Source organism: Streptomyces sp. NPDC002104 (assembly GCF_053593795.1).
On sequence record NZ_JBSFDF010000064.1, the window covers coordinates 1 to 42,394 of the forward strand.

Genomic DNA, 42,394 nt, shown 5'->3' on the forward strand with positions numbered 1-42,394 from the left:
CCCTCTCGGGCTTTCCTCCGGGCTTTCGTTCTGTTCTGTTCTTGCGTTTCAGACTCTATCAGAGTCTGTCTCGCTTGTTTTCCGCCTTCCAGGTCATTCGCTTTCGCGTTTTCCCTTTCCGGCGATTCCGACTCTATCAGAAGCTTTCCACCGGATTAACCGGCTTCGGATTCCTGAATCGAGAGGGGGGTGTGCCCGCTTGGAATTCAATTCCTGGGGGGCGAGAAAGACTTTAAACCATCGCTGCGCTCGGCGGGGCCGCTTCGCGGCCAGGGCCTCCCCTTCGGGGAGGTGGTCCTGCGCTTCGCTCCGGACTAAGGGCCTCGCTGCGCTCGCCCGGGGCCCTTCGGGCCTGGTTCTCGGCTTCGCTCCGAGCTATAGCCGGGCCTTTGGCCCGGAGGTCCTGCGCTTCGCTCCGGACTGGCTCTGGTTCCGCTGCGCTCCACAAGAGAAGGCTGGCTTCGCATTCCTCCCGGGGGCCGCTTCGCAGGCATGGCCTCCCCCTTCGGGGGAGGTAGTCCTCCGCTTCGCTCCGGACTAACGGCCCCGCTGCGCTCGGCCGGGGCGCCTTCGGCGCCTGGCTCTCCGCTTCGCTCCGAGCTGGGGCCGGCCCTTCGGGCCGGAGTCCTCCGCTGCGCTTCGGACCTGGTTCTGGTTCCGCTTCGCTCCACCAGAATGAGGCCGGCTTCGCCGGCCTTGGAGTTCCCGCGCTCCGCGCGGGAACTGCCCCGTTTCGCGGGGTCCGGGCCTTCGGCCCGTCGGGTGGGTCCGCTGCGCTCCCCCACCCCGGGCCTCGCCTCCAAGACCACGGCCCGCTCCACGGGCCGTGGTTGCAGCAGGATCCCCTCAGCGCTGATCCCTCCATCATTGCGGATGGCAGGATCGTCACCATCGCCTTCGATGCCTTCCGAGCCGAAACCGGATCCAACAGCCCGGGCGCCCTCAGGTCCAGCAACTGCCAGATCAACATCCAGTTCAACAGCGACCTCCTCGACCTCGAACCCCAGGCAGACATCACCACCCGCGGCTCCTCCGTCATCCAGGACGGCATCCAGGGAACCCTCACCACAGGCGCCTTCTTCAACGGCAACAACGGCCAGACCTTTACCGACACCATCAACGGCCCCACCCAGACCAACTACACCAGCACCCACCACGCCAACGGCCCCATCAGCCTCGGCGGCCGAGGAAGCCTCAACATCAACCTCCGAAACAGCATCAACCCCGCCAGCACCGACCCCAACCTGCAGACCATCGACACCATCGACATCAGCCTCCGCGGCCTCCTCGGCTAACAGCCCACGCCCAGACCGCCCCCCCCACCACCCCGACCGGTGGGAGGCACCCCACACACACCGGACTGATTCATTCTTAAGATCAGATAACCTCTGGAAAGACCACTCCACCCCGAAATGATCATGCCAACCTGGTTGTGGTGGACCAGCGAACCTGCGCGGTACCCAACCAACCTGCACACCCCCAAATCGGCCTGACCTGCGGATTTCACCCGACGCTTCATCACGCCGACCATTCCAGCCGACAAGCGGCCCACCACACCGCACTGCGCTGTCCAGCAGAACACATCTCCCGGTAGGCCGACTCCCCCTACGGACGCGCGTCCGCCAGTTCCGCAGCCCTGTTCAGAACGGTCACCAGTGCCCATGCCAGGTCGTCAGGAGTCCAGGCGTCGATCGTCTCGCGCAGGACGCCCGCCTTCTCGTCATCGGCCCTGGGCCGCGGCCTGCCCGACCCGCAGACCGACCTCTGCACCCTGCCCACGAAACTAGGCGCATGATCGAACGCCGCCCCCTTGGCACAGGCCCGCACCCCGCAACTCCCCCCGCACAACCGGTGGCCGGCCGCAGGTCCCGCCTCGCCGCAGAACCCGACGGCCAGCCAGGAACGCCCCCGGAAAGGACCTCTACACGCCGAACTCCCGGGCGGCGCCCCCTCGGGGCAGGAACAGACCCCAACGCTTCCTGAGAGGCACTCAGCGGGTCTCGGTGGCAGTCAGCTTGAGGCGGCCCGGCGGTACTGCCCCCGAACAAATGCGGGCACCGGGCCTCCCCCGCGCACGCCATATCGGCGTGGGCTCCACCCGACCCTAGCCCCGCCCAACGACAGGAGCCGAACGGGCCGCACAGGCCCGTACGTGGGCCAGGCAGGTGGGTTGAGCAGCTGAAGGAGAGCCTTCGCCTGGACCAAACAGGGGACCCGCAGCCGCGCTCCCGGGGGATAGCGGCCAGCGCGTGCTGCGGCGGGGGCGCCGGCGGGGCCGGCACAGCGTGGATCAGCCAGCCATCGTGAAGGGTGTAGAGGTTTCGCGTCGTTCTCATCGCCAACCGGGACCGGTACGGGTACCCCTGCTCCGTCATCCGGGACCCGACCTCCGCGAAACCGATCAGGCGGACATACAGCGGTACAGCCCGCCCAGCATTCAAGAGCGGGTCCGGATCCGCGGACACACACACTGCGATCATCCCAAAACGCAGCCCGGAACCCGCAGCGCGGGAAACACCGGGGCGATGCGTGTTCGACGGGCGCCTACTCACCTGGCCACCCCCGCCCGACCGGCAGCACACATGCGGGCCTGGACGCGGCGTTCACGGCCCGCCTTCGCCCTCGCCCTGGTCTCAGCGGCGGCGTGTCGGCGTAGCACGGTGGCGCAAAACGGGTGACCGAGCAAACCAGGACCTGCGGGGGACCCGGCGGTGGCTCGTGACGGTCTCGGGAAGGGCGCGCCGCAGCGACACACCCGACGAGGAGACTGTCCGCCGAACCGACAGGCTCGGTCGAGGAGACTGGCATACAAGGTGACGCCTGCCGTGGGAACAGGATTGCTCTGCCCCACGCAACGGCGACCTCCTCACCAGAAGGCCCCCACAGCAATCCCTCCGACATCACAGGTGAGATACAGCCAGAGCCGCCACTCACCGCAACCTCCCCACCACAACGCACAGCCCTACATACCCGCCTGGGACGGTTCTGGACTCCGCCCACGTCCGCGCTGAAAAGGGGGCGAACTCACAGGTCCGAGTCCCGTGGACCGGGGCAAGCCGGGTTCCAAGATGCACGTCCTGTCGGACGCGAACGGACTGCCTCTCCTCGTCGGCGTCACCGGGGCCAACACCCACGACAGCCTCGCCCTGAAGCCCATGATCATGGGCCACCAAACGACACACGACCCCCACCGCGGCCGCTACTTCAAGCCTCAGCGCCTTCACGCCGACAAAGCCTACGACGTTCCCCACCCGCGGAAATGGTTACGCGGCAAACGCATCGGCGTCCGTATCGCACGCAAGGGCGTCGAGTCCTCCGAACGGCTCGGACGGCGAAGGTGGGTGATCGAGCGGACGATGTCCTGGCTGACCGGCGACCGACGCCTTGTCGTAGACCTCCTTGCCCGGCCGCCCGCCGTCGTCGAGTTCGGTCCACCTCGACGTCACCTGAAGGAACCCTTGGTGCTGGGCCAGGCTGTTCTCGAGCCCGCGTATGTCCTCGTCCTCGATGTAGCGGCGGAGGTCGGCGAGGAATTGATCGACGTGCGAGGTGTCGTAGCCGGCCGTACCGAGCCCTCCGAGGTCCAGCATCTGCCGGAAGACCGGGTGGAACCGGGAGAGAAGGTGATACCGGGCCCTGGCGGCTCGTGCGTCCGCAGCCGCGCGCCTCGTCGCAAGGTGTCCTGCTGCCGCGCCTGCTCGGCCCGCCGCTCCTCGGCCGTTGTGGTGCTCTGGTTCTGCCTGGTCAATTCGGACAGCTGCCGCTGCAGGGCCGCGATCTGATCCTGCAGAACCTGGACCTGGGCTCCGGGCTTGGCGGCCGCGATGAACGAGCGGATCTGACAGTGGTTCTTGTACGTCGTCGGCTGCGGACCGTGGCCAGGGAGGGCGCTGCCCCCCTGGACCCCCCGCCAGCGCCTGGATGCGCTGGACCATCCCTGGAGGGGCCGCTATGGCGGCGGCCCCTCCAGGCCTCCCCTTCGCCCTCAGTCATGGTCCTGCGCTACGCGCACCCCTCGGGCGCAGGGCGCCCTCAGTGGACCATGCCTACGGAATGGGGGGGTGCTGTAGTCCGTGGTTGCTGAAGGTGGCTCAGGTAGGAGAGTTCCTGAAGGCATGAGGGGGTGGGGGTGTGGTTACTGCCGAGAGTGGTTGAGGCGTCGCGGCTGCGGTGTGTGCGGGTGAGAGGGCATGGAGCTGGGGTTGGTGGGGTGCTCAGGGGTGTTCCTGAGCAGGGGGATTTGGTGGCCTAAAGGTGCAAATGAGTCATTCGCTCGGCCAGTTACGGGTCGGGCTCGACGGGGGCTGAGCTTTCTTTTTTAAGAGACGGCCCGCGTTGCAAGGCTCTGACCTGCGGTTTCTGTGGATCTAGTGAGCCTGGCCGACACACTTGGAGGGGGAAAGTGTTAATCCAGCGGTGACACTTTGACTCAAAACTTGAGCTCAGCGCAAGTTTTGGATGGGGGCCCGGCGGTTGGAGTAGTCGCAGGTCAGGGGAGTTGGGCTAGCGGGAGCGAAGCCACTGAGGGGCAGTGGGTTTTCGGGAATGTGTGCTGCCCGGAGGCGCAGGAATCAACCTCAGCTCATCTTTGGTGATTTTCTCGCACCAAAAGTGAAGCTGAACTCAAGTTTTGCCCCTGTGGTCACCTGCCGGGGCGTGAGAGGGGTGGCGGTCTGTCAAAAGTTGAGCTCAGCGCAAGTTTTGGTGCCGATCGGAGCGGGTGCTGCGACTCGCGGGCGGAACTTAAGCTCAGTTGAAGTTTTGGGCTAGGCTCGCCGTGCCTGAACAGCGAAGGAGGCACGCGTGACACCTAACCCGCCGATGCGACCTCAGCGTCGGCCCGGCCAGATCCCTCAACCTGCCGCAGCACCCGAGGGCGACGACGTCTTCGACGGAATCCTGAGCCTTCTCGCCGACCATCTCGGTCACACTCCCGAGGTTGCTCCTCAAGCGGCCAAACGAGGGCGCGGGCCCAAGGTCAACATCAGCATCGACTACAACGATGCCAAGCCGACGAGTACGCACACGATGGCCGGCAACACCGGCTACAGCCTCACCAGCAACTGGTTCGCTCAGCGCATGGGACAGCTGATCGTCGCCCGGCGCGTCTCCGCATCCCAGATCGCCGTGTTCATGTACGTCGCCGGAGGCCAGAAGAAGGGCACCGGCATCACCTCGTACACCCAGCAGCAGATCACCGACGGTCTGAACGAAGAGGCCGTCAAGATTCCTGACGGCAAGAAGATCACACGCCCGACCGTCAACAAGGCCGTCAAGGCGCTCTGCGACTGGGGATGGTTGGAAAGCGCCGGGTACGGCCGGATCCGGCTCAACGTCACCCTGTGGTTCAACGGGAACAGCGGAGAGCAGAAGGAAGTCCTCCAGGAGATCGCTTTCGACCACGGCAACGATCCCGCGGGCTTCCCGCATAAGATCGGCCCCAGATCCATCCCCGGTCAACAGGAACTCGACTTCGAGGACCTGCGCCACGCCCAGGAGGCGGCAGGGTGATAGGTGACCGGACCCACCCACGATGCGACCAAGGAGAGAAGACCCGATGGCCAAGCCGGTGATGTCCCCACTTGTAACCGAACGCATCTGGGCCCTCCCCATCGGGGCCGCTGCGGTGAAGTTCCTCTCCTACCTGGTCTTCAGGAGCGAGCCGGGAAGCGGCGTGCTGCCGTCCCAGAAGACCATGGCGGTCGAGTACAACGTCAGCCCCTCGGCGATCAGCAACCTGCTCGACCCCTTGTTCGAGCTGAACATCGTCCTGCGTACGCCGAGTGAACGCAGCCGCAGGGCAAACAGCTACTACCTCCACCCGCTGGCCGCGCGATACGAGAGCGCCCAGGCCATGGACGAGGCCTTCAACGAGGCCCTGGTGGCGATGAAGGCCAAACGCCTCGCTCTGCTGAAGCTCCCCGAGTACCAGACCGTGCCCCCCACACAGGGCACCCCCGCGCTGCGGGTCGCTTAGGCGGCATGTGAAAGGCCCCCACCATCGGTGGGGGCCTTTCACGCCTGAACAGCAGAGTGGTCACAGCATACGGCGCGAGTGCACCTCGAGTACAGCGCTCCTGCCCGCCGCCACTCCTCCTGCCCTGGTCTCCGGGTCTACTGGGGCCGCACGCCCGGGTAGCAGCCGTCCCAGACCCGGTGCTGGGCCGGGAACCCCATGGCCGACAGGGTGTTGATCAGTATCCCGTACGCGAGGAAGCTGGCCGTCCTGGTCACGTCCGCCCCGAGCGGTACGTGGACGGTGTCCCACAGCTCCATCCAGGCGGCCCGCACCATCTCACCGAACTCCGGCTCCCCGGCGGCTTCGGCGGCGGCGACGGTCACGTACGTCTGGAGCTGCATCTGCAGCTTCTCGGGCTGCTCGGCGATCAGCTTCATGTACGCCACGCTCATCGCCTCGACCGCCTCCTCACCCTGGAGGTTCCTGGCGGCTTCCTCGAAGACGCGCCGGATGTCCTCCATGCAGCGGGCGGCGGCGGCCAGGAAGATGGCCTGCTTGTTCGGGAAGAGCCGGAAGAGGTAGGGCTGGGACACCCCGACGCGCTTGGCGATCACCTCGGTGGAGGTCCCGTAGTACCCGCCCCGCGCGAACTCGCCCATCGCCGCCAGGATGACGCTCTCGCGCCGCTCTTCCGCACTCATCCTTGCCATGCGTCGAAGTTAGTGCTCGATCACTAATGTGACAAATAGGACCCCGGAACGAGCCGCGCGCCACCGACGTGACGACTGACGGCGTCACAGGTGGGTGCCGCCCGATGCTTCGAGGCGCTGACCGGTGATCCACTGGGAATCGGATGAGGCGAGGAAGGCCACGACGGCGGCCACGTCGGCGGGGTCCGCGATGCGGTCGAAGACGGACATGCCGGCCAGGCGCGCGGCCCCGTCGGGCGTGGTGCGGAGCTTCGCGTTCATGTCGGTCGCGACGAAGCCTGGGGAGACCGTGTTGACGTTGATGCGCCGGGGCCCGAGTTCCTTGGCGAGAGCGAGGGTGAGGGTGTCCATCGCGCCCTTGCTCATGGAGTACACGACAGACTCCGGGTAGGCGACGCGGGTGACGGCGGAGGAGACATTGATGATCCGGCCGCCGTCCCGCATGCGGGTGAGGGCCTGCTGGATGACGAAGAGGAGGGACTTGACGTTGACCGCGAAGATCTTGTCGACGAGCTCCGGAGTGACCTCGTGGATCCGGGCCGAGCCGCTGGCCGCGGCGTTGTTGACGAGGATGTCCAGTTCGGGTCCCATGTCGCGCAGTTCCAGTGCGGTGTCGACGGCGGCGTAGAGGGCTTCGGCGTCGCCGCAGTCCCCGAATTCGGTCTGGACTCCGAAGGCGTTGCCGCCGCGGCTTCGGATGGAGTCCACGACATGTTCCGCGGCAGCCACGTTCCGGGCGTAGTGGACGACGACGAGTGCCCCGTCCGCGGCGAGGCGTTCGGCTATCCCCCGGCCGATGCCGCGGCTGGCCCCGGTGACCAGGGCCGTCTTGCCGGTGAGCGGGCCTGTGACCGTCTCTTTCCTGTGGTGTCCCGAGAGGTCACGATCGGCCGGAAGGCGCCCCGGGCCGTGGGGCGCCTTCCCGGCGGGAGGCTTCGGAGCGATGACAGGAGTGGCAAGGGACTGCGTCAAGGTGAGCACCGTTCTGGACCGGGTCCGGGAGAGCGTGTCGTCAGCGGTGTGACTGATCGTCGGCTGAGCCTACGGATCCGCATCGCCCTTGATCGGGGCGGTACGGAAATTCCCGAATGTCCCGAACCGCGCCTCTTGGGTGGCTACTTGGTGAGGACAAGGGTGGACTTGTCGAGTGCGGGGGCCGACGGGGTGGCGGTGCGCAGGGCGAGGAAGGTGGCGGGCCAGGCGAGGAGGACCGCTGCCAGGACGCCGGCGATGAACCAGCCGGAGGCGCCGTGTTCGCCGAGGTAGGTGGCCAGTGCCGGGGCGACGCCGCCGAGGACGGCCGAGGTGACCGCGTTGGGCAGGCCCATGCCCAGGGCCCGGTTCTCCGCGGGGAAGAGCTCGGCGAGGATGCCCGGGAGGGTGGTGGTGGCGCAGACGAGGTAGACGGTGCCGCTGAGGTAGGCGAACAGCAGGCTCGCGAAGGTGCCGTCGATGGAGAGGAAGCTGTACGGGGCGGTGGCGGCGAACAAGACGGTAGCACTGAGGAGGAAGCGTTTGGGGCCGACCTTGTCGGCGAGCAGGCCGACGGGGACGTTGATGACGATGAGGGTGGCCGTCGCGCAGATGACGACCCCGAACGTGGTGCCGGGGCCGCTCAAACGCTGGCCCATCGCGGGGATCACGGAGGTCCAGGTGCCGCCGACGGTTCCCATGCCCGCGATGAACAGGACGGACATGACCACCTGGCGCCGGTGGGTGACCAGTACCTGGCGCAGTGAGCCGCGGGTGGCCCGGGGGCCGGTCGCGCGCCGGAAGACCTCGGTCTCGGCGAGCTGCCGGCGCAGGACCATCAGGATGATGCCGAAGGCGCCGCCGACGAGGAAGGGGATGCGCCAGCCCCACGAGGCCATGGCGTCGGTGCCGAGGGCGCCGGTCAGGGCTCCGCCGAGCATCGCGGCGGTGAAGGCGCCCGCGGCGGTGGTCAGGGAGAAGAGACTGCCGTAGAGGGACTTGCGCTTGGGCGGGGCGACTTCCATGAGGTAGGCGGCAGCGGCGGGCCATTCGCCGCCGGAGGAGATGCCCTGGGCCACGCGGGCGATGAGCAGGATGAGGGGGGCGAGCAGGCCGGCCTGGCTGTAGGTCGGGGTGATGCCGATGAGGAACGAGCCGGTGGTCATGAGGCTGATGGCGAGCATGAGGGCGGGGCGGCGGCCGCGCCGGTCGGCGAGGCGGCCCAGGAGAATGCCGCCGAGGGGGCGTACGAGTACGCCGATGCCCAGGAGCGTGAACGCGCCGATCAGGGAGGTGACCGGGTTGCTGGAGGGGAAGAAGTGGGGGGCCAGGAGCGGGGCGAAGAGTCCGTAGCCCAGCCAGTCGAAGGACTCGACGAAGTTGCCGACGACGGTGGCGGTGACGGCTCGGCGGTGGGTCTTCCTCGTGCCGGTGGCCTCGGGGGACGGAACTGCGGGGGTGGTCGCCATCCCTCTCACACCGCGCGGGCGTAGCCGTGGGTGGTGATCCGGCGGCCCGCCTCCTCGTAGTAACCGGGCTCGGCCGGCAGGACGGTGGCGAGGCCGCTGACGTAGCGGTTGTACATGCAGAAGGCCGCGGCGATGAGCACGGTGTCGTGGATGTGGTCGTCACCCGCGCCCTCGGCGCGGGCCGCGGCGATCGCCTCGTCGGAGACGGGCGCGGCCTGGGCCTGGACCTCGGCGGCTATCCGCAGCAGGGCGCGCAGCAGCGGGGACAGCTCAGCGGTGTCCACGTCGTGCTGGACGGCCTTGACGAGGTCGGCGCCGCCTTCGAGCTGGGCTGCGGCGGCCGCGCCGTGGGTGTCGGAGCAGAACCGGGTGCGGTTGAGTTCCGAGACGTACGTCGCGATGAGTTCGCGCTCGCCGCGCGGCAGCGGGGACGGGCCCCGCAGGAGGGTGTCGGCGACCGCGTTGAGCGGAGCTGCCGAGTCGGGGCGGTCGGTCATCAGTCCCCTGATACCGGGCAGGTCGCTGACGATCGTGATGTGCGGCACCGGACGCGTCCTTTGCTGGAGGGTGGCTCGCGGGTCGGTGCCATAGTTGGCGCGGGGGCATGCTTACGCCAACTCCTGGCGTGCGCAATGCATTTCGTGCCTGTTCAGCCCCGGCGGCCCCGGCGGGCCTGCTTGCTGACGGCCTTCCACTGGCGGCGGATGTCGGCCATGGCGGAGGGGTCCTCGCGGCGCTCGCGGTAGGCGATCTCGCCCTGGAGCTTGCGCCAGTTGGCGAGGCGGGCGTACGGCAGGTCGCCGGTGCGGACGGCCTCTTCGACGGCGCAGCCGCCGTCGCCTTCGTGGCCGCAGTCTCCGAACTGACACTTCAGCGCAAAGGAGGCGAGGTCCGCGAAGACGTCGTCGACGGACTCGCGGCTCGCGGCGACCTCGAGGGACCGGATGCCGGGGATGTCTAGGAGGACTCCGCCGGACGCCAAGAGGTGCAGGCGGCGGGTGGTTGTGGTGTGGCGGCCGCCTGCGCGGCCGACCTCGGTGACCGCCTCGCGGGTGCCTTCCAGGGCGTTGAGCAGTGAGGTCTTGCCCGCGCCGGAGGGGCCGAGCATGACGGCGGTGGTGCCGGGGCCGAGCCAGGTGCGCAGGGTGTCGAGGCCCTGGCCGGTGAGGACGCTGACGGGGAGTACGGGCACGCCGGGGCTGAGGAGTTCGGCGGCAGCCGCGTCCTCGGCGCCTTCGTCACGGGTCCGGTCGCTCTTGGACAGGACGAGCACCGGCTGGGCTCCGCTCTCCCAGCCCATGACGGAGAGGCGCTCCACCATCTTGGCGTTGAGGCCGCCGTCGAGGGGGACGACCATCAGGACGGTCTCGATGTTGGCGGCCATGACCTGCGGGCCGCTGCCGGCGGCGGCGGCACGGGACAGGACGGCGCGGCGGGCGGCGATGGCGTGGATGCGGCCGTCGGCGCCGAGTCCGACCCAGTCACCGGCGACGGGGGTGGCTGGCAGCTGGGGGGCGGTGGTCGCGCTGTGCTGGACGAGCCGTCCGTCGGCCGCACCCAGCAGGACCTCGCACACGGATCCGTGGTTGACGACCACACGGGCGGGGGCGCCCGGCCCGGTCCAGCGGTCCTCGTCGGCGGCGTTCCAGCCGAGGCGTTCGAGGGCGGCGGGGGCGGTGAGCGTGTCAGTCATGAGTGTTTCCCTCGGTGATGAAGCCGGTCCAGGTCCGGCGCAGCCGGTCGCCGGCGGCGGAGTCGACGCGCTGGACGGCGTGCATGGTGTGGGAGCGGAAGACGACGAGGCGGTTGGGGCGGGGCAGGATCAGCGTGGGGTGGACCTCGCTGTGGACGAGGGCGGCGCCGTCCGCGGCGTCGGGGCGGGACTCCTCGTCGATCAGGGCGAGGCCGCCGCCCCAGCTCGCGTCCCAGCTCTCGTGGGTGAAGTAGACGTACGCGCCCACGCGGCCGGCGCCGGCGTCGTTGTGCCAGCTCAGCCGGGAGCCGGCGGGGTACCCCCAGGCGCTGAAGCTGAGGGCGAGGCTGTCGTCGTCCTCGCGGGCGGCTACGAGGTCCAGGTGGGCGGTGACCTGTTCTTTGACGGCGCGCTGCCAGCGCGGGGTGTCGGGGGCGTCGGCGGTCAGTGGCTGCTTGTCCTCGCCGGCGCGGTAGGCGAAGCCGTCGTAGACCGGGTCGATGGTGGACAGGACGGGCTTCAGGCGCAGGGCGGTGAAGTCGGCGGTGGCGGCGGCGAAGTCGGCCTCGGGCAGCAGGTCGTCGATGACGACGAAGCGGTCGCCGCTCGAGTGGATGTGCGCGGCGGGGCCGGTCGCGGGCGCGTCGAGGACGGTGGCGAGGTTCATGAGGTTGCCTTCCTTCCCCGGCCGGCCAGACGGGCGGCGGGGAGAGCGAGCAGCACGAGGAGGACGGAGACGACGAGGAAGACCGCGTCGTAGTGGGCGGTGAACAGGCCGCCGAGGAGCATGCCGACGGGCACGCCGACGGCGTTGACGAAGTTGTCCACGGAGCCGACGCGGGAGAGATAGCGCTCGGGGATCTCGCTCTGGTAGGCGGTGTCCCAGACGATGCCGCAGGCAGCGGTGGTCAGGGCGCACAGCGCGAACGAGGCGGCGATGACGGCCGTCGGCAGGTGGTCGCGCAGGGCCAGGGTGGTGAACTGCAGGACGGCGCCGAGGGTGACGACGACGGCGGCGGCCTTCCAGGGGTGCTGTTTCGACGCCGAGATCACGGTGAGGGAGCCGAGCAGGGAGCCGAGCGCGAGGCAGGTCGCCAGGACCGACCAGGCGCCGGTGCCGCCGAGGGAGTCGACCGCGATGACGGGGCCCGCGACGGCGGTCAGGCCGATGCCGAGGGAGATGACGAACCACAGGGCCATGCCGAAGCCGAACCACGGGTACCGGGCCATGACCGCGAAGCCGGCGCGGAAGCGCGTGTCCTCGCTCTCGGCGGCTTCGGCGGCTTCGGTGGCATGGGCCCCGGATCCGGCGGTGGCGGTGGCCCGGGCCCGGTCCCGGCGCGCCGGGGTGTGGATGCGCGAGAGCCGCAGCAGCAGGGCGAGGTTGACGGCGAACGAGGCGACGTCGAGCCACAGGACCCAGGCGAATCCGACGGTGCCCATCAGGACGCCGGCCAGGACGGGGCCGAGCAGGAACGCGACGTCGGCGACGAGGGACAGCAGGCCGTTGGCGTCCTGGAGCCGGTCCTCGGGGACGAGTTCGGGTGTCAGGCCGATCTGGGCGGGGTTGTAGAGGGCCGTGCCGACTCCGTAGAGGGCCGCGGACAGGCACAGGTGCCAGCTCTCCACGGGCAGCAGCCCGGCGAACAGCAGGGCCAGGGCGCCCTGGGCGACGATGCGCAGCACGTCGGCGCCCATCATCACCCTGATCCGGTCGTACCGGTCGGCGATGCGGCCGCCGGTGGCGACCATGCAGAACCGGGCGCCCCACAGCGAGAGCAGCACCCAGGTGATGCCCGCGGCGGAGCCGGACACCTGGTACGCGGCGAGGGCGAAGGCGACGGGGACGGCCGCGTCACCGATCTTGGAGACGACGTTCCCCGCGAAGAACGTGGCGAAGCGGCGTTCCCGCAGGATCGCCGTCTTGTCCTTGAGCCGGACAGTGGTGGACACGGTCACCCTTCGCAGATGAGGAAGTCGTTGCGTGCGCCGAAGCGGATCAGGTCGCGCAGGTCGGCGGCGGACAGGTCGCTCTGGGCGGCCAGGTCGTGCCAGGTCAGGGCGGAGCCGCGGGAGAGGATGCCGATCGTGGCTTCCAGACGGCGGTCGAGCCGGATGCGGCGCCCCATGGTGATGACCACGAGGCCGTCGTCGGTGAGGCGGATCTTCGGCGGGAAGCGGCTCGCCCAGCGGATGCGGGTGGATTCGCCGACCTCGCCGGTCAGGGCGGAGCGCAGGGAGGCGCCGGCGCGGCGGTCGGGCCGCATGGCCAGGCGGGTGGCGAGCCATTCGAGGTCCGGCTCGGGGGCGCTGGTGCCGAGGAGGTCGTGGGCCGCGAGGGCCTCCTCGCGCAGATCGGCGAAGGGTTCGTAGCCGATGGTGAGGTGGACGGTGAGTTCACCGGTGCCGCTGACGCAGTGGGCGGTGGCCCGCGGCACGGACAGGCACATGCCGGGCTCCAGGGTCCGGTCCAGGCTGCCGGGGGCCAGGTCGCGGGAGCGGGCTCCGATGCGGGTGTCGACCTGCCAGTGCTTGCGGCCGAGCAACTGCAGGATCAGCGCGTCATGGTCGTCCGAGTGGACGTCGAAGGCGGAGGCGTCGCCCGCGGTGATGTAGCAGTTGACCCAGGCGCGTGCGTGCAGCTGGTACTCGACGGCCTCGCACAGCAGCATCACGCGCTCGTCGAGGGCCTCGATGTGGCTGATGACCAGGGTGGCGCCGCGCTCGATCGCGCTGTGCAGGTAGGCGGGGACCAGGGTGGTGTGCAGGACCTCGCCGTCGCCGACGCGCGAGCGCATCCAGCGGCTGCGGTCGACCTGGCGGCCCGACTCGACGAGGCGGAAGTTGGTGGCCAGTGCGCCGGGGCGGGCCAGGGCGGACCAGACGCCGGCGAGCAGGGTGTCGGAGGCCTCGGAGGCCTCGGAGCTGCCTGGGGAGCTGCCTGGGGATCCGGCGGGGAACCCGGCGGCCGTGCGGGAGCCCTCGTAGAGGCGTACGCCGGATGCCGGAGGGAGCGCTCCCGGCTCGCCGAGGGCGCTGAGCAGCTGCTGGGCGTACGCGTAGGCGTCGAAGGCGCTCATGCCGGCGTCACCGCCCCGAGGGCGTGGAGTCCGCGGGCCAGCGCGGCGCGGGCGGCGTCGTCCAGGCCGTCCGGGAGCAGCTGGGCGAGACCGGCGAAGGTGAACGGCCGCGCGGAGCGGGTCGCCAGCTCCAGCGCGGCGAAGTCGAGGCCGTCGGGGACGGGCAGGAAGCGGCCGCGTACGACGAGGGCGGCGCCCGCGGCGGTGTGCGCGGCGGCGAGGACCCCCGGCTGGGCCCAGCGCAGCAGGGCGCCGTCTTCGGGACTCTCGCGGGGCAGGGAGGCGCGGTGCGGGCGGCTGAGGTAGCCGGTGGTGCGCAGCCGCAGCTGGGCCAGGGCGAGTTCGGCGGCTATCCGCTCGGCGAGCGGGAGGGTGTCCGCGGAGCCGGCCGTGTCCGCGAACAGGGCGTGGGCCCGATCGGCGACCTGCTGGGCGGTGGGGTAATCGGCGAGGGCGGGCGCGTCGGACGCGGGGGCGGAGCGCCACAGGGCCTCGGTGACGATCGAGCGGCTCTTCACCGGATAGAGGGTGAGGCCGAGGAAGGCGGAGGGACCGAGATTGCGGAACACGTGGTACGTGTCTTTCGGTATGCAAATGAAATCGCCGGGCTGGAGCAAGAAACGCTCCGCCGAACCGAGGTGCTCCTCGATGTCGAAGGTGATGCGACCGAAGGACGGGCTAGGGGTGATCCCGGAGGCGTCGAAGGGATTCTCCTGCCAGACCCACACCTCCTTGGGCGAGGGGCCGAGATGGAAGATGAGCGACGGCTCCGAATCCTTGTGTATTCCGAACGGCGTCCAGCCCGAGTCGGCCACGAAGGTGTACACATCCGTGCCGGAGGGGAGTTCGTGAATTCCCTCGGCAACGATTTCCCGTACGAGTGCGGCGACCCATTCGGCGAGCGGGAGACTCCAGGAGGAGATGTCATTGACGGCCAGGCAGGCCTCGCGGCTGCCGGCGGTGCGGGCGAGCCATTCGACGGCGCACTCCCCCGGTGCCACGGGCGAGTCCAGGAACCGCTTCGTCAGCCTGTAGTCGAACGCGCCGGGCCGCAGGGCCCGCAGTCGCAGCTCGCCCGGCGCGGTACGGGTGGCGGTGCGCAGGCTGTCGTCGATGAGCCGGCTGACATGGCCGGGATCCGTGACGAGGGACGCCGCGAAGAACGTGGCGCCGAAGTCCGGGGCCTCGGCGGCCGCGAACGCCTTCCACTTCTGTGCGTCGATGGTCGTCCGGGCGATCTGGCTGGTCTGGCCGGTCTGGCTGGTCGTCATCAAAACTCACCGCTATCCAGGAAATCAGGGTAGATATGCCGACGCGGCCGGTGTCTTGTCAGACGACCGGCCGCGTGACGCAGGGGGCCTCAGTGGCCGACGTCCTGGCGCGGCCCGAATTCGGCCTCGAAGTCGAAGTTGTCGTCCTCGAGGATCTCCATGACCAGGTTCTTCTCGTTCTCCATGTGACCATTCCTTTATGAGGTGGTGTACTGAAAGTCATTCAGCAGGGTTTTTACCGAAGGGGGCTTCAGTAAGACCGTCGAGCGGCTCTTGGCTGCTTTCCGGTTCGTTCTGAGAATGAGCTTGTCATGCCCGCCGGGACGTTGTCATGCTTTTCGTTTGGCATGGGATTCGCCTGGCAGTTTCGTGTCACGCGGGACGCTCACAGCAGACCGCGCTGGGCGGCCTGCAGGCCGAGCTGGAAGCGGCTGTGCGCGCCGAAGCGCGCCGACAGGCCGGAGATCATGCGCCGTTCGCTGCGCAGGGAGATCCCGAGCTTGCGGGCGACGGCCTCGTCGGTCAGGCCGTCCGCCAGGAAGCGCAGCAGGGCGCGCTCCTGCGCCGAGTAGTCCGCGTCCGTGGCACCCGTGACACCCGTGGCACCCGTGGCACCGGCCGCCTCCGTGGCCAGTGGCGTGCCCTCGTTCCACAGGTGGGAGAACAGCGCGCCCAGGCCCGCCAAGGCGCCCGGCTCGCGGATGACGACCGCACCCTGTCCGTCCTCGTGCGGGGCCGTCGGCAGGACGGCGCACTCCCCGTCGGCGATGCGCAGGTGCATCGGCAGCGAGGGAACGGTGCGGATCTCGGCGCCCGCCCGTGTCAGCCTGCGCATCGCGCGGCGCCGCTCGGGGGAACCGGCCGTACTGTCCAGGTGGAGCACCCGGACACGCAGACCGTGGAAGAGCCTGTCCTCATAAAGGGAGACGTCGAGATCCCACGGGGTGCTGTCGCCGGCGCCGGTGGGGGCGAACACGCTGATGTCGGTGGCGGCGTGGAGGGTGAGGTCCTCCAGGCGGCGGCGTACCGCGTCGGCTCCGGTGAACCGTTCCACCGCGCCGGTGGTGCTCTCGCGGCCGAGGGCGGCGTAGTCGGCGAGCAGGTCAGCGACCGCCGCGCGTCCGGCGTCCACTTCGAGCTGGGTGCGCCGCAGATCCTCCTCCCGCCGTGCCAGGAGCGCCGCCAGGCCGGCCTGGGGCGGGACCAGGCGGAGGGTGTCGGCGGCAGGGGCGCGGTACGTGGCGTTCAGGTCGTTCAGGTCGTCGGCGTGGTGCACGTGGTCGGCGGCGTCGTTCGATACGGACGAGCGCAGCAGCGCGAGGTCCGCGAGCCGGTCCAGCGAAGTCAGTACGGCGGCCCTGCTCTCCCCCAGCGCTCCGGTGAGGTCGTCGATCCCCCAGGAGGGATGCTCCAGCATGAGTCGGTAGACGGACTCCGTCCCCGTGTCGAGTCCCAGTACCCGCAGCATCAGTGTTCCCCCGAAGTCGTCTGGAGTGGTCGGGTGGTCGTGGCGCCGGCAGCGGCGCCGGTCCGCGGGGTCATATCCGTGCCACGGCACGGATATGACCCCGCTCCCCCTGTGGATCGGCGGTCCGCTTCCGGCATAGTCGGTGCGTGCACCTCGTCGAGTTCGCCCTCACCAAGCCGCAGAGCGCCCCGGCGGTATCCGCCGACGCGCTGCTGCACGCGCTGTGGGAGGTGTGCGAGCCCGGTGACGGCCTGGAGCATCTGCGGGTGCACACCGCCCGCTCCGGCGCGCGGGGTGTGGCCTTCCTGATCGCACCCGACGCGGCGAGCGCGCTCGCGCACTGCCGAGGTCTGTGCCGGCGGGCACTTGAACGCTCCGCCGAGCTGCCCGGATGGGAGCTGGCGCGCCCCGCACAACCCTGAGGCCTTCTCGAAGGTGCCCGCAGGGTTCCGGCCAGCTGCCCAAGTCTCGCCGTCTGACGAAGTGTCTCTTGCCACCGCTTCATTCTTGGGATAGGCCGGGTACGACGCTTCTTCTGACGTGCTGAGCTCTGCCCCTCGTGCGGTTGAACCGTACGGCCACCGGTCGCCGCCGGGGCGGGGGTTGTTTACGCCGTAAAACCGGAGCGGGCCCGGGCGGCCGTGCGGGAGGCGTGATTTTTACGCCGTAAAAACTGGAACGGGTCCCCGAAACACCCGCGCGGGGGCGTACATGAGCCATCGAAGTTAGTAAGGTTGCTTCATGTCGTCTACAGAACCCCAATCTGACCGTAAGAAGGTTGTCTCCAAGCTGCCTGGAGCGCTGCGTACGGACCTGAAGGTCCGGGCCGCAGAGCTCATGATCGACATCCAGGACGCCGTGGCCGAGGCCATCACCGACTGGGCCGCGGTCGACGGGACGCTCCCTCATGTCGGGACGGCGGGGGCCGATTCGTTCGCCACGTGGCTGCCGGAGGAGTTGTACGCCAGTTTCAAGCGGGACTGCGTACGGCTGGGGATCCCCTATGTACAGGGGCTCAGCCAGGCGGTGCGGCTGTGGCTGGAGACGCACCCCTCGCCGCGGAAGCGTCCTGCCACCGGCATTCCGCAGCGCAAGATCGTCTGCAACCAGAAGGGCGGGGTCGGCAAGACCACCATCTCCGCCGGGATCGGGCAGGCGCTGGCCGAGGACACCGACCTCGGGGGGCTGGGGCTGCGGGTGCTGCTCGTGGACTACGACCCGCAGGGCCACCTCACCAAGCAGCTGGGCCTGGCCCAGCTGCCGCACGACGGGGACAGCCTGGCGAAGTTCATGTCGGGTCAGGCACGCGGTGACATCCGGGACCTGGTGGCGACCGTCGACGAGCCGCGCTTCGGCAAGCGGCTCGACGTCCTGCCCGCGTGCGCCGACGCCTTCCTCCTCGACGTCATGATCGTTCAGGCCCGGAACCGGCAGGCGACGCTGGAGCGCGCGCTGGAACCGCTGGAGCCGCACTACGACGCGATCATCATCGACTGCCCACCCAGCCTCGGCATGGCGATGGACGCGGCGATCTACTACGGGCGCCGGCGCGACGGCGAGGCGGCGCGGGTGTCGGGGGCGGTCATCACGGTGCTCGCCGAGGATTCGTCCGCGGACGCGTACACGATGCTCATCGAGCAGATCGAGTCCGGCAAGACGGACTGGCGGGTCGAGGTGGACTACCTCGGGCTCGTCGTCAACGCCTACGACTCGCGCGACGGTTACGTCGTGACCTCCTCGCTCCAGTCGTGGCGGGAGCTCAGCGATCCGCCCGTCGTCGGTGTCATTCCCCGGCTGAAGGAACAGCGGGAGGCCGCCAGGGCGCGTCGGCCGCTGCTCGCCTACGCCCCGCACTCCGAGCAGGCAGACATCATGCGCAACATCGCCAGGGAGATCTCGTGACCGCCGCCCGTGACCGTGTGGGGCCCTCGGCGGCGTTCAGCCAGGCCGCCTCGCCGCGCAGCATCCGCGGCCACCTGATCGACAGCCTGGTCGGGTCCGCCCCGACGGAGATCCCGCTGGGCCGGATCACCCACAACCCCGGCAACCCGCGCGAGGTCCTCGACGAGGGGTACATCGCGGCGCTCGGCGCCAACATGGGTCAGGTCGGGCAGATCCAGCCGGCGACGGTGATGACCCGGCTGGCCTTCCTCGTCTCGCACCCCGAGCACCAGGACGAGGTGCCCGCGGAGGCGGAGTACGTGGTGCTGGACGGGCATTGCCGGCTGGCGGCCGCGCGCTCGGCGGGGCTGCCCACGCTGAAGATCACGGTGGACGACTCCGCGGCCGGCACGCCCGAGGACGTGCTGGCGGCGGCGCTCAGTGCGAACCACTTCCGCAAGGACCTCACGTACATCGAGGAGGCCCGGGCCCTGGAGGCGCTGATCGCACACCACGGCAGCGCGGCGGCGGTCGCCGAACTGCTGGGCGGGAGGCTGAACGCGGGGTGGATCTCGCAGCGCCGTGCGTTGCTGGCGCTGCCGCAGGACGTGCAGGACCGGGTCGACGCGGGGGAGATCCCGCTGGAGATCGCGCGGAGCGCGGGGCGCAAGGACCCGGAGGAGCAGCGGGCCTTCATCGAGGCCAGGCTCAGCGAGCGGCACGCCGGGCAGGCCGGGAAGACCAAGGCCAAGCGGGGGCGGGCGGCCGCGGCGGACCGGCGGGCGGAGGCCTCCGGCGGGGGCGAGTTTTACGGCGTAAACAACCGGGGCGCCGAGGGCGGCGGGCCGGGCGAGTTTTACGGCGTAAACAACCAGGGCGCCGAGGGCGGCGGACCGGGCGAGTTTTACGGCGTAAACAACCAGGGCGCCGAGGGCGGCGGACCGGAGGAGTTTTACGGCGTAAACAACCAGGCTGCCGAGGGCGGCGGACCGGGCGAGTTTTACGGCGTAAACAACCAGGGGGAGGCCGGGGTCTCCGGCGGGGGCGAGTTTTACGGCGTAAACAACGGCGACGGTGCGGGGCAGGGGGTTCCCGAGCCGCGTGACGCGGTGGGCGGGGACGACCCGGAGGACGAGGCGGCTCCCGGCGCGGGCTGGGTGCACGTGCGCAAGCTCAACCGGATGCCGTGGACGGACGGGCACAAGGTCGCGGACCTCGTGCTGGCCAAGATGGACGAGGAGCAGCGGGAGGTCCTCATGCAGCGCATCATCGAGGCCCGGACGGGGTCCCGGCCCGAGTAGCGGCGATCGGAGACGGTCAGTCATGTGGGGCCCATCGCAGAACATGCGGTGGGCCCCACGTGTGTACGGAGTCGGCGGACTTGCCCAAGTCGTAGCGAGCGTGCGCCCGCGGCCTGCGCGGGAGCCGAAATAGCACTTTGGAAGAAGTCGGACGGTGCTCCGGCTCCTTAGCGTGTTGCTCGCGCGCGGTGGGTGGGCCGTCCCTGACGGGGGAGAGGGGCCCAGCCCGTGCGGCGGTCCGTCCGGTCCCGGTCGTCACTCTGAAGGAGCATTAATGAACCACCCTCCCGGTATGCCAGGTATGCCAGGAATGGGGGGCATGGCCTCCTCTGTGGACACTGCGGGAGCGGTTCTCTTCATCCTCTGGGCCGTCGCGATGTGGGCGGCCGTGGCCGTCCTCGCGTACGCGAACCGCAGTACGGTGAAGCCCTGGCTGTACAAGACCTCGGTCGGGCTGATCGGCCTCGGGGTCGTCGGCCAGCTGGGCCACTTCCAGGAGCACGTCTCACAGGCCGGCTACTGGATCACCCACCCGATGTCCCCGGCGTGGATGACCCCGTGGGCCAACAGCCTGTCCCGTGGCATGGGCCAGATCGACACGACCAAGCCCTCCCTGGGCATGGAGATCCTGCACCTCACCGGAAACTTCATCTTCCTCGCCGGCCTCGTCGGCATCGTGCTGATCACCAAGCGGGCCGCCGGCAACCTGCAGTCCCGCAAGTGGGCCAAGATGGGCGTCTGGATGCAGGGCATCCACGGCATCGAGCACGTCGTCCTGACTCTGTCCGTCGCGCTGGGTGCGAGCCGCGCGATCGGCCTGTCGACCTGGTTCGGCACGATCCCGCCGGGACCTGCGCTGACCACGTACCGCGTGTGGTGGCACTTCGTCGCCAACCTGATCGGAACCGGCATCCTGGCGTTGTCGCTGTACCACCTGTGGCGCGAGAAGCGTGCGGTCAAGGCCAGCTTCGAACAGCCGACGCAGGGCGAGAGCGCCGAGGAGACGGCCGGCCCTAAGGGCGATGCGCACGGTGCGACGTGCCCCACGTGCAACGCCTCTCCCGCTTCCGTACCGTCCGCCGCCGCCAACGATCTGGTCGGGGCAGGACAGGGCACCTAGGGTCCGGGTCCCGGGGCCGGACGGTTTCAGCCGGTGCCCGCCCACAGGGGGGCTCTGGCCGAAACCGTCGCAGGGAGCGGTTCGTGTTCCGGCGGGGAACCCGTACGGCATCGCCAGCACATGCCGCCCGCCGTGGGACGTCCGCAGCGCACCCCACCCCGGCCGGGGCAGCACTCGGCCGAAGCGGTCGCGGTATGAGGCGTGGAGCACTGGGCGCACTCCCCGGACTGACCGGGGCGCAAAAGCCGTTCGCAGGTCGGGCAGCAGGACCGGAGCGGAGGTGGGGACGTGGGCTGCCGGAGGACGGCGCCGGTGGCTGGGCTCGTGATCCTGCGGGCGGCACGGAACTCCGTGCAGGCGCGGCAGTGCTCGCCGGTCGACCAGAGCACACCGGTCTCGCAGTCGGGGTTCGCGCAGCCCCACCGGGGCAGCGCCACGCCGAGCAGCCAGCGGCCCGGGTCACGGATTTCGTCAAGGAAGGTGCTGGCGAGGCGCTGAGTGACACGGGCCCGCAGCCGTTCCACGCTCGCGCCCTCGTCGAGCCGTCGGCCGATTTCGCGCCCGATGCGCCTCAGCACGTATCGGTTGGCGCTCCCGAGCAGCATGCGGACGGGTTCCAGTACGGCGTCGACCCTGGGGCTGAACGTCAGTGGGGGCCGGCTGTCGGGAGAACGGGGCACCGTGCCCGTGCCGCTGCCGCGCACTGAGGTGGGGGGAGAAGAAGTCCTTCGGCCCGCGCGCAGCGCGACACCGCCCTGGCGCACCAGGGGCCGGGTGCGATCGAGCGCGTGACCGGCTTCCTTTTCTACGGTCAGGTCGCCTACGGCGGGTTGGACGAGCTCGCGCTCGTCATCGGGTCGGTCAGTCATGGGGTCTTCCTCATACGCGAGCGATCCAGCATGAACATCAGGACCCGATCCGTCACCAACCGGAGTGGTGGGAGGGGCGGTCGGCGGCTCCTCCAGAGGGGGGGAGGCGCTGTTGTGGACGAGGAAGAGGTGCCGGCCCCTTACTCCGGCCCGGCGGTCCACTGTGATCCAGCCGGCCGCGGCCAGCCTGGCGACGATCTCCCCGGCGGCCTTCACGGTGATCGGCTGGCCGGCACGGGCACCGGAGTGGTGGCGCAGCAGGTGGGCCAGATCGCTCACGGACAGTGGGATCCGCTGGACGACCGAGTAGGCGATCACGGCGTAGGCCCGCAGCAGCCGGGGGGAGAGGACCTCGCTGGCGTGCACCGGCAGCCAGATGAACCGCTCGGTGGCGTTCATGGGGCGGACCCGGCGCAGGGCGGTGGTACCGCGGCCTCCGGGCAGTGAGCGGCGCTGGTTTTCGGGCAGTTCGACGATGCCGTCGGGAACGACGGACCGGAGCCGGGCCACCGCGCGCTCGACCGTCGACGGGGACAGGTGCAGGTAGGAGGCGATCGTCGCGATGCCGGCCGTACAGCCTTCGGGCCGCTGCCCGAGCGCCTTGATCTTCACGTAGACACTGAGGTCCGCGTCGGAGTAGCACGCGGACTCGACGATGCGCATGGGCACTTTGACGCGCCTTCGGAAGCGCGGCGCCAAGTCCCTTTGGTCCGTTCTGAGTTGGGACGATCCGGTCGGGATGCTGTTCGGCAAGCAGTTTTCCGGCCAACAATTTTCATGAGAACACTGGAAAAGCCCTGAGATGTGGTCCATGATACGTAGGTCTCCGTGCATTGGTGATCTAGCTTTCTCCGTGCATTGGTGATCGAGCAGTGCGCTGGTGATCAAGGTCTCCGTGCATTGGTGATGTAGCAGTGCGCTGGTGATCAAGGTCTCCGCGCATTGGTGATCGAGCAGTGCGCTGGTGATCAAGGTCTTGGCGATCAAGGTCTCCGTGCATTGGTGATCGAGCCGTACATGGGTGGTCGAGGTCTTGGCGATCTAGGTCCCCGTGCGCTGGTGATGCAGTCGTAGGTCTCTGTGCCCTGGGTGCAGGGAGGGTTGGGTCCGTGCTGGTCGCGCGGGTGTTTGGTTGGTCAGAACCTGTAGTGATGCGTTCCGGGGTGGTACCCGCAACGTGTGTTCGCCCGCTGAGTTGGTAGCTCGACGGGTGATGTCGTGGACGTCGTGACCCCGGTGGTGGTACACCGGGTTCGGCGACGAGGCCTGTGGAGCCTCCTTAGTACGTAGAACTTCTGATCGGCCCCGACGGTTACTCAGACAGAACTCACATCTGTCATTTCCGCAGAAGCGGTGAACGCGAAGCTTCCGCCCTGTAGGGCGTTGACGCGGACCATGCGACGTGCGGCCGGCCCCTCGCCCGACAGTGCTTCCGCCTCGATCCAGCAGGGCTCGTCGAGTTCGACGTAGCGGTTGAAGGTGATGTCCATCGACGTGGCGATCACCGGGCTCCACGACGGTTGGAGAGCATGCCCCGCCTGGCGCACGGACTCCAAGAGCAACATGCCCGGGACGTGGTCGAGCGGGTGGTCGAAGAGGACCGGGTGGCTTGTGTCGACGCGCAGTTGCCAGCGCCCGCGTTCCGGCGTGGGGGACAGCACGATGTCCTGGCTGCGGTGGCGCCCCACCGTGTGCCGGGAGACCGCCTGCGGCGCCGCAAGTGCGTTCTCGAAGATCTGCCGGTCTCCCCGGCCCTCCCGAAGGCGCTGGTACACCACGGGGGAGTGGCAGCCGAACCGGGTGCTGGCCACGGCGAGCAGGGACCCGTTGCGCACGACGTCGAAGTGCATGGACACCTGAGTCGGAAGTGACCGGTGGTACCTGATGTCCGAGACCGTCACGTGGAGTTCGACTTCACAGGGGCTGCTCTCGATGTTTAAAACCTGCGGGTTGACCGAGTACTGCATCCGTTGCCAGCTGAGCTGGTGGCCGAACGGAACGTTGTAGGCGACGTGCGTGAGCAGCAGGAGCGTCTGCCGTACCGTCTCTACGAGCAGCAACGGATCGTGGAGACCCTGCTCGGAGGCGTAGAAGCTGTGGCTTCTGGGCCATTGGGCCTTGACCACGAAGCCGTCGGGACCGGTCCTGTCCCAGCCTGTCAGGAACACCTCCGACAGGCTCGCTCTGTGTACGTACTCCTTGGCGACCGTCGTGGTGAGGGCGGGTTTCGCCGCCTCCGGACGTTCTGTGGTGATGGGCATGCCTCTCCCCTGAAGCGTGCGTAAATGGGCCCATGACCGGACTGCCGACCGGCGGGGCTGATCTGTAAAATAAGGGCGTTCGTTTTTTTTGTCGAGAGAGACCGAGAGTCCTCATGGCTGAACCGAAGCAGGATCGGGCGGTGAAGACGCGCGAAGCGATCATCTTTGCCGCCGCCGAAGTCTTCGATGAGTGCGGGTACCAGGGCGCGAGCATCAGCAAGATCATGAATCGCGCTGACGTCACGCAGGGAGGGCTGTACTTCCACTTCAAGTCGAAGAAGGGGCTGGCCCTTGCCGTCATGGCCCAGCAGCAGGAGTTCGTGCGCTTCCCCGAGGGGGACATCGGTCTGCAGAGACTGATCGACCTCAACTTCTTCCTCGCGCACGAGCTCCAGAGCAACGTCCTCTTCCGGGCGAGCGTCCGGCTGGCCGTGGACCAGGGTGACTTCGGGGTGCAGGACGACACCGCATACCAGGAGTGGGTGGACCAGTTCCACGCGCACATGTGCGCCGCCCGGCAGCAGGGTGAGCTGCTCGACGACGTCGATGAGAGGGAGTTCGCCAACGTGCTCGTGGGTGCCTTCAGCGGTACCCAGATCTTCTCCAACGTCTCCACCGGACGTGCCGACCTGCCGGAACGCATCGCGTCGCTGTGGCGCTACCTGCTTCCCTCGATCGCCACCCCGCAGGCGCTGGCGCGGCTGCGCATCCCGGCCGGCCGCCTGCGTCTCGTTGCGTGAGGCCCCGTCAGGTCGTGGTCACCGGCGCGACGGGGTTCATCGGATCGGCGGTCCTGGGGGAGTTGGCCCGCCGCCGTGACGCACCGGACGGCGGCCGGTTCCCGCGCATCCGTGTGGTGGGGCGCCGGCTGCCGCCCGAGGCGGCGGCACTCGTCGACGAGTGGGTCCCCGGTGACCTGGCGGATCCGGCCACGCTGCGAGGGGTGTGCGAGGACGCGGACGTGCTGCTGCACCTGGCGTCGTCGCTCGATGCCGCCGAGGACAAGTGCGCGGCGGTGAACGTCCGGGGAACCGCGGACCTGATGGGCGAGGCCGAACGGGCCGGAACCGGCCGGATCGTCCACCTGTCGACGGCGGCCGTCTACGGACCGGGGCCGCACGCGGGGATCGCGGTGAACGAGGTCGAACCGGCCCCGGTCTCGTCCGCGAGCCGCACCCGATTAGCCGGCGAGGCGTACGCCTTGGCCGCCGGCGCGACGGTCCTGCGTCCGGGACTGGTGGTGGGGCGGGGCGACCGCTGGGTCGTGCCCGCCTACGCCGCGCTCGTCGACGCGGTCCCCGCATCCTGGGAGGGCGGCCGCGGACTGCATTCCGTCGTGGCGGTCGAGGACCTCGCCCGCCTCATCGTGCACGTCGGCTGCCTGTCGAGGCTGCCGGAGGGCCGTGTCTGGCATGCCGGCCACCCCGAACCGGTGAGCACCGGTGACCTGTTGAGCGCTCTGGCAGACCACCGGGTGCTGCCGGCCGTGTCGGGTGAGATGGCCTGGAACGAGTGCGTGGACGGGCTTCGTGCGTCAGGGTCCGGTGAGAGCGAGAGGGTCTTCTCGCTCCTCACCCTCGACCACTGGTACGACAGCCGTGCGGTCTGGCGTGCGGCCGGCTGCCACCCGGGGCCCGGCCCGCTGGCACGGCTGGCCGGGATGGCGTCCTGGTACCGCTCTTGGCTCGCGGACCACGGCCGTTCCCAGCCGTCGAGCGCCGCCGGCGTCAGCTCTCTTCCGCGCTCCGCTGCGGGGGCAGGAGGTCCTGGCCCGAGTTCTCGGCGGACACTCCGGCCAGTGCCAGATGCCAGACGCGCTTGAGCTGAGCGACGGCGCTTTCGAATTCCACTTCCGTGCCGATGCGGCTGCGCAGGTAGGCCTCGGCGCCGCTGGTCAGATGCTCTACCAGCGTGGTGACGTCCGCAGGAAGTGCGCTCTCGCGAAGTTGGCCGGATTTGTAGGCCTGATCAAGGAGCTCTTGCACGGTCGGCAGCCACGTGTCGGACCAGGAGGCGGTGCCGGGGCGCTCCCGGGACAGCCGGATGGCCGACCGTACCGCCGGTTCCTGCTCCATCAGGCGGGCGAGCTCCAGCGTGAGGTCGACCACCATGCGCAGGGCCGGCAGGCTCTCGGAGACCACGCCCGTCAGCGCGGCCTGCGTCACCGTGCGGCCTTCCTCCTGCACCGCGTCCGCCAGTTCCCTCTTGGACGGGAAGTGGAAGGTCACGGCTCCTATGGACATGCCGGCCGCGGTGCTGATCCTGGCCAGTGACGTTCCGTCGTAGCCCGCGTTGTCGAACTCCACGGCCGCGGCCCGGATGAGGGCATTGCGCGTGCGCAAGGCCCGCTCCTGCTTCACCACGCTGTCTCCTCAAGAGCGTTCTGATCCGCGGGACCTATGAGGGACCGGCTGTCGAACCGATGGCGCACCGCATGGTTGTCCCAGCCGGCGTTCACGTTTGGGAACCAGTCTTCCGGCGCTCCACAGCCTTCCGCAAGGTGGAGTTGCCCAAGACGTATCGGGATTTTCCAGACGGTACCGCTTCCGCTATGTCGCATCCGGATGTGCTCCGGCGAACGTTGACGCGCGGTCGAGTGCGGCTCCACGCGCCAGGGTGCGGGGCCGTACCGAACGTGCTGGTCGGAGCCCGACTTGGCAAAGTGCATCAGGCAACTCTCCTGAGTCGCAAAAAAAACAGGGTGTTCGCTATTATTCTAACGTGGTCAGCAGTCGCGGGCCGATACGAAGGAGGGAACCCGCCATGGTCGCGCATGTTGTGACGAGCACTCGAACCTCGGTGCCGGTGTTCGCGGAGCAAGTGTTCGAAGCTCTGCCCCGGACGGACCAGCGGCGTTGGGCCCAGGCCTACGTGCACGGGCTGCTCACGACGCCGGGCAAGAAGACGGTGCGCCGCCTCGCCGCGGCGATCACCGATTCGCCCACCGCGTCCCAGTCGCTGCACCAGTTCGTGAACGCGAGCCCGTGGGACTGGACCCCGGTTCGCGCGGAGCTGGCCCGCTGGACCGAACAGCAGGCGGCGGCCCGCGCACTGGTGGTCGGCCAGGCGGTGCTGCGCAAGCGCGGGGAGTACTCCTGCGGCGTGCACCGGCGCTTCGTCGCCTCGACCGGACGCTCCGTCACCTGCCAGGTGGGCGTGGGTGGTTTTCTGGCCACCGACGACGGGGCGATGCCCGTCGACTGGCGGCTGCTGCTGCCCGGATCCTGGGCCAAGGACCCCGAACGCCGGCTGCGCACCAAGATTCCGGCCGAGGCCGGACAGCGGTCGCTCGAACAGCACGCGCTCGACGTGGTCGACACCCATGCGGAAGCCAGCCGCAGGGCGCAGATACCGGTCGTCGCCGACCTCGCGGAGTCGGTGGGAGCCGCCACGTTCGTGCAGGGCCTCGCCCAGCGCGGGCGTGACTTCGTCGTCGCGGTTCCCGGCAACCTCCAGGTGATGGTCGGCCGTCACCTGCGGCTGCAGCGGCCGCACTTGGCCGACGGTCCGGCCCTGCTGCTCGCGGCCCGCACTCTCTTCGAGGTCGAAGGGGCCAGCATGGCCCGGGTCGAGACGGTGAGTTCCTGGGGCGGGGTCGGCGGGCACAAGACCGTCGTCTCCAGTTTCGTGCGGCTGCCCGAGCCGGGAGCGGCCGGAGCGCCGGTCCAGCGCACCTACCGGCTCTTCGCCGTGCGGCCCGAGCGCGGGCGCGAGCCGCTCAAGCTGTGGCTGACCAACCTCAACCACGCCCGGACGGAGGACGTCATCGGGTTGACCCGACTGCTGGGCAGCGCCGCCGACAGTGTGCGGGAGATGGAGAGCGAATTCGGCCTCCTCGACTTCGAAGGCCGTTCCTACCCGGGCTGGCACCACCACATGACACTGGTGTCCGCCGCCTACGCGTACAACCGCTTCGGCCGGGGACCGTCCGGGACCGCGGAGATCACGCGCCGGGCCGCGGAGCTGGTGCTCGCCGCCGCGTAAGCACAAGGACAGCGCACCGCTACGGATGCCCGCCGCCGTGACCATCACGAGGCGGCGGCAGCCGAGGCACCCCGTGTCCGGCGAGACTCCCGCCGGAGCGTCCGCGAAGGCTTGCAGGATCCGCCCACGACGACCGGCATCATGAATCGCCCTCTTCATCCGGGTCCTTTCATGAAACTCGTGGTGTGCATAGTGTGAGGGGATGCTGAAACACACGTATGAGGGCCAGGACTGCAACCTGGCCCGGACCTTGGAGGTCGTGGGGGAGCGCTGGACGCTGTTGATCGTCCGCTCGGCCCTCCTCGGTATCAAACGCTTCGACGGCTTCCTGGGCAACCTCGACATTGCTCGCAACGTTCTCACCAACCGGCTGGCCCGGCTGGTCGAGGCAGGGATCATGGAGCGGGTGCCCTACCAGGACCGGCCCGTGCGCTACGAGTACCAACTCACCACCGCAGGGCGGGATCTGACCCGGGGTGTCATCGCCCTGATGCAGTGGGGCGACCGGCACCTGCACCACGAGCAGGGGCCGCCGCGCCGAGCCGATCACATCGGCTGCGAGGGCGCGGTTCACGTCGAGCTGCACTGCGGCCACTGCGGACGCCAGGTCCACGACGAGGAAGTGGACGTGCGTTCCATCCGCTGACCTTCCCCCGGCTCCCGTGCCCCCACCCGAAGATGCCTCGGTGCGCTTGAACCTCACTTGAGCCGCAGGGTGCGCACGGACGGAGATGCCCGGCCGTGGCCCGGGCGCACACGATGTGGCCTCCGGCCGCCGTCAGAGCGGCCCGTACGAGGAGGCGTCTCCGTGCCCGCACTGGGAGCACTGCGCAGGCTGGCCATGGCCCCGTCCCTGGACGAAGTGAGCTTCGCCGGACGCGGTTTCTCCGTCGAGCCGACCGAACGGACCCGCAAGCTGGAGGCCGTACCCCAGGCCGTCGTCACCGGTTTCGAGTGGGGCATCGAGGACCGCGCCCTGGCGACGACCGAGCGCCGGCTCTCGCTGGTCGACCCCGAGGTCCAGGGCTTCGCGTACGAGGGCGCCACCATGGCCTGCGCCATCCGCGACGTGATGGGCCCCGGCAAGGGCCACCGCACCCGGGACCTGCTGCGGGGCGGCGGCAAGCGGCACATCTTCCTCAACTACATCGGCATCGGCTTCGCCATGGCCAAGCTGCCCCGCCCGATGTGGAAGAAGCTCGTCCCCGACCTGACCGAGCCGCAGTACTACCCGGCCATGAGCTGGCTGTGCGTCGACGGATACGGCTTCGACCGCGCCTACTTCGACACCAAGCGCTGGGTCGGCGGGCAGCGGCTGGACACCCCCTACCTGTGGGACGGCGACGCGGACTACTTCCAGCGCGCCTTCGACCAGGGTGTCGGCCGTGCGCTGTGGTTCATCCACGGCGGCCACGTCGCACACGTCTCGGCCGCCGTGCGCGCCTTCGCATCGGCCCGCCAGGGCGACCTGTGGAGCGGTGTCGGCCTGGCCGCCACCTTCGCCGGGGGCACCACCGCCGCCGACCGTGCGGCGCTGCGCGCCGAGGCGGGGGAGGACTGGGACCACCTGGCGCAGGGTTCGGTGTTCGCCGCCAAGGCCCGCCACCACGCCGGCTTCGTCCCCGAGCACAGCCGGGCCGCCGTCGAGGCCTTCACCGGCCTGGGCGTGGAGGCCGTGGCGCTGCTCGCCGACGACACCGCCGCGAGCGAGCCGCAGGCCGGCGTCGGACCGGCCTACGAGGTGTGGCGCCGCAATGTCCGCGAGCAGGTGCGCGCTTCGGCGGACGCTTCCGCGGGCGCGCTCGTCTGACGCTTTCGCCTACTTCGGCGAGTTCAGGACGATTGAGCACGCGGGAAGTAGAGCCCCTCCTGGACCCCTGTATAGATTCCCGTTTGCTGAGGGGATTCAGGGTTCTACGAGGGGCGGTTTTCTTCGGTGTCCACGATATTTGGTGCGCTACGGCGGCGGGTTCTCACACCTCCCGATTCTGAGACGACCATGGAGGTGCGCGGGTTCCATGTGAAGGACCCGCAAGCCAAGGCGCGTCTGGAGCACATCGGCAAGGTATTCCTCCAGGGATATGCCTACGCCGTGGAGGCGGGCTCGCCCGCCGAGGCCGAGGACATGCTGGAGACCGTCCCCCGGGACATGCGCGGATTCGCGTACGAGGGCGCCGGCATGGGTGCCGCGGTGTACGACTCGCTGCCGGGGCACAGCGGCCGGCTGGACGGCCTGCTGGCGGGCAAGGGCAGCCGTCACGACTACATGATCTATGTCGGTGTGGGCTGGGCGATGGCCCGGCTGCCGAAGCTGCTGTGGCCGGACATCCGCAAGACGGACCCGCTTCTGCGCTGGCTCGCCCTGGACGGCTACGGCTTCCACCAGGCGTACTTCAAGACGGATTCCTACGTGCGCACGCCCGCCGCCGAACACCCGTTCAGCTGGCACGGCGGACACAACCACTACACCCCGAACGCCATCGACCAGGGCATCGGCCGCGCGCTGTGGTTCGTCGGCGGTACCGATCCGGATGTCGTGACCAACCTGATCGCCTCCTATCCGAAGGCACGGCACAGCGACCTGTACGCGGGCGCCGGCCTCGCCTGCGCGTACGCCGGCGGTGTCGGCGAGGACGAGCTGGCCCGCTTCGTCGAGGGAGCGGGGGAGCACCGCTGGTCGCTCGCCCAGGGCTCCGCGTTCGCCATCGAGGCACGCATCAAGGCCGACACGATCATCGACCACACCCACCTCGCCGCCCGTGTCGTCTGCGACACCACCGCGGCGCAGGCGGCCTCGGTGTGCGTCGGGCTGCGGCCCGACCCCCGGGGCCAGGGTGAATCTCCCGCATACGAGTCCTGGCGGCGTGGAGTCGCCACCGAGCTTGCTTCTCTCTCTCTTACCCGGAAAGGTGCCGATCAGTGACGGCCAAAAAGAACTGGGCGCTGAGGAACGCGCCGGGAATTGTCGCTCTTACCGTAATGGTCGGCACTTTCTACGGTGTTCAGCTCCCCGAGTCCTCGGCGGCCGAGACTGCGAAGCTCGCGAAGAACTTCGGGTTCGAGTCGCTTTCGATCGCCATGCCTGCCGGATTCCCGAAGCAGGAAGTCCGCAAGGTCAACAAGGCATACCGGCACATCGAGGGATGGATCTCCTCGGTCGGCGCCGGTATCGCCGTCAACGACATCGACGGCGACGGCCTGCCCAACGACCTGTGCGTGAACGACCCGCGCATCGACCAGGCCGTGCTCACCCCGGCGCCGACGCGCAAGGACGCCGCGTACGCGCCCTTCGCCCTCGACCCGAAGCCGCTGCCGACCAGCACCACGTCGGCACCGATGGGCTGCATGCCCGGCGACTACAACGAGGACGGCGCCACCGACGTCCTCGTCTACTACTGGGGCCGCACCCCGGTCATCTTCATGAACAAGAACGTGAAGGGGCAGCCGCTGTCGGCCGCGACCTTCACGCCGACCGAGCTGATCCCGGGCACGACCGGCGCGAAGTACAGCGGGCCGCTGTGGAACTCCAACGCCGCCGCGTACGCCGACTTCGACGGTGACGGCCACGACGACATCTTCATCGGCAACTACTTCCCCGACAGCCCCGTCCTGGACGACACCGTGGACGGCGGCGTCGTGATGAACGAGTCGCTCTCGCACGCCAAGAACGGCGGCGGCGGCCACTTCTTCCGCTGGACGGAGAAGGGCTTCGAGAAGACCGAGAACTCCCTGCCGGAGGGCCTGCGCAAGGGCTGGACCCTCGGTGCCAGCGCGGCCGACCTCGACGGCGACCACCTGCCGGAGATCTTCCTCGCGCACGACTTCGGCACCTCGTCGATGCTCTACAACAAGTCGGTCCCCGGCAAGATCGAGTTCGCCGAGGTCAAGGCGGTCCACAGCGGCACGGTGCCCAAGTCGAAGGAGATCGGGCGCAGCTCCTTCAAGGGCATGGGCGTCGACTTCGGAGACCTGGACAACGACGGGCTGTACGACCTGTTCGTCAGCAACATCACCACCTCCTTCGGCATCCAGGAGTCGAACTTCGCCTTCATCAACCAGGCGAAGAGCCAGTCCGAGCTCCAGGGCAAGCTCAAGCAGGGCGAGGCCCCGTACGAGGACAAGTCCGCCGACCTGGGCGTGGCCTGGTCCGGCTGGGGCTGGGACCCCAAGATGGCCGACTTCGACAACGACGGCAACCTGGAGATCACCCAGTCCCTCGGCTTCGTCAAGGGCAAGACCAACCGCTGGCCCCAGCTCCAGGAGCTGGCCACCGCGAACGACGCCCTGACCTCGAACCCGACCTGGTGGCCGAACGTCCGCCACGGTGACGACCTGGCCGGCGGCCAGCACATGCGCTTCTTCGCCAAGGACGAGGAGAGCGGACGCTACATCGACCTGGCCAAGGCCCTCGGCATCGCCGAGCCCATCCCGACCCGCGGCATGGCCCCGGCCGACGTCGACGGCGACGGTCTGGTCGACCTGGCCGTCGCCCGCCAGTGGGGCGAGCCGGTCTTCCTCCACAACGTCAGCGACAGCACCGGCTCGTACCTGACGCTCAACCTCAAGCGCGAGTCCGGCTCTCCCGCGGTCGGCGCCGAGGTCTGCGTCGAAATGCCCGACGGCACCATGCGCGTGGCCCGCGTCGACGGCGGCGGCGGCCACTCCGGCAAGCGCAGCAACGAGGTCCACATCGGTCTCGGCAAGGGCGTCAAGGACGCGCTGCCGGTGAAGCTCACCTGGCGCGACCGCACCGGCGCCGTCCACGAGCAGAAGCTGAAGCTGACGCCCGGACAGCACACCGTCGAGCTCGGCACCCAGGCGAAGGAGAAGTGACCATGTCCGCAACCCTGACGGCTGTCCCAGCCCCGGCGGGCCCACGCCACAACCCGAAGGTCGTCACCGCGCTCCGCCGGTTCGCGATGTCCATCTCGGTGCTCAACATCGTCGGTTACACGGTGCTCGGCTTCGAGCAGCCCTGGACCTGGCCGTTCATCGCGCTGGCCACCTCCTACACCCTGGAGATCATCCTCGAGCTGATCGGTGCCCGCTCGGAGGGCCGCGAACCGCGCTTCCGCGGCGGCGGTCTCAAGGGCCTGATGGAGTTCCTCTTCCCGGCCCACATCACCGCCCTCGCGGTGAACATGCTGACCTACGTGAACGACCGCGTCTGGGTCATGGTCTTCGGCGTCATCGTCGCCGTCGGCACCAAGTGGGTGCTGCGTGCCCCGGTCAAGGGCCGGATGCGGCACTTCATGAACCCGTCGAACTTCGGCATCGCGGTCATCCTGGTGCTCTTCCCGTGGGCCTCGATCGCGCCCCCGTACCACTTCACCGAGTACCTCGACGGCGGCTTCGACTGGCTCGTCCCGGCCGTCATCATCTCGCTCGGCACGCTGCTCAACGCCAAGCTCACCGAGCGCATGTGGCTGATCCTGGCCTGGGTCGGCGGCTACGCCCTCCAGGCGATCATCCGCGGTCTGATCTTCGACACCTCCATCCCCGCGGCCCTCGCGATGATGACCGGTGTGGCGTTCGTGCTCTTCACGAACTACATGATCACGGACCCGGGCACCACGCCCTCCTCCAAGTGGGGCCAGATCGCCTTCGGCGGCGGCGTCGCCACCATGTACGGCGTCCTGACCGCCGCGCACATCGTGTACGGCATCTTCTTCGCCACCGCCATCGTCTGCGCCATCCGCGGCGCCTTCCTGTGGAGCGCCGACGTCGTCGCCAAGCGCCGCGCCGCCGAGGCCGCCGACCAGGCCGCCGAGATCAAGGCCGGGGCCGTCACCGCCGTCCTGCCGGTCCAGAAGGCCTGCGACTGCACCGGCGAGTGCGCCTGCCCCGTCCCGGCCGCGGCCGTCGCCGCGTGCCCCAACGGCTGCGCCGACGCCTGCGCCTGCCCCGTCCCGGTCTCCGAGAAGGCCGCCCAGGAAAGGATCTCGGTGGCGGCATGACGACGCGAATAGCCATCGTCGGCATGGCCTGCCGATATCCCGACGCCGCGACCCCGGGTGAGCTCTGGGAGAACGCCGTCGCCGGACGGCGTGCCTTCCGCCGGCTGCCCGACGAGCGGATGCGCCTGGACGACTACTGGGACTCCGACCCGACCACCCCGGACACCTTCTACGCCCGCAACGCCGCGGTGCTGGAGGGCTACGAGTTCGACCGGATCGCCCACAAGATCGCGGGCAGCACCTACCGCTCGACCGATCTCACCCACTGGCTCGCCCTGGACACCGCCGGGCGCGCCCTGGCCGACGCGGGCTTCCCGGCCGGCGAGGGCCTGCCGCGCGAGCGCACCGGCGTCATCGTCGGCAACACGCTCACCGGCGAGTTCGCCCGCGCCAACGTGATGCGGCTGCGCTGGCCGTACGTACGGCGCGTGATGGCCGAGGCCCTCGCGGGCCAGGAGGACTGGGACGAGGACCGCGTCGCCGAATTCCTCGGCGACGTCGAGGCCTCGTACAAGGAGCCCTTCCCGGTCATCGACGAGGACACCCTCGCCGGCGGTCTGTCCAACACCATCGCGGGCCGCATCTGCAACCACTTCGACCTCAACGGCGGCGGCTACACCGTCGACGGTGCGTGCTCCTCCTCGCTCCTGTCGGTCACCACCGCGGGCACCTCGCTCATCAACGGCGACATCGACGTCGCCGTCGCGGGCGGCGTGGACCTGTCGATCGATCCGTTCGAGATCATCGGCTTCGCCAAGACGGGCGCGCTCGCCAAGGGCGAGATGAAGCTCTACGACCGCGGATCCAACGGCTTCTGGCCCGGCGAGGGCTGCGGAATGATCGTCCTGATGCGCGAGGAGGACGCCCTCGCGGGCGGTCACCGCATCTACGCGACGATCGCCGGCTGGGGCGTCTCCTCCGACGGCCAGGGCGGTATCACCCGGCCCGAGGTCAGCGGCTACCAGCTCGCCCTGAGCCGCGCCTACGAGCGCGCCGGGTTCGGCATCGAGACGGTCCGCCTCTTCGAGGGCCACGGCACCGGCACGGCCGTCGGCGACGCCACCGAGCTCACCGCCCTCATGGGCGCGCGGGCCGCGGCCGACCCGAAGGCGCCCGTCGCCGCGATCACCTCCATCAAGGGCATGATCGGCCACACCAAGGCCGCCGCCGGCGTCGCGGGCCTGATCAAGGCGGCCCTGGCCGTCGACAACCAGATCCTGCCGCCGGCCATCGGCACCGTGGACCCGCACGAGCTCCTCGCCGAGGAGGGCGCGAACCTCAAGGCGCTGCGCAAGGCCGAGGCGTGGCCCGAGGGCGCGCCCCACCGCGTGGGCATCACCGCCATGGGCTTCGGCGGCATCAACACCCACGTGGTCCTGGACGAGCCGGCCAACCGGCGGCGGGCGGCTTCCAGCCGCCGCTCCGCCACGCTGGCCAGCTCCCCCCAGGACAGCGAACTGCTGCTGCTGGAAGGAGATTCGCCGCGCGGGCTGCTCGCCCGGGCCGGCGAGGTCTCCCGCTTCGTCGCGCGGGTCTCCTACGGTCAGGTCTCCGACCTCGCCGCGACCCTCCAGCGCGAACTGCGCGGCCTGCCCTACCGTGCGGCGATCGTCGCCTCCTCGCCCGAGGACGCCGAGCGCCGCCTGCAGCACCTGTCCGACCTGCTGGAGTCGGGGGAGACCTCGCACACCTCGGCCGACGGGCGCAGCTTCCTGGGCAAGGCCAACGGCCGCGGCCGCATCGGCTTCCTCTTCCCCGGCCAGGGCTCCGGCAAGGGCACCGGCGGGGGCGCGCTGCGGCGCCGCTTCCCCGAGGCCGCGGAGGTCTTCGACCGGGCGGGCCTGCCGACGACCGGCGACATGGTCGCCACCGACGTCGCGCAGCCCCGTATCGCCACCGGCTCCGCCGCGGGCCTGCGGGTCCTGGACTCGCTGCGCCTGGAGGCCTCGCTCGCCATCGGGCACAGCCTCGGCGAACTCTCCGCCCTGCACTGGGCCGGCGCCCTCGACGAGGACACGCTGCTGGAGGCGGCCCGGGTACGCGGCAAGGCGATGGCCCGGCACAGCACCTCGGGCACGATGGCCTCGCTGGGAACCGACCCGGAGCAGGCCGTCCAGCTGATCGCCGGGCTCTCGGCCGTCATCGCGGGCTACAACGGGCCCCGCCAGACGGTCGTCGCCGGATCCGTCGAGGACATCGAAGAGGTCCAGCGCCGCGCCGAGCGCGCCGACGTGGGCTGCACGCGGCTGTCCGTCTCGCACGCCTTCCACTCGCCGCTGGTCGCCCCGGCCGCCGAATCCTTCGGCTCCTGGCTCTCCGGCGCCCGCATCGCGCCGGTCTCCGGCAAGGTCGTCTCGACCGTCACCGGCGCCGAGCTGGAGCGCTCCACCGACGTGGTGGAACTGCTGAGCCGCCAGATCACCGACCCGGTCCGCTTCACCCAGGCGGTGCGGGCGGCCGCGACCGAGGTCGACCTGTTCATCGAGGTCGGCCCGGGCCGGGTGCTCAGCGGCCTCGCCCAGGCGACGACCGGGATCCCGGCGCTCTCGCTGAACACCGACGACGAGTCGCTGCGGCCGCTGCTTCAGGTGGCGGGCGCCGCGTTCGTCGCGGGCGCTCCCGTCGCACTCGACCGGCTCTTCCAGGATCGCCTGATCAAGCCGCTGGAGGTCGGACAGGAGTTCAGCTTCCTGACCAGCCCCTGCGAGGCCACGCGCAAGGACCTGAACCACGAGCAGAGCGGGCCGAAGCCCGCCGCGGCGCCGGCCGACAGGGCCGACAGGGCCGACAAGGCGGCCCGGGCGGACAAGGCGGCCAAGGCGGCCAAGGCGATCAAGGCCGCGAAGGCCGCCAAGACCGCGAAGGCCGCCGAGGCCGCGCAGGAACGGACCGCCGAGCCTGCGGCCCCCTCCGCCGACGGCGAAGCCGCCCTGGAGGTACTGCGCAACCTGGTCGCCGAGCGCGCCGAACTCCCGGCCGACCTCGTGGACCCGGCCAGCCGGCTCCTGGACGACCTGCACATGAGCTCCATCACCGTGGGCCAGATCGTCAACCAGGCGGCGACCTTCCTGAAGATCCCCGCCTCGCAGGTCCCGACCAACTTCGCGACGGCCACCCTGGCCGAACTCGCCGAGGCCCTCGACACCCTCGCCACCACCGGCGGCGTGGTGGAGGACGACGGCGCCGCCCCGGTCATCGTCGGTGCGGCGACCTGGGCCCGGCCCTTCGCCGTCGACCTCGACGAGGTCGCCCGGCCGCACACCGCCCCGGCGGAGGCCGACGGCTCCTGGGAGCTGTTCGCCCCCGAGGGCGGGGTGCACGCCGAGCGGCTCAAGCAGGAGCTCGAACAGTCAGGCGTCGGCTCCGGCGTCCTGGCCGTGCTGCCCAAGGGCATCTCCCAGGAACGGGTCTTCGAGATCCTGGACCTGGCCAAGAGCGCGCTGACGGGCCGCCGGGACCGCAGGTTCGTCCTGGTGCAGGACGGCCGCGGCGCGGCCGGTCTGGCCAAGACCCTGTACCTGGAGGCCCCGCACCTGCGCACCACCATCGTCCACACCCCGGTGACGGAGGACCTGGTGGAGCGGGTGCTGGCGGAGGTGGCCGCGACCACGCGATTCACCGAGGTCCACTACGACGGGGCCGGCGTGCGCCGCGTCCCGACGCTGCGGGCCCTGCCCGCGGCGCAGGAGCGCGAGGACGCGCCCCTCACCTCCTCCGACGTCCTGCTCGTCACGGGCGGCGGCAAGGGAATCTCCGCGGAGTGCGCCCTGGCCGTGGCCCTGAAGACCGGTACGAAGCTGGCCGTCCTCGGCCGCTCCGACCCGGCCGAGGACCAAGAACTCGCCCGCAACCTCCAGCGCATGGCCGACGCCGGCATCGGTGTGCACTACGCCCGCGCCGACGTCACCGACGCCGGCCAGGTACGGGGCGCGGTCGCCGAGCTCGAAGGAGCGCTCGGCAAGGTCACCGGCCTGCTGCACGGCGCCGGCCGCAACGAGCCGAACGGCCTGGTCCACCTGGAGGCCGAGGACTTCCGGCGCACCTTCGCGCCGAAGGTCGACGGCCTGCGCACCGTCCTGGACACCGTGGGCGCCGGCAACCTCAAGCTGCTGGTCGCCTTCGGCTCCATCATCGGCCGGGCCGGCCTGCGCGGCGAGGCGCACTACGCGACCGCCAATGAGTGGCTGGCCGACCTCACTGAGGACGTCGCCCGCACCCACCCGCAGGTGCGCGCACGTTGCATGGAGTGGTCGGTGTGGTCCGGCGTCGGCATGGGCGAGAAGCTCTCCGTCGTCGAGACCCTCAACCGCGAGGGCATCATCCCGGTCTCCCCGGACCAGGGCGTGGAGATTCTGCTGCGCCTGATCACCGACCCGGACGCACCCGTGGTGAACGTCATCAGCGGCCGCACCGAGGGCATCGACACCGTACGGCGCGACCTGCCGCCGCTGCCGCTGCTGCGCTTCACGGGCAACCCGCTGGTGCGCTACCACGGCGTGGAGCTCGTCACCGAGGTCGAACTGAACGCGGGCACCGACCCGTACCTGGCCGACCACCTGCTCGACGGCAACCTGCTGCTTCCCGCCGTGATCGGCATGGAGGCCATGGTCCAGGTCGGCTCCGCGGTCACCGGCCGCACCACCACCCCGGTCATCGAGGGCGCCAAGTTCCTGCGTCCCATCGTGGTCCCGCCGAACGGCAGCACCCGCATCCGCATCGCCGCGACCGTGACCGGCGCCGACACCGTCGACGTGGCCATCCACGCCGAGGAGACCGGATTCGTCGCCGACCACTTCCGCGCCCGCCTCGTCTACACCGACGCGGCGCCGCCGGAGGGCGAGCCGCTCCAGGTTCCCGCCGACACCCCGGTGGTTCCCCTGGATCCGGCCAAGGACCTCTACGGCAGCGTCCTGTTCCAGGGCGCCCGCTTCCAGCGCCTCAACCGCTTCCACCGGGCGGCCGCCCGGCATGTGGACGCGGACGTGGACGTGCAGCGCCGGCCGCAGGACTGGTTCGCCGGCTTCCTGCCCGGTGAACTCCTGCTCGCCGACCCGGGCATGCGCGACGCGCTCATGCACGGCAACCAGGTGTGCGTCCCCGACGCGACCTTGCTGCCCTCGGGCGTGGAGCGCATCCACCCGCTCGGCAACGGCAGCCACGTACCGGACAAGCTGCGGTACGCCGCGATCGAGCGCAGCCGCGACGGCGACACCTACGTGTACGACATCGCCGTCCGCGCCGAGGACGGCACCGTCGTCGAGCGCTGGGAGGGCCTGACCCTGCACGCGGTGCGCAAGACCGACGGGTCCGGCCCCTGGGTCGCCCCGCTGCTCGGCCCGTACCTGGAGCGCACGCTGGAGGACGTCCTCGGCGCCCGCATCGCCGTCGCGGTCGAGCCGCACGGCGAGGCACCGGCCGGTTCGGTCTCGCAGCGCCGCAGCTTCACCGCGGACGCGGCGGCCCGGGCCATGGGCGCCCCGGTGACGGTCAACCACCGTCCCGACGGCCGCCCCGAGCTGGAGGGGAGCCGGCACATGTCGATGTCGGCGGCCCACGGCCTGGGCGTCACCGTCAGCGCGGTCTCCAGCTCCGAGGTGGCCTGCGACATCGAGGCGGTCAGCATGCGGCCCGCCGCGGAGTGGCGCGGTCTGCTCGGCGAGCACACCCCGGTGGCCGCGCTCGTCGCCAAGGAGACGGGTGAGGCGCCCGACACCGCGGCCACGCGCGTGTGGAGCGCCTCCGAGTGCCTGAAGAAGGCCGGGATCTACGTGGGCGCACCGCTGACGCTGCTGCCGAGCCGCAAGGACGCCTGGGTGGTCTTCGCCGCCGGCGACCTGCGGATCGCGACCTTCGTCACCGCGCTGCGCGACGCGCTGGAACCCGCGGTCTTCGCCTTCCTGACCAACGAAGCAGATCTCATCGAGGGGCGGTCCTAAAACATGGCTGACGACTACTTCGAGTACCTGCACACCGTCGGATTCGAGGAGACCAACCTCGTAGGGAACGTCTACTACGTGAACTACCTGCGCTGGCAGGGCCGGTGCCGCGAGCTGTTCCTGTACCAGAAGGCGCCGGACGTGCTGGCCGAGGTGCAGGACGACCTCAAGCTCTTCACGCTCAAGGTCGACTGCGAGTTCTTCGCCGAGATCACGGCCTTCGACGAGCTGTCGATCCGGATGCGCCTGTCCGAACTTGGGCAGACGCAGCTGGAGTTCACGTTCGACTACGTGAAGATCACCAAGGGTGTCGAGGTCCTCATCGCCCGTGGCAGGCAGCGCATCGCCTGCATGCGCGGCCCGAACACCAACACGGTGCCCTCGCTCATCCCCGAGGGCCTGGCACGGGCCCTGGAGCCGTACTCGGCACAGAGCCGGGCCATGTCGGGGCGAGCCGCATGACCGTCCTGACCGCCGCACCGCCGCAGGGTGTCGCCATCGGCGACCCCTCGCGGCTGCGGCGGGCCTTCGGGGCCTTCGCCACCGGGGTGACCGTGGTGACGGTGGGCGGTGCCTCCCCGCGGGGCATGACCGCCAATTCCTTCACCTCGGTCTCCCTGGACCCGCCCCTGATCCTGGTGAGCGTCGGGAAGGAGGCGGTCATGCACCGCCGTCTCGCCGAGGCCGCCACCTTCTCGGTGTCGGTGCTCGGCGCCGGCCAGGAGGGCGTGGCCCGGCACTTCGCCGACCGGTCGCGGCCCATGGGCGCGGGCCAGTTCGACGCCGTCGACTGGCTGCCCGGCGCCACCACCGACGCCCCCCTGATCGCGGGGGCCGCGGCGCACTTCGAGTGCGCGAAGTGGAGTGCGTACGACGCCGGGGACCACACCCTCTACCTGGGGGAACTGCTCGCCGCGGACGAGCTCCCGGACCGCGAGCCGCTGGTGTTCCACCACGGCTCGTTCCGGGAGCTCGTCCCGGCCCAGCGCGGAGGCGCGCGATGAGCGCGCACCCGCCGGGTCCCGCCTTCTGGGAGCTGCCGGGGCTGCTGCGCAAGCTGGCCGTCGACCGGCTCGCCATGATGCGCGACGCCGCGGAGCTCTCCGACGCCGTCCGCGTGTCGATGGGGCCGAAGAAGATGTACATCTTCAACCGCCCCGACTACGCCAAGCACGTCCTGGCCGACAACGCGTCCAACTACCACAAGGGCATCGGGCTCGTGGAGTCCCGCAAGGTGCTCGGCGACGGCCTGCTCACCAGCGAGGGCGACCTGTGGAAGGCGCAGCGCCGCAACGTGCAGCCCGCGTTCAAGCCGGGCCGCATCGCCGCCCAGGCGGGCATCGTGGCCGAGGAGGCCGGACGTCTGCTGGACCTGCTGCGGCTCAAGGGCGGCGGGGGAGCGGTCGACGTGCTCCACGAGGTCACCGGACTCACCCTCGGGGTGCTCGGCCGGACCCTGATGGACATGTCCATGGACGGGCACGACGGGATCGCGCACGCCTTCGAGGCCGTGCAGGACCAGGCCATGTTCGACATGGTCACACAGGGCCTGATGCCGACCTGGCTGCCCTTCGCGACCCAGCGCAACTTCCGCAGGGCCCGTAAGGACCTGACGGCCACCGTCGACGTGCTCGTCGCCGACCGCAGCGCCCGGATGTCCGACGGAGACGGCGCCGACGACGCCTTCTCCCGGATGATCCTCGCCGCCCGCAAGGAGAGCGACCCGGCCCTCGGCCGCAAGCGCCTGCAGGACGAGCTCGTCACCCTGCTCCTCGCCGGGCACGAGACGACGGCGAGCACGCTGGGCTGGACCCTGCTGCTGCTCGCGCGCCACCCGCGGGTACGGGACCTGGTGCGCGACGAGGCCCGCGCGGTCCTGGCCGGCGGACGCCTCCCCGAGGTCGACGACCTGCACAAGCTCTCGTACACGATGCAGGTCGTGCAGGAGGCCATGCGGCTCTACCCGCCGGTGTGGATCCTGCCGCGGATCGCCCAGCAGGCCGACGAGGTCGGCGGGTTCACCGTGCCGGCCAAGGCCGACGTGCTGGTGTGCCCGTACACCCTGCACCGCCACCCGGACTTCTGGGAGGACCCGGAGCGCTTCGACCCGAGCCGCTTCGAGGTGTCGCGGGTCGCCAACCGGCCGCGCTACGCGTACATCCCCTTCGGGGCCGGACCGCGGTTCTGCATCGGCAGCAACCTCGGGATGATGGAGGCGGTCTTCGTGACGGCCCTGCTCACCCGTGACCTGGACCTCGACGTGGTGGCGGAACACGAGGGAGTCGCCGAGCCGATGATGTCGCTGCGCATGCGGGGCGGCCTCCCGATGACGATCCGCTCGGCGGACTGACCTACGACGCACTGCCCACGAAGAAGGGGCCGGCCGCGGTGACTGACGAGCAGCGCGCCGAGCAGATACTCGACGTGTTCGACATCGCCTTCGGCGAGCTGATCACCGCAGAC

At 69.9% G+C, this 42,394-nt stretch carries 32 protein-coding genes and 1 pseudogene; 20 read left to right on the forward strand and 13 right to left on the reverse strand.

Annotated features, from left to right (window positions below; translation table 11 throughout):
* Window positions 1-830: 830 nt before the first annotated feature.
* The 4 genes and pseudogenes from ACWCP2_RS33900 (at window position 831) to ACWCP2_RS33915 (ending at window position 5,977) form a co-directional block, all read left to right on the forward strand.
* Complete coding sequence (locus tag ACWCP2_RS33900) at window positions 831-1,295, forward strand: DUF4360 domain-containing protein (protein ID WP_450912405.1); 465 nt, start codon at window positions 831-833, stop codon at window positions 1,293-1,295.
* Window positions 1,296-2,982: 1,687 nt separating this feature from the next.
* Window positions 2,983-3,386, forward strand: a pseudogene (locus ACWCP2_RS33905) (transposase); the annotation flags it as partial.
* Window positions 3,387-4,803: 1,417 nt separating this feature from the next.
* Window positions 4,804-5,511, forward strand: a complete 708-nt coding sequence (locus tag ACWCP2_RS33910) for a hypothetical protein (protein ID WP_450912406.1) — start codon at window positions 4,804-4,806, stop codon at window positions 5,509-5,511.
* Window positions 5,512-5,557: 46 nt separating this feature from the next.
* Window positions 5,558-5,977, forward strand: coding sequence for a hypothetical protein (locus ACWCP2_RS33915; RefSeq protein ID WP_450912407.1), 420 nt, complete (start codon window positions 5,558-5,560; stop codon window positions 5,975-5,977).
* A gap of 137 nt (window positions 5,978-6,114) precedes the next feature.
* Here the strand turns inward: ACWCP2_RS33915 and ACWCP2_RS33920 are convergent, their stop codons facing one another.
* The 10 genes from ACWCP2_RS33920 to ACWCP2_RS33965 all read right to left on the reverse strand — a co-directional run bounded on the left by ACWCP2_RS33920 (window position 6,115) and on the right by ACWCP2_RS33965 (window position 16,622).
* Window positions 6,115-6,669, reverse strand: a complete 555-nt coding sequence (locus tag ACWCP2_RS33920; RefSeq protein ID WP_450912408.1) for a TetR/AcrR family transcriptional regulator — start codon at window positions 6,667-6,669, stop codon at window positions 6,115-6,117.
* A gap of 84 nt (window positions 6,670-6,753) precedes the next feature.
* Window positions 6,754-7,491 carry an SDR family NAD(P)-dependent oxidoreductase gene (locus tag ACWCP2_RS33925; RefSeq protein WP_450912435.1) on the reverse strand — a complete coding sequence of 246 codons (738 nt, stop codon included), beginning with the start codon at window positions 7,489-7,491 and terminating at the stop codon, window positions 6,754-6,756.
* Window positions 7,492-7,784: 293 nt separating this feature from the next.
* Window positions 7,785-9,110: an MFS transporter gene (locus ACWCP2_RS33930; RefSeq protein WP_450912409.1), complete on the reverse strand. Its 1,326-nt coding sequence runs from the start codon at window positions 9,108-9,110 to the stop codon at window positions 7,785-7,787.
* Window positions 9,111-9,115: 5 nt separating this feature from the next.
* Window positions 9,116-9,655, reverse strand: coding sequence for a carboxymuconolactone decarboxylase family protein (locus ACWCP2_RS33935; protein ID WP_450912410.1), 540 nt, complete (start codon window positions 9,653-9,655; stop codon window positions 9,116-9,118).
* A gap of 104 nt (window positions 9,656-9,759) precedes the next feature.
* Window positions 9,760-10,803: a ribosome small subunit-dependent GTPase A gene (gene rsgA / locus ACWCP2_RS33940; RefSeq protein ID WP_450912411.1), complete on the reverse strand. Its 1,044-nt coding sequence runs from the start codon at window positions 10,801-10,803 to the stop codon at window positions 9,760-9,762.
* Entirely contained in the window at window positions 10,796-11,470 is a 675-nt protein-coding gene (locus tag ACWCP2_RS33945; RefSeq protein WP_450912412.1) for a 2OG-Fe(II) oxygenase, read from the reverse strand. The genes rsgA and ACWCP2_RS33945 overlap by 8 nt, the downstream gene beginning before the upstream one ends.
* The gene (locus ACWCP2_RS33950) at window positions 11,467-12,756 is read right to left on the reverse strand and encodes an MFS transporter (RefSeq protein WP_450912413.1); all 1,290 of its coding nucleotides are present in this window, start codon (window positions 12,754-12,756) and stop codon (window positions 11,467-11,469) included. Before ACWCP2_RS33950 ends, ACWCP2_RS33945 begins: the two co-directional genes overlap by 4 nt.
* A gap of 2 nt (window positions 12,757-12,758) precedes the next feature.
* On the reverse strand, window positions 12,759-13,883 hold the full coding sequence (locus tag ACWCP2_RS33955) for a JmjC domain-containing protein (RefSeq protein WP_450912414.1): 1,125 nt from the start codon (window positions 13,881-13,883) through the stop codon (window positions 12,759-12,761).
* The gene (locus tag ACWCP2_RS33960; RefSeq protein ID WP_450912415.1) at window positions 13,880-15,154 is read right to left on the reverse strand and encodes a cupin domain-containing protein; all 1,275 of its coding nucleotides are present in this window, start codon (window positions 15,152-15,154) and stop codon (window positions 13,880-13,882) included. The genes ACWCP2_RS33955 and ACWCP2_RS33960 overlap by 4 nt, the downstream gene beginning before the upstream one ends.
* Window positions 15,155-15,539: 385 nt before the next feature.
* Window positions 15,540-16,622: a hypothetical protein gene (locus tag ACWCP2_RS33965; RefSeq protein ID WP_450912416.1), complete on the reverse strand. Its 1,083-nt coding sequence runs from the start codon at window positions 16,620-16,622 to the stop codon at window positions 15,540-15,542.
* Between the two features lie 146 nt (window positions 16,623-16,768).
* Between ACWCP2_RS33965 and ACWCP2_RS33970 the strand changes: the two genes are divergently transcribed.
* The 4 genes from ACWCP2_RS33970 (at window position 16,769) to ACWCP2_RS33985 (ending at window position 20,924) form a co-directional block, all read left to right on the forward strand.
* The gene (locus ACWCP2_RS33970) at window positions 16,769-17,044 is read left to right on the forward strand and encodes a hypothetical protein (RefSeq protein ID WP_450912417.1); all 276 of its coding nucleotides are present in this window, start codon (window positions 16,769-16,771) and stop codon (window positions 17,042-17,044) included.
* 319 nt (window positions 17,045-17,363) lie between these two features.
* Window positions 17,364-18,524 carry a ParA family protein gene (locus ACWCP2_RS33975; RefSeq protein ID WP_450912418.1) on the forward strand — a complete coding sequence of 387 codons (1,161 nt, stop codon included), beginning with the start codon at window positions 17,364-17,366 and terminating at the stop codon, window positions 18,522-18,524.
* The gene (locus ACWCP2_RS33980) at window positions 18,521-19,804 is read left to right on the forward strand and encodes a ParB/RepB/Spo0J family partition protein (RefSeq protein ID WP_450912419.1); all 1,284 of its coding nucleotides are present in this window, start codon (window positions 18,521-18,523) and stop codon (window positions 19,802-19,804) included. Before ACWCP2_RS33975 ends, ACWCP2_RS33980 begins: the two co-directional genes overlap by 4 nt.
* Before the next feature lie 274 nt (window positions 19,805-20,078).
* Window positions 20,079-20,924: a DUF6008 family protein gene (locus tag ACWCP2_RS33985; protein ID WP_450912420.1), complete on the forward strand. Its 846-nt coding sequence runs from the start codon at window positions 20,079-20,081 to the stop codon at window positions 20,922-20,924.
* Window positions 20,925-20,950: 26 nt separating this feature from the next.
* Here ACWCP2_RS33985 and ACWCP2_RS33990 read toward each other — a convergent pair whose 3' ends face one another.
* Window positions 20,951-22,456: a hypothetical protein gene (locus ACWCP2_RS33990; RefSeq protein ID WP_450912436.1), complete on the reverse strand. Its 1,506-nt coding sequence runs from the start codon at window positions 22,454-22,456 to the stop codon at window positions 20,951-20,953.
* 653 nt (window positions 22,457-23,109) lie between these two features.
* A complete protein-coding gene (locus ACWCP2_RS33995; protein ID WP_450912421.1) occupies window positions 23,110-24,054 on the reverse strand; it encodes a ScbA/BarX family gamma-butyrolactone biosynthesis protein in 945 nt (314 codons plus the stop codon).
* Between the two features lie 140 nt (window positions 24,055-24,194).
* On the opposite strand from ACWCP2_RS33995, the gene ACWCP2_RS34000 reads away from it, so the two are divergent.
* A complete protein-coding gene (locus tag ACWCP2_RS34000) occupies window positions 24,195-24,794 on the forward strand; it encodes a ScbR family autoregulator-binding transcription factor (protein WP_450912422.1) in 600 nt (199 codons plus the stop codon).
* Window positions 24,791-25,876 carry an NAD-dependent epimerase/dehydratase family protein gene (locus tag ACWCP2_RS34005; RefSeq protein WP_450912423.1) on the forward strand — a complete coding sequence of 362 codons (1,086 nt, stop codon included), beginning with the start codon at window positions 24,791-24,793 and terminating at the stop codon, window positions 25,874-25,876. The genes ACWCP2_RS34000 and ACWCP2_RS34005 overlap by 4 nt, the downstream gene beginning before the upstream one ends.
* Here the strand turns inward: ACWCP2_RS34005 and ACWCP2_RS34010 are convergent.
* Complete coding sequence (locus ACWCP2_RS34010; RefSeq protein WP_450912424.1) at window positions 25,782-26,396, reverse strand: TetR family transcriptional regulator; 615 nt, start codon at window positions 26,394-26,396, stop codon at window positions 25,782-25,784. The genes ACWCP2_RS34005 and ACWCP2_RS34010 overlap by 95 nt on opposite strands.
* A 421-nt stretch (window positions 26,397-26,817) precedes the next feature.
* Between ACWCP2_RS34010 and ACWCP2_RS34015 the strand changes: the two genes are divergently transcribed.
* From ACWCP2_RS34015 to ACWCP2_RS34060, 10 genes are all read left to right on the forward strand, one after another.
* Window positions 26,818-28,038: an IS701 family transposase gene (locus ACWCP2_RS34015; RefSeq protein ID WP_450912425.1), complete on the forward strand. Its 1,221-nt coding sequence runs from the start codon at window positions 26,818-26,820 to the stop codon at window positions 28,036-28,038.
* Window positions 28,039-28,240: 202 nt separating this feature from the next.
* Window positions 28,241-28,684, forward strand: a complete 444-nt coding sequence (locus ACWCP2_RS34020) for a winged helix-turn-helix transcriptional regulator (protein ID WP_450912426.1) — start codon at window positions 28,241-28,243, stop codon at window positions 28,682-28,684.
* 162 nt (window positions 28,685-28,846) lie between these two features.
* Complete coding sequence (locus tag ACWCP2_RS34025; protein WP_450912427.1) at window positions 28,847-29,848, forward strand: DUF1702 family protein; 1,002 nt, start codon at window positions 28,847-28,849, stop codon at window positions 29,846-29,848.
* A gap of 126 nt (window positions 29,849-29,974) precedes the next feature.
* Complete coding sequence (locus tag ACWCP2_RS34030; RefSeq protein ID WP_450912428.1) at window positions 29,975-30,961, forward strand: DUF1702 family protein; 987 nt, start codon at window positions 29,975-29,977, stop codon at window positions 30,959-30,961.
* A gap of 56 nt (window positions 30,962-31,017) precedes the next feature.
* Window positions 31,018-32,871 (forward strand): CRTAC1 family protein, encoded by a 1,854-nt coding sequence (locus ACWCP2_RS34035; protein ID WP_450912429.1) that lies wholly within the window; start codon window positions 31,018-31,020, stop codon window positions 32,869-32,871.
* A gap of 2 nt (window positions 32,872-32,873) precedes the next feature.
* A complete protein-coding gene (locus ACWCP2_RS34040) occupies window positions 32,874-33,995 on the forward strand; it encodes an enediyne biosynthesis protein (protein ID WP_450912430.1) in 1,122 nt (373 codons plus the stop codon).
* Window positions 33,992-39,931, forward strand: a complete 5,940-nt coding sequence (locus tag ACWCP2_RS34045) for an SDR family NAD(P)-dependent oxidoreductase (protein WP_450912431.1) — start codon at window positions 33,992-33,994, stop codon at window positions 39,929-39,931. The genes ACWCP2_RS34040 and ACWCP2_RS34045 overlap by 4 nt, the downstream gene beginning before the upstream one ends.
* A gap of 3 nt (window positions 39,932-39,934) precedes the next feature.
* Window positions 39,935-40,393 carry an acyl-CoA thioesterase gene (locus ACWCP2_RS34050; RefSeq protein ID WP_450912432.1) on the forward strand — a complete coding sequence of 153 codons (459 nt, stop codon included), beginning with the start codon at window positions 39,935-39,937 and terminating at the stop codon, window positions 40,391-40,393.
* Window positions 40,390-40,935: a flavin reductase family protein gene (locus ACWCP2_RS34055; protein WP_450912433.1), complete on the forward strand. Its 546-nt coding sequence runs from the start codon at window positions 40,390-40,392 to the stop codon at window positions 40,933-40,935. The genes ACWCP2_RS34050 and ACWCP2_RS34055 overlap by 4 nt, the downstream gene beginning before the upstream one ends.
* Entirely contained in the window at window positions 40,932-42,281 is a 1,350-nt protein-coding gene (locus ACWCP2_RS34060) for a cytochrome P450 (RefSeq protein WP_450912434.1), read from the forward strand. The genes ACWCP2_RS34055 and ACWCP2_RS34060 overlap by 4 nt, the downstream gene beginning before the upstream one ends.
* The last annotated feature ends 113 nt before the right edge of the window (window positions 42,282-42,394 follow it).

Coding starts and splice junctions, on each gene's coding strand:
- ACWCP2_RS33915 (WP_450912407.1), top strand. CDS start 5,558: ATGGCCAAGCCGGTGATGTCCCCACTTGTAACCGAACGCATCTGGGCC.
- ACWCP2_RS33920 (WP_450912408.1), bottom strand. CDS start 6,669: ATGGCAAGGATGAGTGCGGAAGAGCGGCGCGAGAGCGTCATCCTGGCG.
- ACWCP2_RS33930 (WP_450912409.1), bottom strand. CDS start 9,110: ATGGCGACCACCCCCGCAGTTCCGTCCCCCGAGGCCACCGGCACGAGG.
- rsgA (WP_450912411.1), bottom strand. CDS start 10,803: ATGACTGACACGCTCACCGCCCCCGCCGCCCTCGAACGCCTCGGCTGG.
- ACWCP2_RS33945 (WP_450912412.1), bottom strand. CDS start 11,470: ATGAACCTCGCCACCGTCCTCGACGCGCCCGCGACCGGCCCCGCCGCG.
- ACWCP2_RS33955 (WP_450912414.1), bottom strand. CDS start 13,883: ATGAGCGCCTTCGACGCCTACGCGTACGCCCAGCAGCTGCTCAGCGCC.
- ACWCP2_RS33960 (WP_450912415.1), bottom strand. CDS start 15,154: ATGACGACCAGCCAGACCGGCCAGACCAGCCAGATCGCCCGGACGACC.
- ACWCP2_RS33965 (WP_450912416.1), bottom strand. CDS start 16,622: ATGCTGCGGGTACTGGGACTCGACACGGGGACGGAGTCCGTCTACCGA.
- ACWCP2_RS33975 (WP_450912418.1), top strand. CDS start 17,364: ATGTCGTCTACAGAACCCCAATCTGACCGTAAGAAGGTTGTCTCCAAG.
- ACWCP2_RS33985 (WP_450912420.1), top strand. CDS start 20,079: ATGAACCACCCTCCCGGTATGCCAGGTATGCCAGGAATGGGGGGCATG.
- ACWCP2_RS33990 (WP_450912436.1), bottom strand. CDS start 22,456: ATGCGCATCGTCGAGTCCGCGTGCTACTCCGACGCGGACCTCAGTGTC.
- ACWCP2_RS33995 (WP_450912421.1), bottom strand. CDS start 24,054: ATGCCCATCACCACAGAACGTCCGGAGGCGGCGAAACCCGCCCTCACC.
- ACWCP2_RS34015 (WP_450912425.1), top strand. CDS start 26,818: ATGGTCGCGCATGTTGTGACGAGCACTCGAACCTCGGTGCCGGTGTTC.
- ACWCP2_RS34020 (WP_450912426.1), top strand. CDS start 28,241: ATGCTGAAACACACGTATGAGGGCCAGGACTGCAACCTGGCCCGGACC.
- ACWCP2_RS34035 (WP_450912429.1), top strand. CDS start 31,018: ATGGTCGGCACTTTCTACGGTGTTCAGCTCCCCGAGTCCTCGGCGGCC.
- ACWCP2_RS34040 (WP_450912430.1), top strand. CDS start 32,874: ATGTCCGCAACCCTGACGGCTGTCCCAGCCCCGGCGGGCCCACGCCAC.
- ACWCP2_RS34045 (WP_450912431.1), top strand. CDS start 33,992: ATGACGACGCGAATAGCCATCGTCGGCATGGCCTGCCGATATCCCGAC.
- ACWCP2_RS34050 (WP_450912432.1), top strand. CDS start 39,935: ATGGCTGACGACTACTTCGAGTACCTGCACACCGTCGGATTCGAGGAG.
- ACWCP2_RS34055 (WP_450912433.1), top strand. CDS start 40,390: ATGACCGTCCTGACCGCCGCACCGCCGCAGGGTGTCGCCATCGGCGAC.
- ACWCP2_RS34060 (WP_450912434.1), top strand. CDS start 40,932: ATGAGCGCGCACCCGCCGGGTCCCGCCTTCTGGGAGCTGCCGGGGCTG.